Source organism: Actinacidiphila paucisporea (assembly GCF_900142575.1).
GTDB classification, from domain to species: domain Bacteria; phylum Actinomycetota; class Actinomycetes; order Streptomycetales; family Streptomycetaceae; genus Actinacidiphila; species Actinacidiphila paucisporea.
This window is the reverse complement of record NZ_FRBI01000016.1, coordinates 114,231-168,074: the sequence shown is the minus strand read 5'-3', so window position 1 is coordinate 168,074 and position 53,844 is coordinate 114,231. Positions and strand designations below refer to the sequence as shown.

The window sequence follows — 53,844 nt, the reverse complement described above, 5'->3', positions numbered from 1 at the left end:
CAGTACTGGTAGAACGTCGCGGTGCCCTGGATGGAGGGCTGGTTGACGCGCTGCGTCCGGTACAGGTCGTACGTGCTGCCGTCGCTGTTGACGGAGCCCAGCCTGGAGGTGCCGGAACTCGGGTTGTAGTTGCCGTAGTTGTCGACGATGTAGTACTCGATGAGCGGGTTCGTGGTCCAGCCGTACAGCGACAGGTAGCAGTTGCCGTTGCAGTTCCACGAGCCCGAGTAGGTCACGGGGGCGGTCGTGCCCGGGTTCCAGCCCTTGCCGGCAACGAAGTTGGTCACGTTGTTCCACGTGGTGCTGTACTGGCCGCCGGAGCCCATCGTCATCGAGGCCTGGCCGCTGTTCTGGCTCCAGAACGAGTAGAAGTACCCGTTGTTGGTGCCGGTGCTGTTCGAGGTGACGGTCGTGTCGGCCTGGGCCGCGCCCGGCAGCGTGAAGGCGGCCATGACCGCCGCCGCCACGGCGACGAGTGCGCGGATGGCGGCCATGACGTTGCGTCTGCGGCGGCGCTCAGGGGTCGTTGTCCTCATGGGTGTGTTTCCTCCTGGAAGCGTGGGGGGCAGCTGTGCGCCGTGCTCCCGGTCGTCACAGGCCTGGCCGGCCTGGGCTGGAGAGGCATGGCGCACTCTCCGGCCGCCAGGAGTGCTGCGACCGGAGGACCGGGCCATGGTGCGGCCCGGATCGTCGGCGACTGGTCGCCGGCGATGCCGAACAGTCTGATCCGCACTCCCGGGGTGTCAATACTTTCGGTGAAAGTTTCGAATCTTTCTCCTCGTGGCCATTTCGCAGGGTCAGGAATGCTCCCTGATCAGAGGACATGCCTCGGAGTCGTGCCCATCCGGCGGAACAACTCGCCTACCGCGCGGAGGATGTGACGGCCGCGGGGACGTCTGAGGTGACGAAAGTTTCGGAGTATCCGCGCCCCGTCAGGTGGCGGGCGGGGGCGCCACCGGCATACCCCGGCTCACCGAGGCCACCCGGCTGTCGGACGTGCCCCGCGGCCGGGCGCGCTCGGCGATGGCGCTGGGCACGGCGCTGGCCGGGCGGGGCGAGGTGCACGGCGCCATGACCGTACTGACCGCCACGATCGAGGAACTGCCCGGCCATCCGGATCTGGTGCGCACGCTGCGGACCGCCTCCGCGCTGCTGTCCGACTACGACCAGGCCGTAAGGAGCGAGGTGTACGGCCGCTTCCGCGAGGAGGCCACGCGCTCACCCGAACTGGTCGACCCGGCCGGGCGGGCGCTGCTTGTGCAGTACGAGTCGAGCGCGGGACTGCTCTCGGCCGGTGCCGCCATGGCACGCATCAAGGCACTGCTGCGGGAGCCCGCCGACCCGCTCTCGAACCCGATCCGGCTCGGCGCGGCCGCGTCCGTCGCCTTATGGGCCGACGAGCTGGACGAGGCCGAGCGCCTGGTGCGCCGCGCCCTGGCCGAGCAGAGCGCCGCGTGGCTGCATCCCGTACACGCCGCTACCGGCAACGGTGGCTCTAGAGGGGAGTCACGTACGCCCCCGCGATCCCGCCGTCGACGAGGAACTCCGCGGCGGTGACGAACGAGGAGTCGTCGCTTGCGAGAAAGGCCACTGCGGCGGCGATCTCCTCGGGCTCAGCGAAGCGGCCGACCGGGATGTGCACCAGGCGGCGCGCCGCCCGCTCCGCGTCCTTGGCGAACAGCTCCCTGAGCAAAGGGGTGTTGACCGGCCCGGGGGACAGCGCGTTGACCCGGATGCCCTCGCGGGCGAACTGGACTCCCAGCTCGCGGGACATGGCAAGCACGCCGCCCTTCGAGGCCGTGTAGCTGATCTGGGACGTGGCGGCACCCATCCGTGCGACGAACGAGGCGGTGTTGATGATGGAGCCCTTGCCCTGGCGCTGCATGTAGGGAATGACGTGCTTGCAGCACAGGTAGACGGAGGTGAGGTTGACCTCCTGGACGCGCCGCCATGCGTCGAGCCCCGTGGTGAGGATCGAGTCGTCGTCCGGGGGCGAGATGCCGGCGTTGTTGAAGGCGACGTCGACCGAGCCGTAGGTGTCGTACGCGGTCCTGAAGAGCGCCTCGACCTGGTCGGAGTCGGTGACGTCGACCTGGACGAAGAGCCCGCCGGTCGCGGCGGCGGCAGCCTTGCCCGCGGCTGTGTCGACATCGGCGCAGACCACGGCGGCGCCCTCGGAGGCGAGGCGGCGGGCGGCGGCCAGGCCGATCCCGCTGCCGGCGCCGGTGACGACGGCTGTCCGGCCGACCAGGCGGCGGCACGTGGCGGGAGGTTGATCGGTGTGCTCGGTCGTCACTTGCTCTCCTCGGTGTCGATGAACACGTTCTTCGTCTCGGTGAAGGCGGCAAGGGCGCCGGGGCCGAGCTCGCGGCCGATTCCGGACTCGCCGAAGCCTCCGAAGGGGGTCCAGTAGCGCACGCTGCTGTGCGAGTTGACGGACAGGTTCCCCGCGGCCACGGCGCGGGAGACGCGGACGGCGCGGCCGACGTCCCTGGTCCAGATCGAGCCGGACAGGCCGTAGCGGGTGGCGTTGGCGAGCCGTACGGCCTCGTCCTCGTCCTCGAAGGGCAGGACGACGGCGACCGGGCCGAAGATCTCCTCGCGGGTCACGGGGCTGTCGTCCGTCCCGGGGGTGAGCACGGTCGCCGGGTACCAGAAGCCCTTGCCGGCGGGGGTGTCGCCGCGAATGGCGGCGGGCGCGTCCTCGGGGACGAAGGAGCGTACCCGCTCCAGGTGGACGGCCGAGATGAGCGGCCCCATCTGCGTGCTGGGGTCGGCCGGATCGCCCACCGTGAACGCCTTCACAGCGGGTTCCAGCAGCTCCATGAAACGGTCGTACACACCGCGCTGCACGAGGATGCGGGTCCGGGCGCAGCAGTCCTGGCCGCTGTTGTCGAGGAAGGATCCGGGGGCGGCGGCCGCCGCCCGTTCGATGTCGGCGTCCGCAAAGACGATGTTGGGGCTCTTGCCGCCGAGTTCGAGCGTCACCCGCTTCAGGCTCGCCGCGCACCGCGCCATGATCTGCTTGCCAACGGCGGTGGAACCGGTGAAGACGACCTTGGCGACGCCCGGGTGCTCGACGAGGGCGTTGCCGGTGACCGGTCCGGCGCCCGGCAGCACCTGGAAGAGATCTTCCGGAAGTCCTGCCTCCAGCCCGATGGCCGCCAGGCGCAGCGCGGTGAGCGGGGTGGTCTCGGCGGGTTTGAGGATCACGGCGTTGCCTGCGGCCAGGGCAGGGGCGCTGCCCCAGGCGGCGATCGGCAGGGGGAAGTTCCATGGGGCGATGACGGCGACGACGCCGAGCGGCTCGTGGAAGGTGACGTTCAGGCCGCCGGCCACCGGGATCTGGCTGCCGCACAGCCGCTCGACGCCGCCGGCCGCGTAGTCGAGCAGGTCACGGGCGTTGCCCGCCTCCCAGCGGGCGTTGCCCACCGGGTGCCCCGCCTCCCGTACCTCCAGCTGGGCCAGCTCTTCGAGGTGGCTGTCCACGGCGGCCGCGAACTGCCGCAGTATCCGCGCCCGGTCCCCCGGCGCCGCCGCGGCCCAGACCGCCTGCGCCGCGGCGGCGCGTACGACGGCGGCGCCGACCTCGGCGGGGGTGGCGGCGGGGACGGTCGCGATGACCTCCTCGGTCGCCGGGTTGAGTACCTGGTGCTCCTGCACGGTGTCTGTCACGGTCCCTCACATGCGCTCGAAGGAGCGGAACCGCTCCCAGTCCGTCACGGCGGTGTCGTACGCGGCCTGCTCGATCCGGGCCATGTTCGCGTAGTGCTCCACCACATCGTCGCCGAAGGCGGCGCGGGCCAGGGCACTGCCGGTCCACAGCTCGGCTGCCTCGCGCAGCGTCGCGGGGACGTGCGCCGCGTCGCCGTCGTACGCGTTGCCGGTGCATGCCTCGGGGAGTTCCAGCTCCTGCTCGACACCGTGGATGCCGGCCGCCACCATGGCCGCCACCGCCAGGTACGGGTTGACGTCGCCGCCGGGGAGGCGGTTCTCCATCCGGTGGGACGGGCCGTGGCCGATGACGCGCAGGGCGCAAGTGCGGTTGTCGGGCCCCCAGGCGGCGGCGGTCGGGGCGAAGGAGCCGGGTCGGAACCGCTTGTAGGAGTTGATGTTCGGGGCGTAGAAAAGCGTGAACTCGCGCAGCGCGGAAAGCTGCCCGGCAAGGAAGTGCCGCATGGTCCGCGACATGCCGTACGGGCCCTGGTCATCGGCGAGCACGGGAGTGCCGGCCGCGTCGCGGAGCGAGAGGTGAATGTGGCAGGAGTTGCCCTCGCGCTCGTCGTACTTGGCCATGAAGGTGAGGGCCACGCCCTCCTGGGCGGCGATCTCCTTGGCGCCGGTCTTGTAGACGGAGTGCTGGTCGCACGTCGTCAGCGCGTCCGAGTAGCGGAAAGCGATCTCGTGCTGGCCGAGGTTGCACTCGCCCTTGGCCGACTCCACGGTCATGCCGGCGGCGCCCATCTCGTTGCGGATACGGCGCAGCAGCGGCTCGACCCGTCCGGTGCCGAGGACGGAGTAGTCGACGTTGTAGAGGTTGGCGGGCTTCATCCCGCGGTAGCCGCGGGCCCAGGCGTCCTCGTAGGTGTCCTTGAAGACCATGAACTCCAGTTCGGTGCCGACGTAGGCGGTCCACCCGAGTGCGGCGAGCCGGTCGAGCTGGTGGCGCAGCACCTGTCGGGGCGAGGCGGTGACGGGCGTGCCGTCGTGCCAGGACAGGTCGGCGGTGATGAGCGCCGTACCGGGGTTCCAGGGAGTGCGGCGGAGGGTGGCCGTGTCGCCGTGCATGGCGAAGTCCCCGTAGCCGCGCTCCCAGGACGACATCGCGTAGCCGCCGACGGTGTTCATGTCGGCGTCCACCGCGAGCAGGTAGTTGCAGCCCTCGGTGCCGTGGCCGAGGACGTCGTCCAGGAAGAACCGAGCGGCGAACCGCTTTCCCTGCAACCTGCCCTGCATGTCGGTGAAGGCGAGGACCACGGTGTCGATCTCCCCGGCGTTGACGAGTCCGCGCAGTTCGTCAACGGGTAGCGGGGGTGTGCGGTCTGCCACGGGAACGCCTCCTGTCGGTGCGGCCGAGGGGCCATAAGGTATTCTGGCAGACCATTGATGGGGAAGAGGGTTCGATGGGGGACATCCGGGAAGCGGTCCCCGGCGACCGGCTGGCGACGGTGCTGCGGCCGGTGCGCGCGGGCAACGGCTTCGAGGAGGCGCTGGAGCAGATACTCCAGGTCATCCGGCTCGGACTCGTCCCCGAAGGAGGGCGGCTGCCGGCCGAGCGCGAGCTCGCCGAGCGCCTCGGGGTGAGCCGGGTGACGCTGCGCGACGTGCTCAAAGTCCTCCAGGACGAGGGCCTGCTGGAGAGCCGGCGCGGGCGGTACGGCGGCACGTTCGTGACGCAGCGCACGGCTCTCGGAGGCGGCGGCGCCCAGGGCGAACTGCGGCGCCGCATCGCGAAGGTGGACCTGGTGGACACGCTGCGGTTCCGCGAGGTCCTCGAAGTGGGCGCGGCGGGACTGTGTGCGGAGGAGGGCTTGGCGGAGGAACAGGCCGGCCGGCTGCGGGAGGCGCTGGCGGCGACCCGCGACGCGCCCCTCGCCGACTACCGGCGCTGCGACACGATGCTCCACCTCACTCTTGTCGAACTGTCCGGCTCGCCCACTCTTGCCACTCGGTACGCGGCCGTCCGGGCGACCGTCAACGACCTGCTGGACTGCATCCCGCTGCTGGTGCGCAACCTGGAGCACTCCCAGCAGCAACACACGGCGCTGGTCGAGGCGGTGCTGGAGGGTGACGCGGACACCGCCCGCGAGGTGATGCGGGAGCACTGCGTGGGGACCGCGGCGCTGCTGCGGGGGTTTCTCGCCTGAGCGCGGGGCGCCCCGCGATCCTCGCCGGCGACTCCGAGGCCCTTCGTAACCGCTGTTTAACGCCGGACTCTTGCGCCGAGCACCGCTGACGGCAAAGGTATCGCCTCACACCTTTGAATCCAGGCAGGAGCGGCCCGCCGGACGCCCCATCCGCGGGGACTGCCCGAGCCCTAGGAGGCGCCAATGTCCACCGACGAGCCCGTGACGACGAGGAAACCGGACACCCGGCTGTCCGGCGACGCACAACGCTTGCACGAACTCGGCTACGCCCAGGAACTGGCCCGTTCGATGTCGGGGTTCTCCAACTTCGCCATCTCGTTCACCATCATCTCGGTGCTGTCGGGATGCCTGACGCTGTACGGCTTCGGCATGGTCACCGGCGGACCGGCGCTGATCACCTGGGGCTGGCCGCTGGTCGGCACCATGACGCTGTTCGTGGGTCTGGCCATGGCGGAGGTCTGCTCCAGCTACCCGACGGCCGGCGGCCTGTACTACTGGGCGGCGAAGCTGGCCCCGTCCCACGGGCCGGCGTGGTCCTGGTTCACGGGCTGGTTCAACTTCCTCGGGCAGGTGGCGGTGACGGCGGGCATCGACTTCGGTGCGGCTTTCTTCCTCAACGCCCTGCTGGATCTGCAGTTCGGATTCGCCGCCACTCCCGGGCACACCATGCTGCTGTTCGGGCTGGTACTCGCGGCCCACGGCCTCCTGAACACCTTCGGCGTGCGGCTGGTCTCCGTCCTGGGCAATGTCAGCGTGTGGTGGCACGTCCTGGGCGTGCTGGTCATCGTGGGCACGCTGGTCGCCGTGCCCGACAGGCACCAGTCCGCCGACTTCGTGTTCACCCACTTCGTCAACCAGACCGGCTGGCACTCCGGCTGGTACGTCGCACTGCTGGGGTTGCTGCTCGCGCAGTACACCTTCACCGGCTACGACGCCTCGGCCCACATGACCGAGGAGACCCACGACGCCGCCAACGCCGGCCCGCGCGGCATCGTGATGTCCATCCTGGTGTCCCTGGCCGCCGGCTGGATCCTGCTGATCGGCATCACCTTCGCCATCCAGGACTACGGCGGCGAACTGGGCACCTCCACCGGCGTGCCCCCGGCGCAGATCTTCATCGACGCGGTGGGCGATACCGGCGGCAAGCTGCTGCTGCTCGTGGCCATCGGCGCCCAGTTCTTCTGCGGCATGTCATCGGTCACGGCCAACTCGCGCATGATCTACGCCTTCTCCCGGGACGGCGCCCTTCCCGGCTCCCAGGTGTGGCACCGGATCAACAAGCGGACCAAGACTCCCACCAACGCCGTCTGGCTGGCTGCCGGCGGCGCGTTCCTGCTCGGCCTGCCGTATCTGTGGAACGCCACCGCCTATGCCGCCGTCACCTCGATCGCCGTGATCGGTCTGTACATCGCCTACGTCCTGCCGGTGTTCCTGCGCCTGCTGCAGGGCGACCGGTTCGCACGCGGTCCGTGGCATCTGGGCCGGTGGAGCAGGCCCGTGGGCGTCGTGGCCGTGGTGTGGACCGGATTCATCACCGTGCTGTTCATGCTGCCGACGACCAGCCCCGTCACGTCGAAGAGCTTCAACTACACCCCGCTCGCGGTCCTCCTCGTGATCGGCTTCGCCGGCAGCTGGTGGCTCGTGTCGGCCCGCAAGTGGTTCGCCGGCCCGAAGGTCCAGGGCACCCCCGATGAACTGGCCGCCATCGAACACGAACTGGAATTCTGATCCGAATCCGACCGGGAAGGAACCGGTGAGCAGTGGACAGGGCGAGTCGCGCGGCCACCGCGCTCATCGGCGTCAGCACCTACCTGGAGGAGTCGGTGCGCTGGGGGGCGTGGGACCTGCCCGCCGCCGTGCTGCCCGCCGGCTACCACCGGCTGGTCCAGCGGGCGGGCGGCACCGCGGTGCTCCTCCCGCCCGACCGCCCGGACCGGGCATCCGCGGTGGTGGGGCGGCTGGACGGCCTCGTCATCGCGGGCGGCCCGGACGTGGAGCCCGCGCAGTACGGGGCCAGGCCGCACCCGCGGACCGGACCCCCCTGCCGTGAGCGGGACGCCTGGGAACTGGCCCTGATCGAGGCGGCCCTTGCGGACGGCACGCCACTGCTCGGCATCTGCCGGGGCATGCAGCTGCTCAACATCGCTCTCGGCGGGACACTGACGCAGCACCTGCCGGACGCCGTCGGACACGACGGGCACGCCGGACCGCCCGGCGTGTTCGGGCGCCACCAGGTCACGGCCGTCGCGGGGACCCGGCTGGGCGAGCTGCTGCCGGAGCCGGTCGCCGTACCCACCTTCCACCATCAGGCAGTGGACCGGCTCGGCCGCGGCCTCGTGGTCTGCGCGCTCGCGGAGGACGGCACCGTGGAGGCAGTGGAGCCGCGGGCCGGCGACGGCTTCGTACTCGCCGTGCAGTGGCACCCGGAGGCCGGCGACGACCTCCGCGTCCTGACCGCCCTCGTCACGGCCGCGCGCCAGCCACACGCTGTAGTCGTCGACCACGAGCAGGCGAGGCCGGAGGCTCCTCCTCACCAGACGGCGACGTAGCGTTGTTCTCGACTACGGAACGAAGTCGGTCGCCGGGCTGACCAACGCATGGGGCGGAGAGGTAAGCGTGTGGGGACGCTGCGGCGTATAGGGGGTGTGAAGCAGTCGGAGTTCAAGGAGTTCTACGCAGCGAGCCGGGACGGGTGCCTGCGGGCGGTCCTGGCGAGTGTGGGCGATCGGCAGCTCGCCGAGGATCTGGTGGCCGAGGCGTTCACCCGCGCCTGGGCCTCCTGGCCGAATGTCAGCCGGCACCCGGCGCCGCGCGCATGGATCGTACGCACCGCGTTGAACACCCGGGTGTCCTGGTGGAGGCGGAGACGGAAGGAGGTCGGGCTGGAGGACGGTGCGCCCGACGTGTCCGATCCGCGGGAAGCCGAGACCGGCCTGGACCCCGATCTGCTCGCCGTGCTGCGTCAACTGCCGCAGCGGCAGCGGGAGGTGATCGCGCTACGGGTCTTCCTCGACCTGGACACCAAGGCCACGGCCAAGGTGCTGGGCATCGCGGAGGGTACCGTCACCGCTCATCTGTCACGAGCCGTATCGGCGTTGCGCGGCCGACTCGTCACCGTCGATGACGGTATCGCCAATGACCAGGAGGTCGGACCATGAGCGAGCACGAGGTGCTCAACGCAGTGAAGGACTCCTTCGATGACGTCACCATGTCCACGCCCGTCGAGCGGATCATGGCGGCCGGCAGCGCCCGTCGCAACCGGCGCCGATTCGTGGGCGCGGCAGGGGGGGCGGCCGCCGCGGCCCTCGCGATCGGGGTGCCCGCGCTGAGCAACCCCTCGACGGCTCCACCGTCGGCCGGCAACAGCACCGGCGCGGGATCGGTGCACATCCAGTCGGCCGCGTACACCATCGACACGAAGAAGGACGGCACCCTCGTCGCCACCTGGGACAAATCCGCGTACTTCAGCGACCACGCGGGTCTGGAGCAGGCGCTGCGCAGGGCCGGGTTCCCGGTCCTGATCAAGGAGGGCGTGTTCTGCAAGGGACCGCACGACGACGGAAAGCTGAGCCCCAGCGGGTCCGGGCCCGGGGTCACGAACGTGATGAAGGGCAGGACAGACGATGACGGCAAGGTGACGTTCACCTTCTTCCCGGCCGCGATGCCGGACGGGAAGCAGCTGTTCATCGGCTACCTCAACGCCGCGCAGCTGGCCTCGGTGCACATGAACCCCGGCTCGGTGGAGCGGATCGTCCCGGCGGACGGGCCGCTGACGTGCACGACCACACCACCGCCCGAGCACCACTACAACTAGCGGGACGAGGGACAGCGGCGTGGCCCGGCCGTTCTGACCAGAACGGCCGGGCCACGCCGCCGCACGGCCGACGGCGGCGCCGATGCCCCCGGAAACCTTTCGGCGCTCATGCCTCGGTCTCCCGGTCCGGGTCGTCCAGCGGGGTGTTCAGCCGCAGCCAGCGGTAGCCGTACGGCGGCAGTTCGATGCTGACTCCGCCGCCCGGTTCCGCCTTGACGGCCTCGCCGGTGAAGAGGTCGATGAGCAGCCGGCCACCTTTCAGGCCGGGGACCACCGCCGTCGCGGTGACCGTCCGGTCGGCGAAGTTGTGCAACACGAGCACCGCCCCTTCCGGCAGCGAACTCATATGCGCCAGCACTCCCGGGTCGTCGGCGTCGAGGACCCGGTAGTCGCCCCAGGCCAGTTCCGGTGCCTGGCGGTACCGCTCGATCAGCGACCGCATCCGGCCGAGCAGCGAGGCCGGATCGAGCGCCTGGTCGTGGACGTTGACCCGCTTGGGGCCGAACGCGCCCTTCACTATCGGGTTGGGCAGCTCGTCCGAGGCGGCGGTGGTGAAGCCGCCGCCCCTGTCGGCCGTCCACTGCATCGGGGTGCGTACGGCCTGGCGGTCCTTGGCGGCCAGGTTCTCGCCCATGCCGATCTCCTCGCCGTAGAAGAGCACCGGGGTCCCCGGCAGGGTGAAGAGCAGGCTGTACGCCAGCTCCACCCTCCGCCGGTCGCCGTCGACCATGGGCGGCAGCCTGCGGCGCAGGCCGCGGCCGTAGAGCTGCATGTCCTTGTCGGGACCGAAGGCCGCAAAGACCTCGGCGCGTTCGTCGTCATCGAGCTTGTCGAGCGTCAGCTCGTCGTGGTTGCGGACGAACGTCGCCCAGTGACCATCGCCGGGAGCCGCGGGGCGCTCGCGCAGGGCGGCGGCCAGCGGCGCCGCCTCGCCCCGGGCCATCGACAGGTACATCCGCTGCATGCCGATGAAGTCGAAGCACATGGTCAGCTCGTCGCCGCGGGGAGACGAAGGGTCGCCGAAGAATTTCATGGTGTCGGGATAGGGCAGGTTGACCTCGCCGAGCAGGATCGCGTCACCGCTGCGGCGCCCGAGGAAGGACCGCAGGTCGGCGAGGTATTCGTGCGGGTCGGGAAGCTGGCCGGCGTCCTGCTGGCCCGTCGTCTCCAGCAGGAAGGGGACCGCGTCGACACGGAAGCCGGACAGCCCCAGCTGCGTCCAGAAGCCGATGATGCGGGCTATCTCGTCGCGCACCGCGGGGTTGGCGATGTCCAGGTCGGGCTGCTGCCGGTAGAAGCGGTGCAGGTAGTACTGCCCGGTGCCTTCGTCGTACTCCCACAGGCTCTGCTCCGCGTCGGGGAAGACCACCCCCTTGGGGCCGTCCGCGGGCGGCTCGTCGCACCAGACGTACCAGTCCCGGTGCGCGGAGGTACGGCTGGAGCGGGCGTCGAGGAACCAGGGGTGATGGTCGGACGTGTGGTTGACCACCAGGTCGGCGATGACCCGGATGCCCCGGTCGCGGGCTGTTCTGACGAACTCGGTGAAGTCGCCGAGCGTGCCAAGGCGCGGGTCGACGGCGTAGTAGTCGGTGATGTCGTAGCCGTCGTCGCGCTCCCGGGTCGGGTAGAAAGGCATCAGCCATAGGCAGGTGACGCCGAGGCGCTCCAGGTGGTCGATCCGCTGGATCAGGCCCGCGAAGTCGCCGATGCCGTCACCGTTCCCGTCTTGGTACGTCTCCACATCGAGGCAGTAGACGACCGCGTTCTTCCACCAGAGGTCGGCTGTCCGGGTCAGTCTCATCGGGCACGCTCCATGGCATCGGGACCGGCACGGGTCATGGGACCCGGCTACCCGCTACCGCCGCGATCATCGGACCGGAACCGAGGACCGCGGGCCTGTCACCTGCCGGTGCACGCGCGCCTCCCAGGGCGCGAGTACCAGGCGGCCGGGCTCGGCCCGCGGTGACGGGCCGTTGTCCAGGATCACCTCGGATTCCGCCCAGCCGTGCGGCAGTTCGGCGCTGACCGTCTCGCCGGTGAAGTTGCCGGCAACCAGCAGCCGGGTGCCGCCGAACTCGCGGGTGAAGGCGTAGATCCGTTCGTCGTCCGGCAGCAGCATGGTGAAGTCGCCGTGCACGACCGCCGGTTCGGTGTGCCGCAGTGCGATCAGCCGGCGGTAGTGGTGGTAGACGGAGTTCGGGTCCGCGAGGGCGGAGGCCGCGTTGACCTCGGTGTGGTCGGGGTTGACGGGCAGCCAGGGAGTTCCGGTGGTGAAGCCGGCCTGCGGGGAGGCGTCCCACTGCATGGGGGTACGGGCGTTGTCCCGGCCCATCGCCCGCAGCCCTGGCAGCACGTCCTCCGGCTCGGCACCCGCGCGCAGCGCCTCGGCATAGTGGTTCAGCGACTCGACGTCACGGAAGTCCTCGATGGTGCGCAGCGGCGCGTTGGCCATGCCCAGTTCCTCGCCCTGGTAGACGTAGGGCGTGCCCCGGTGCAGGTGCAGCACCGTACCCAGCATGGTCGCGGACCGCGTCCGGTGGGCGGAGCTGTCGTCGCCGAAGCGGGACACGACGCGCGGCTGGTCGTGGTTGTTCCAGTACAGGCTGTTCCACCCGACGTCGGCGAGACCGGCCTGCCAGCGTCCGAGGGAGGCCTTGAGGTCGGTCAGCCGCAGTGGCCGCGGGTCGAACTTGTTCCGGCCGTGGTCGAGTCCGACGTGCTCGAACTGGAAGACCATGTCGACCTCGCCGCGCCGCGGATCGGTGAACAGCCGGGCCTGCTCGACGGTCACCCCCGGCATCTCGCCGACGGTCAGCAGCCGCCCCGGGTATCGGGCGATCACCTCGCGGTACATCTCGTGCAGGTACTCGTGGACGCGCGGGCCGCAGACGTAGTGCGGCGACCCGTCGCCGAACAGCCCGTCGCCGCGCAGCACGCCGTCGGGCAGGGCCGGGTCCTTGGAGATGAGGTTGACTACGTCCATCCGGAAGCCGTCCACGCCCCGGTCCAGCCACCAGCGCATCATGGCGTGGACGGCCTGCCGCATCTCGGGGTTCTCCCAGTTGAGGTCCGGCTGCTTCGGCGAGAAGAGGTGAAGGTAGTACGCGTTGCTCGCCTCGTCGCGCGTCCAGGCGGAACCGGAGAAGAACGATCCCCAGTTGTTGGGTTCGCGGCCGTCGCGCGGCGGGCGCCACCAGTACCAGCCGCGCTTGGGGCTGCCCGGGTCGCGCGACTCCTGGAACCACGGGTGCTCGTCCGAGGTGTGGTTGACGACCAGGTCCATGACCAGCTTCATACCGCGCTCGTGCACCGCGGCCAGCAGCCTGTCGAAGGCCGCCAGGTCCCCGAAGACCGGGTCGACGTCCTGGTAGTCGCTGATGTCGTAGCCGTTGTCCGCCTGCGGCGAGGGATAGACCGGCGACAGCCACAGCACGTCGGCGCCCAGTCCCGCGATGTGGTCCAGCCGGCCGGTGAGCCCCGCCAGGTCCCCGATGCCGTCCCCGTCGTGGTCCGCGAAGCTGCGCGGGTAGACCTGGTAGACGACCGCGGACTTCCACCACGCCTGATCGTGCTGCGCCGCACTGTCGGCAGCCAATGTCGGCCTCCTTCGTCCGGATGGACCCTGCCCTGATCCGCCGGCCGTATGCGGTCGCGGCAGCACCCCGCCGGGCGCCGTGCGGGTCCCGCTCTTCGACTGCAACGGCAGCGCGGCCCAGGCCGGACGGGCGCGGATACGCGCGGGATCCCTGGGACCGGTCGTGAGGGGTTCGCGGCCTCGACGTCAGTTGACGCCGGCGGCTGGACTGCTCAACGGCCGCGGGTGCGTGGAGCAGTTGCCTCGGTAGGAGGTGTCCACGGTGTGTCCCGCGAGCACCTGGAAGTCCACGCACACGTAGCGGCGCAGCGCCCCGGCGTGCGGCGTGGGTGTGACGGTGTACGGGAAGGCCACGGACAGGCTCGTCGTGGCATCCCCACCAGGAGTTGCGTCAGTACGCCGCCGCCCGTGACGGCCGATCGGGCCTCCTGGCCGGTCAGCGTGCCGTCGCGGGCGGCCTCCGCCAGCGCGTGTGCGGTCCGGCCGGCCAACTGGGCCATAAGGCCTGCGCCTCCTGCGTGGTCAGGTTCATGATGGTGTTGTAGAGCAGGAAGACGAGCGAGAACGAATCTGCCACCCGGGCAGTCGCGAAGTCACCGACCGTCACGCCGATCGCGTCGCCCCCGGGTTTGGCGCGCAGGCGGGCGACCATCGCCGGGGACAGTTCGATTCCGTGGACCGAGACACCACGGCGGGCCATCGGCAGGGCGATCCGGCCTGTCCCGACGCCGAGTTCGAGTGCCCGGCCGCCGTCGGCAATACTCACCAGGACATCCACGATCGGGCCCACGACGTCAGACCGGAACGTCTCCGCGTGCGCCTCGTCGTATCGGTTCGCTATCGGCTCTCCGAAGTAGTCTCCATCGTCGATCACCGGCGGGCCGTATCGCGGCGGCCGATAGAGGAACGAACAGTTCTGGCGTCGCCCACCACCACTACGTTGGCCGGGACGATGGGCAAAACGACTGGGTTCGTTGAGGAAGCGCCTCGACTGGCCAAGTGGTGGAGGGCGCCCGCGCGATCACCTATGCGCAGGTAGTGAGCGGCAGTGAGCCTTTTCCAGCCTCAGTTCGGACAGGTGAGGTGGAGGGTGAGGACTGCTTGGACGAGGCTGGTGATGCGGGTGGTTGAGCAGCGGTGCTTGCGCAGGAGCCGCCAGGTTTTGAGGGTGGCGATGGCGGGCTCGACCAGGGCTCGGATTTCGGCCTGTGAGCGGTTCACGGTCTGCTGGCCGAGAGGTTCTCCCATCGGCCTCGGTAGGGCACGCGGAGCGGTAGGCGGTCGTCGTGCCGATGCCGAACCCGGCTGCGGCTGGGCGTAGGGATGTCCGTTGCGGAGGTGCACGAGGGCAAGCAGGGCCTGTCGGCCGGCGCTCAGCCGGCGCCACCGGCTGCCGATCGCACGGCGACGTTCGCGCATACGCGCGGTGAGGATGTGGTAGCGCTGGGACACGAAGCGACGCGCTACGGCGCATTGGCCGCAGCCGACCCGCGGGCGGCGACCGGGCTCACGTCCTTCCCGCCCCTGTCTGGTCGGTCGGTTCCCCGCCCACGCAGGGGTGGGGAACCGACCGGCCAGGGCGATTGTTCAGGAGACGTTGACCGCGGTGTCGTCGATGACGAACGAGGTCTGGAGGGTGGAGTCCTCGGTCCCGGTGAACTTCAGTGTGACGGTCTGGCCGGCGTACGCGGCCAGGTTGAAGGACTTCTGCACGTAGCCGGTGATCTTGTTGATGTTGGAGTACGTGGCCAGGGTCGTGGAGCCGACCTGCACGGTGAGTTTGTCGTAGGCCGTGCTGGTGCTGGTCTCCGCGCTGTCGATGTGCAGGTAGAAGGTGAAGCTCGCAGTGGTGCACGCCGTGGGGATGGTCACCGGCTGGGAGAGGGTGTCGGTGTGGGTGGTGCCGTAACCGTCCAGCCAGGCGTCCCAACTGCCGGTGTGAGCAGGCTCGCTGGAGTTGTTGCTGACCACGCCGGAGCCCGCGGTCCAGGGGGAGGCGGTGCCGGCCTCAAAGCCGGGGTTGCCCAGGAGCTGGCTTGGAGTACAACCGCCTGTGCCACCGGTGGTTCCGCCCGTCGGGCCGCCGGTCGTGCCGCCCGTGGTGCCGCCGCCGAACCGGATGTCCAGCACGCTGTGCAGTTCGATCCCGTTGGGGGCCACGCCGGTCTGACCGTGCTTGAAGTCGAAGAAGCCGACTCCGGTGACGGTGACGGGCACGTTCGCGGTCTGGAAGCTGCCGGTTACCGAGTACTTGGAGTCGAACTCGCCACGCGCTTTCTGGATGCCGGAAAGCAGCGGACTGCCGGCGCCCACGCACGCGGGATCGGGGATCTCCGCGATCATGGTGTGACCCGAGGTGTCGTTCAGTACGAGGTGGTAGTCCGAGTCGGCTTCGAGCTTGTACTGCGTCAGCGTCGCCGACAGCGTGAAGACGGTTGTCTCGGTGGGCTTGACGCGATTGTTGGCGGGCAGGGAGGACGGGGCGGTGAGCGCCCCGAGTGACGCGATCGTCGTCGAGGATGTCGACTGGAGGGTGATCGAGCCGGCGTCGGCGTCGGTGCCGGTCTTGACCGACCAGCGTTCCACACCGCAGCTACCCGTGGTCGCCGCCTTCTTGGCCACCACCTCTTCGTGTTCCTCGGCGTCGGGGGTCGAGTGGTAGCGCGGGCCCGCACTGCTGCTGGCAGTCAGGGAGAGCAGGACGGTGAGGGTGGTGGCCAGGGCGGCGGCCACGTATATCCACCATTTCTTCGGCACGGAGGTCCTCCCGGAGGGGCGGGGCGGTCCGGCAACCCGGGGCCGCGCATCTGGGCTGGTCGCCGGTGGAATACTGTGCGTGTGCTGTGCGGTGGGGGGAGTTGTCAAGAAGTGTGACGAGCCCTGGTTGACGCGCATAGACCTGGCACGTAAATACTTGGTCGCGACCGCGAGGCCGAGGACGATCCCTGGGGCGACCGGGACCACCGGACATGGGCGCTGACCATGGCGGGTCACGAACTCGCCGCGGCCACCAGGCGCAAGCCCACCCGACGCCGCAACGCCGACGCCCTGGCCCGGAAAGCCGTGGCGGCGGCCGCCGCGGTCAACAACGACGCCTGCAGGAGTGCTTCCTCGCCGGTGCATTCGGGCCAGTGTGCGCCCAGATGCCGCTCGGGGGACCCGAGGGTATCGACGAGGCCACCGCGGTTGTGCGGTGCATCGTAGCTGGCGCGCCTGCCTGCCCGCCTTCCCACTGCTCACCGTCCTGCTCGCAGCGGGCCGTACCGACCTGGCACTCGGCCTGTCCACGGCAACCGAAATCTCCGATTTCCCCACCTGTGGCCAGATCGCCGCTGGCCTGCCCGGCTCCGTCGGCTTGCCGGGAGCCGCCGCGATTGCCGGGGCATTCGTCAAGGGACTCGACCTGGACGTCCACATGCGCTCCACGCAGGGCATCCGGCTCGGTGCCGCAGCCCATGCCGACCACGCGGGCGATCGGGACGGCATCGATGACCTCCTGCGCAGGGCCCTCTCGGCGGACGACAACGGTGCCCAGCACGTGCTGTCGGGGCGGCTCGCCGGGCGTTGCCGACTGTCGGACGTCCTCGACCTGCTCGAGAACTGCCCGGGCCCTTCTTACGGCCGCGGCGAGCCGGACACAGTGATGAGCGAGGCCGCACTCGTACCCCTCCAGCACCGAACCGGACGGACCACACTCGCGCAGGCCAGTCTGCTGCACCGCGTCGACTACAGGTGGAACAGCGTGCTCGGCCACCTCGACCCCCGGCTCCACGCGTCGGCCGTCGCCGACACCGAGTGGTGCCTGACGAACAGCCACTACGCTCCGGCCGACGGTTCTTGACGGAGCAGCGCGGCCGGAGCACGTCCTTCTACGGCCGGGTCTGTACGGTGACCGGCCCTGTCTCACATTCGGTGGCAACGGGGAATCGTGAGGGTCGTTGTCGTTGGGTGTGAGGGACGTCAACGAGCTTGTGTGAACGGTCTTTTCGGGGTTGTCCCCGCTGGTCATTGAAGAAGTGGCCGATGAAGGCGAGCTGCGGCGTCCAGGCTTGGGGGTGACGAACTGGGTGAGGACGCCCAGGCGGGCGAGTTCGCGGACCGCGTGGGGCTCGGCGTCCAGGTCGTAGGGATTGGCGACGGTGGCGTCGGGCTTGCGGGAGGCACGGCGTCGGCGGGTCCGGGCTTTCGCGTCGTACTCGGTTTCGCACAGGGCCAGCAGCCGGGTGTCGTCGGGGGCGTCGAGCCCGGCGGATTGCCGCCGCTCCGGCGGCCTTATCTGGCCGGAACTGGGCAAACGCGCAGCGGGAGCCGTCCGCGGAGACGGCCGAAGGCCGCCGTAATCCCAGGAGGTTCGTATGACGACTGTGGAGTTCCTTGCCGCACGGGACGGGGACGGTCCGCAGGCGGAGGTCGCGGTTGCGGGTGTCACCGACCGGCAGGCCCACGCACAGCGGTTGCGCCGGCGTCTGGAGCGCCTCATCGGCATCGCCGCGACCGAGGGCAACGTACTGCGCCCGCTGCGCAACGGCGACGAGATCTTCCCCGCGCTGCTGTCGGCGGTGGCGAGCGCCCGGCACACCATAGACATGATGACCTTCGTCTACTGGCGCGGCCAGATCGCCCGCGACTTCGCCCGTGCCCTCGCCGAGCGGGCCGCGGCCGGGGTGCGGGTGCGGCTCCTGCTCGACGGCTTCGGAGCGAAGCAGATCGAGCCGGACCTGCTGGAGATGATGGACGCGGCCGGCGTGCGCGTGGCGTGGTTCCGCAAACCCCTGTGGCTGTCGCCGTTCAAGCAGAACCACCGCTGCCACCGCAAGGCGCTGATCATCGACGAGCGGCAGGCGTTCACCGGCGGGGTGGGCATAGCCGAGGAGTGGTGCGGGGACGCCCGCAACCCCGGCGAGTGGCGCGACACCCACGTCGAGGTGCGGGGCCCGGCCGTGGACGGCATCGCCGCCGCCTTCGCGCAGAACTGGGCGGAATGCCACACCGAGCTCTACGACGACCGCGACCGCTTCGTCACGCACGAGCAGCCGGGGGACTCGGTGGTGCAGGTGGTCCGCGGGTCGGCGAGCGTCGGGTGGCAGGACATGCAGACCCTGCTGCGCGTCGTCATCACCTCGGCCGAGGAGCGGTTCCGGCTGTCCACCGCCTACTTCGCGCCCGACCGCTACTTCGCGGACCTGCTGTGCGCGACCGCCCGGCGCGGCGTGCAGGTGCAGATCCTGCTGCCCGGTCCGCACACCGACCAGCGCGCCTGCCGGCTCGCCGGCCAGCAGCTGTACTCCTCGCTGCTCGACGCCGGCGTGGAGGTCCTGGAGTATCAGCCGACGATGCTCCACACCAAGATCGCGACGGTCGACGGGGTGGGCGCACTGATCGGCTCGTCCAACTTCAACCGCCGCTCGATGGACCACGACGAAGAGGTCATGCTGGCGGTGCTGGACGAGGGGTTCACCGCCGCGCTGGACGCCGACTTCGACCGCGACATGCTGTGCGCCGAGGCGATCGACCCCACGCGCTGGCACCGCCGCAGGCCGCTCCAACGCGCCCGCGAGGCCGCCGTGCTGCCCATACGCCGCTTCCTCTGAGCCGTCCCGCCCCACCGTCCGCCCCGCGCACCCGCCCGGCCGGCGGCGGGGGGCCCCGCAACGCGGCCGCGTAATCGGCGGCCCCACGACCGCACCCGCCCACTCCTCGCACCAACCGTCGAACAGGGGGAACCCATGCCCACCGCGCTCCCGGACGAAGACATCCCCGGCCCCGGTCTGCGACCGTCCCGCCCGCGGCCCTCGCCACCACGTGCCGTCCGCGCACCCGTACTGACCACAGGGGCCACCACCGCCGCCGCGCGCATCACCGCGCTGACCGTGTGCCAGGCCGCCCTGCTGATCGGCTTCGGCCTGCTCATCACCGGCCCCGCCCGGCACCTGTGGCCGATCGCGTCGGAGGACCGCGTCAACGAGGGCTTCGAGCACCTGCGCACGGGCACCTTCAACACGCTGACGTCCTGGGGGTCCGAGGCTGGCAACACCCTGACGATCGTCGCGATCACGCTGGCCGTCTGCGCGGCGCTGGTCCTCGCGCCCGTCCTGCCACGGTGGCGCGAGGCGGTCTTCCTCGCCGTGAGCGTGTCGCTCCAGGCCCTGGCCTTCCTGGCGATCACCACCGCCGTGGACCGCCACCGGCCCGAGGTGCATCGGCTCGACAGCTCGCCGCCGACGTCGAGCTACACCTCCGGGCACACCGGGGCGGCCACCGCGCTGTATGGCGGGCTCGCCGTGCTGGTGCTCACCCGCGCCCGGCGGCTGAGCCGCCCCTGGCGGATCGCGGTCGCGGCCCTGCTGATGCTGCTGCCGCTCGCCGTGGGCGCCTGCCGGCTCTACCGCGGCATGCACCACGTCACGGACGTCACGGGCGGGATGCTCAACGGGACCCTGTCGCTGCTCATCGTGGGCCGGTCGGTCCTGGCCGGCGACGCCGTGCCGGCGCCCCTGCCGGAACACGCCGTGGACGCCGCCGTGAAAGAGGCCCGCGGGACCGCCGGCCCGGTGCCCGGCACCACCGTGGTAGTCGTCAACCCCGTGTCCGTCAGCGCCTCCGACCGCGACCGGCTGCGGCTGGTACTGGAGCGCCACGGACGCGTCGCACCGCACTTCGTCGAGACGACGCCGGACGACCCTGGCCACGGCCAGGCCGCCCGGGCCGCGGCGGACGGCGCCGCGCTGGTCGTCGTCTGCGGCGGTGACGGCACCGTCCGGGCGGTCGCCGACGCCCTGGCCGGCACGGGCGTGCCGCTGGCGGTGGCCCCGCACGGCACGGGCAACCTGCTGGCCCGCAACCTCGGGCTGCCGCTGGACCCGGCCCGCGCGCTCGACGCCGCCCTCGGCGGCGCTCCGCACCCCATGGACCTCGGCCGCATCGAAGGGGACGGGCTGCCTGCGACCCACTTCTGCGCCATGGCCGGCGCCGGCCTGGACGCGGAGCTGATGGCGCGGACCCCCGAGTGCGCCAAGTCCGCGCTGGGGTGGCCGGCCTATGCCCTGGCCCTGCTACGCGCCCTGCGCACCCCCCGCATGGAGCTCACGCTGCGCCTGGACGGCGCGGAGCCGGTGCGGCGCACCGCCCGCATGGCGGTGATCGCCAACGTGGGCGCCCTGCAGGGCGGCGCGTCCCTCGCACCGGACGCCCGCCCCGACGACGGCCTGCTGCACGTCGCGCTGCTGGATCCGCGGGGCGCCCGAGGCTGGGCGTCCGCCACCTCCGACGTGCTGCGCGGGCCCTCCTCGCCCTCCCGCCCCGGCGGCCTCGAGGTCTTCACCTGCCGCGAGGCGGAACTGGTCCTGCCCGAGCCCCGCCCCCGCGAGATCGACGGAGACCCGGTGGCCGCCGGACGGAGGATGTCCGCGCGCGTGGTCCCGGGCGCGGTGCGCGTCCTGCTGCCCGAACCCGGTCCGGAGGCGTGAATGGGCACCGCGACACGGGTTCCGCAGACCCATGGCATGCCGCAGAACGAGCTGTCCGCCGACGACGCGCTCGCCGCGCTGCGCCGCTACGGCCGCTGGCCGCTACTGCGCGACGTCTTCGTGCGCTTCCGCTACGCCGACGGCTTCAGCCACGCGCGCGCCCTGGCCCTGCAGATCGTGCTGGCAGTGATCCCGCTGGCCATCGCCTTCGTGGGGCTGTCCACGGCCCTGCACGGCGAGAGCCTCGGCCGCGTCGCCGAGCTGACGATCCGCCGGCTGGCGTCCGGACCGAGCGAGCAGGTCGTCGACGACGCGCTCGCCCGCAGCCGGCAGCACGCGGGCGACGGCGCTCAGTTCGCCCTGTGGTTCGGCCTGGTCTTCTCCTGGATCAACCTCACGACGGCCATGTGCCAGATCGAGCGCGGGGCGAACCGCATCTACGGCGTCGAGCGCGACCGGCCCTTCGGCCAGAAGTACACCCGCGGCCTGGTGATGTCCGTGACGGCGGGCGCACCGCTGGGCCTGGCCACGGTCGTGATGGTCGCCGGGGACGACCTTGGCGCCTCCGCGACGGCGGTCTGGCACCTGGGCGGCGGCACCGCCCTGGAGATCTGGAACGCCGTGCGGTGGCCCGCCGGGATCCTCCTGGCGCTGACCTCCGCGAGCGTGATCTTCCGCCGGGCGCCGCGCCGCCACCAGCCGGGCTACACCTGGCTGGTTTTCGGGGCCGCCGTCTACATCGTCCTGTGGGCGGCCCTGACCGCGGGGCTGGCCCTCTACCTGCGGCTCAGCGGTTCCTTCGACACCGTCTACGGTCCGCTGAGCGCCTTCATGGCCCTCCTCCTGTGGTCCTACCTGACGTCGCTGGCGCTCTTCTTCGGACTGTCCTTCGCAGCCCAGCTGGAAGCGGCGCGGGCGCTGCGGCCAGGACCCGTCCAAGCCGATCCCGGAGCCTGACATGCCCTCGCACACCGCCCCCGCCGGCCCCCTGTCCTCCTTCGACCGCGTGCGCCGCGCCGACCGGAAGTACGGCGTCCACCTGCTGGGCTCGGCCGCCGGCGCGGCGGCCGCGGCGGTGCTCTTCGGCCTGGTGCTCGTCCTGGTCGAGGCGCACTGGGAGCCGCTGCGGCGGATGGACACCGGGGCGGCCGGCACGCTGCACCACTTCGCCCTGCGCCACCACGAGTGGACGCGGGTGCTGGCGTTCGTGTCGAACTGGATCCTCGGCCCCGGCATCCTTCGGACGGCTGTCGCGCTGCTGACCCTGTGGCTGCTGTACCGCCGGGCCTGGCGGCTGGCGGCCTGGTCGGCGGTGACCGCGGGCGCCGGGGCGCTGACCGGCATGCTGGTCAAGGCGATCGTCGAGCGGACCCGCCCCGCGCTGTCCGACCCCGTGGCGCACGCGCCGGGCTACTCCTTCCCTTCGGGGCACGCGATGACGGCCACCACGTCGTTCGCCATCTTCCTGCTGGTGCTCCTGCCGCTGGTGCCCCGGGCCGCCCACTGGCTGTGCTGGCTGATCTCGGCGCTGGCCGTCGTGGGCGTGGGCTTCACCCGGGTGGCGCTGGGCGTCCACTGGTGCAGCGACGTGATCGGCGGCTGGCTGCTGGGGCTCACCGTGATCGCGGCCACCACCTGGGCGTTCAGGCTGTGGCGCGCCGACGCCAGGCGGCCGGCCGCGCCCGTCACGGACGGCCTGGAACCCGAGCTCGACGCCCCGCACCCCGAGCCCTCCCGCCCCCACGACTCGTGACCGCGGCCGCCGGCACCGGCGGTCCGACCGGCCGGTCTGGCACCGGGCCGGGGCCGGCATGCCCAAGCGCGGGCTCGTCCAGGCGCTGGACAACACCCTGGATCGAGAAGTCATCTCATTAGGTGAGGCGGCGGTAGCAGACAAGGGTGCAGGCGATGCTTGCGACGGCCGGGAAGCGGTCGGCTTTGCGTTCGTAGCGGCGGTGGCGGCGACAGCCGGCGAGCCAGGCCATCGACCGCTGGTTCTCAGTCCAGATCGCGGCAGAGGCGTTTCCCGGCAGAGCCGCGACGGCGACAGCGCTCATGGGGGCCAAGTGCAAGAGGCGAGGTGAGGGGGGACGTCATGTCGGGGGACCATGGACGCAGGTCACGGAAGTTGCTTGCGGTACTGGCCGTGACGGCGCTAGCCCTGTCAGGCGCCCTGGCGACGCGGCACATCGTTCACACCCCCAAGAGCAGGGGAGTCTGCATGATTGTGCGCAATTGCGGTGACGGCAGGATCTCCCCTCCATGCAAGCCCTGTTAGCCCCCACTTGAGGAACCACGTGTCTTTGTGCGGCGTCTTCCCGTACCCGAACCCTCGTCAGGTGAAGGTGGCGTCATGAGCAGAAGAAACAGAGGGAATCGAGGGCTATGGCGTGCGGTGACCAATTGCATCCGTGTGATGACGGGGGGCGTGCGACCGCCCAGTGCGGGGTCAGAGAAGGCCACTCCGGAGCAGACCCGCGTGCACGCCGATCTGGAGAGTGCCCCTCAGCCCAGAAGTACCGAACTCCCGCGCGACCGGTGCGCGTGCGGCAGCACTCAACGAAACGGACCGATTTGCGGACTGTGCGGTGCGCAGCTTCCTTGAAGCCCGCCCCCTCCCTCCTAGGCCCAATACCGGTGACTTTGGTGTGGTCTGGTCGTTGTCGCTTTGGAGGTGCTGACGCGGGCTTTCCCGCCCGAGTTGATCGATGAGGTCGCCGCTGAGTGTGGTCGGGTCGAACAGCGGAACCGGCTGCTGCCCGCACGGCGATTGCGCTCCAGCCCCCGTGTCATCAAACGCAAGATGTCGAACTGGGCACTGAAACGAGCCGAGTACAACAACCCACCCCGACCCAACACCCCCACCCTCCAGCTGGTCGGGCCGACCAAAGCCAACCCGACTCGCCGGAAAAAACCTAAATCACCGGTATTGGGCCTAGGTCCCGGCTCCCTCACCCGGGTACGGGCGCGGACGTCCTTCGGCGGTCACCGGTTCGCGGCGGAACCACTGGCGGGACAGCTGGCCGGTGCGACGGTGCGACGGTGCGACGGTGCGACGGTGCGACGGTGCGACGGTGCGACGGTGCGACGGTGCGACGAGGCCCGGGGCCGGTCTCGTCACGCGTTCGGCCTCAGTGATGCAGGGCGGCCGTGAGTGCCTCGGTCAGGGTCATGGGCGGGCGGCCGATCAGGTGGTGCAAGTTGCCGGAGTCGGTGTGCATCTCGCCACGGTTCATGCCGCGGTCGGCGTCGGCGAGGACCTCCGCCAGTTCCGCGGGTAGGCCCGCGGTGGCGAGCACCTGGGCGAAGTCGGTCACCGGGAGGTCGGTGTAGGCGATCTGCTCTCCGGTCGCGGCGGAGATCGCGGCGGCGAGCTCAGCGAGGGTGAAGGATTCGTCGCCGCCGAGTTCGTACACCGCTCCGGCGTGGCCTTCGGCGCTGAGGACGACCGCTGCGGCCTCGGCGTAGTCGGCGCGGGACGCTGCGCTGATCCGCCCGTCGCCTGCGGCGCCGACGACGGCGCCGTTGCGCAGGATCTGCGGCAGCTGGCTGGTGTAGTTCTCCAGGTACCAGCCGTTGCGCAGCAGCACGCTGGGGGTTCCGCGGTCGCGCAGGTACTCCTCGGTCTCGCGGTGGGTGGCACCGATGACGGTGGTGGCCGTGTCTGCGTGTGTCGTGCTCGTGTACGCCACCAGCGACACGCCCGCGACCACCGCGGCGTCGATCACGCGGCGGTGGTTGGCGACCCGCTCGCCAACGGGGACCGAGGCCGAGATCAGCAGCAGTCGGTCCGCCCCGGCGAATGCTTCGGCCAGGCCGTCGGTGTCCGCGAAGTCGGCGCGGCGTACCGTGATGCCCCGGTCGGCCAGGTCCTTGATCCTGGTGGTGTCCCGGCCGGTCGCGATGATGTCCGCGGCCGGGATCCCGCGCTGGAGCAGTGCCTCGACGGTGAGCCTGCCCAGCTGGCCGGTGGCTCCGGTGACGACGATCGGCATGATGGTCCTTCCTTCCGTGCGCGCCTCGCGCGCCTGCCGCAGTGCGTCTGCGGTGGGGGACCCAGGATGACCTGCACACTCTTCGTCGGGGAGTAGCCACTTCTTGGTAGGGTACTTACCGCGCCGATAGCATTGAGGTGAGCCGTGTGACCGCTGTCGAGAACGTGACCGGGCCCATATCGTCGTTCGATCCGTACGAACGCGGCTGCCCGTCGCGGGACCTGCTCGACCAGATCGGCAGCAAGTGGGCCGTCCTCGTGCTGGGCGAACTCGGCCGGAACGGGATGTCCCGGTTCGGCCGGCTCCGGCAGGCGCTGGCGGGCGTGAGCGAGAAGATGCTCGCCCAGACGCTGCGTACCCTCGAACGCGACGGGCTGGTCAGCCGGACCGTCCACGCAGAGGTGCCGCCGCACGTGGAGTACGAGCTGACTGCGCTCGGCCAGACCCTGCGCGAACCTCTGAAGGCGCTTACTCAGTGGTCCGTGCTGCACATCGAAGAGGTCATCACCGCCCGCCAGGAGTACGACGACCGCGGTGAGCGCAGCCGGTAGTCGGTTGCGGGCGGCGGTCCGGTCACAAACGATCGCCTCCCCGAAGGGCGCGACAGTCGGGCACTCACTCGAGCATCTCGGCGACATCGCGAGTTCCATGCCAGCAGCGACCCGGGCACGGAGGACGGACCTGCTGTGGAGTCGCCGGCCTCTCTCCCGCATGGGTGATCAGTGGCATCATCCCGACACCTGGTCGGTGCATCCGACGCCAGTGGCGTCCCCGTCCTTCGCCGGCGTGCCTGCCGCACGCGCCGAGAGGGCGGCCGGAGTTTTGGGTCGCCCTCTTCCCCGGCCGCGCCCTGGTCGGCGCTGTCGAGGACGGCCTGTCCGGCTTCACCGTCACCGCCGGCGCGCGCCTGCTCGAAGTCCTCTACCTCGTCATCGCGCCATCCTCGGCGTCCTTGCCGTACTGCCCGCTGGAGTACGGCTCGGCGCCTCCTTCGCCCCCGAGGGCGGCCTGGCACCCCACCTCGACTCACCCTTCGAGATCCCTACCGCCGCCACGTTGGCCGCCTGCCTCGCCATCATGGTGCGCACCCCCCCGCCATCCTGCTGGGCCCCGCACTCGGCGGGGCAGCCGCGTTTTCGAGGCGTGCGGTGACTTTGGCAAACCCCGAATGAAGAAGGACCACGTGATTGGACCGGTCGCCTTCCTGAAGCAGAGTCTCTTCCGACAGGAAGAGCCGGTGGCTGCCCAGCTTCAGGAGGTCGGTGCGAGCTGCACTATGCAGGCCCCCGAGGAAGCTTCCGACGGGCCATACGGCAGGGACCGGAGTCGCTCGTCCGAGTGCGTCGAGCCACTCCTTGGCGTCGTCCTCGGTCGAGTGGGATTGGGAGAGCGAGGTACGCCGTTTGGTGTGGGGGTCTTTCCATCGCACACGGGCCCTGTAGGGGAGCGCCCGGCCGGGGCGCTGCTCGATATCGGGAACAGGTGCACCGCGAGGGGGAGTTGATGGCGGTAGGGCACTCAGACCGCCCTTCGCCGGGCACCGGGCACGGTGCGCCGTTCGTCCAGCCACGCCTGGAGGTCGGTGGCGTCGTAGAGGACGACGCGCTCGGACAGGCGGATGAACGGCGGCCCCTGAGAGGGCCGTTCGGCGCGCCAGCGCCGCACGGAGGAGGGGTCGACGCGCAGCAGCCGGGCCACCTCCTCGGTGGTCGGGCCATGAAGGGCAGCAGGCAGGTCGGCAGGCGGGGCACTGCCCGGGTGCTCGCGGTATGTGCCGTTCTGGCAGGCCCCGCTCCCGCCGCTGCCGCGGGGGGAGCGGCTCGCTGCACCGTCACCGTCTGCCGCGGCCGCTGCTGCGGTACCGCCAAGGTGCCGGGCCTCGACCACGCCGCGCAGCTCGCTGACCTGCGTGCCCAGTTGGCCCAGGTCGCCACCGTGCGACCGTCAAGTGCCTGGACACTTGCGAGCACGCCGTCGTCGTCCAACCCTCCGCCGAGGGCCGCCGGGCCGGCGGACGCCCCGTCCGGCTCGGCCTGGTCAACGACCCCGACGCCACGGGCGACATCGCCGCCTGGATCCAGGCAGGAGGCCCCGGACTGGCCGCCCCGCCCGACATCCTCGATCTGTAAGCCTTCAGTCCCTCGCGGCGCGTCCGCCAGGTATTCGACGACTGACAGGCCAAGCTGAAGTCTTGCGGTGCCCGGCAAGCCCCGACGGGGGCCGGCGCAGTGTCAATGCCGTGCGCCATTCGGTGGGAATTCATCCGAAGCGGCTTGTGACCCGACCTGCTGTCTCCTAGGTTCACCTGGAGCGTCTACAGCAATGTAGACGTGAGCGGCTCGGCGTGACCGCGTATGTGTGGCACCTCCGCCTCGTCCACTTCAGCCTCTGAGGACCACTTCCGTGTCTGATCTGTCCTACCTCCAAGCTGTCACCATCGGCGCCCTTCAGGGGGTGACCGAATTGTTCCCGGTCTCCAGCCTGGGTCACTCCGTGCTCGTGCCGGCCTGGATCGGCGGCTCCTGGCAGCACCTGGTCACCGAGAACGCCTCCGGCGACTCGGGATCGTCCCCGTACCTGGCCTCATCGTCGCGCTGCACGTGGCCACCGCCCTGGCCCTGCTGGCCTACTTCCGCAAGGACTGGGTGGCGATCGTCAAGGCGCTGTTCACGACGCTGCGCACCCGTACGGTGACGACGTCCACCGAACGCCTCGCCTGGCTGCTGGTCGTGGGCACCATTCCCGTCGGCATCACCGGTCTGGCGTTGGAGCACACCTTCCGCACCCTGTTCGCCAAGCCGGAGGCCGCCGCGCTCTTCCTGACCGTCAACGGCGTGATCCTCTACACCGGCGAGCGCCTGCGCCGCGGCTCCGTGGCCCGCGCCGCCGCTCTCACACCCGAGCTGAGCGCCGGGCCCGGCGCGGCCACCGAGGACGACATCCGCGCGCACGCCTCGCGACGCCGCCTGGACGACCTCAACTACCGTGAGGCCGGGATCATCGGCCTGTTCCAGACCCTGGCGCTGCTGGCGGGGATCAGCCGGTCGGGCATCACCATGGTGGGCGGCCTGCTGCGCGGACTCGACCACGAGGACGCGGCCAAGTTCTCGTTCCTGCTGGCCACCCCGGTGATCTTCGCGGCCGGCCTCCTCAAGCTGCCGAGCCTGGCCGGCTCGGCCGGCGACCACATCCACGGCCAGGTCGCCGTCGGCTTCCTCACCGCGGGCGTGTGCGCGTACGCGGCCGTGCGGTTCCTGTCCCGCTGGTTCACCACCCGCACGCTGACGCCGTTCGCGATCTACTGCCTGGTGGCGGGTGTCGGCAGCATGATCTGGTTCGCCTGACGTGGCGGGCGGTGCGCTGGACACCGCAGCCTCGATCGCTTCGCCGGCCCTCCGTGCCGACAGCCCATGGAGCCGGTAGTGCTGTCACGGGGGCTGAAATCGGTCGAACAGGAGGCGGACGGCCGCACCTGAACTGGGCGGTAGTGGGCGCCCCGACGCAGCGCCTGCGCGCTTGCCCTGGTTGTGGAAGACCGCGTCACGACGGCGCGGTCCTGGCGTTCGCTGCACTGATGGTTGCCTGCTGCGCGAGCCTGGCCATCACGGCGCACGATACGGAGCGGCTGTTCGAGGCCGCGATGCATGCCCAAAACGCCGCTACGCAGCTACCCACGCGCTGAGGACCGAGCCCCCGGATGGTCCCAGTCTCTGGGGCCTGCGCCTGGGCTGGGCGCTGATCAACGTTCGCGGCAGGCAGCGCCTGAAGTTCGCGCGCCCCCCTTTCGACGGGCAGCCTTCGTTCCTGCCGCAGCCTGCCTACCCCGGCCGATGCAGCGCCCGTCAGGCGAATTCGAGGAGGAGCAACACGGGATCTCGCCGAGGTCCGCCGGTGAGCGCAAACGCCGATTCGCCCTGGTGGGAATCGGCGTTCGGGATGCCGTGAGGGCCGGGCACCCGGCTCGGGGGAGGCCGGGCACCCGGAGGGGGAAAGGTGCGGTCAGCCGGCGGTCTGGATGACGGCGGCCGGTTCCGCGGCGGGTTCGGCCCCCGACACAGTGGCCGGCTCTGCGGTCAGCACGGGCCGCAGCGCGCCGCTGCTGAGGGACGCCACGAGCGGGGTGGCCCAGCGGCGCAGCGCCAGGCTGGTGAGGTAGGCGACGGGCAGGGCGAGGACGGCGGATGCCAGGACGTCGTGCGGGTACGGCACCTACCGGCGCGAGCTGCGGCAAGGTCTCAACCTGCTCGGTGAGGCCCTGTGGCAGCTGCAACTGTACGGCCGCCCCTGACCAGGCCGCGTCGCTCGCCACTGCCGGCGTGGACAGGCATGGACAGACGTGGACAGTGCCGGGCCCGGAACGGTCTGGGAAGTGGACAGTCGTCGCGGCCAGACTCTGAGCCATGGAAGACACGAGCCCACCAGGGACCGGACAAGGCGGCCGGCCCACCAGAGCAGCAGGCGCAACCCCTGATCCGCGCCCATGACCCTCGCCAACGCGCTCCTGATATGCCACGTCACCGCCGCCGTTGTCCTGTTCGCCAGCCTGATCGCCGACTGGATCGGCGTGATCGCGCTGCGGTCGGCCTGGACCACCGGCCAGGTCCGCGAACCGCTCAAGGCTATCCAGGTCTCGGCGGGATTCGGCCCCATCGCGCGGATCACCGTCCTGGCCACCGGGCTGTGGCTGGCCGTCATCGCCTGGGCCTGGCAAGGCTGGATCATCGCGGGCCTGGCCGGCTGGACCGTGCTCGTCCTGCTCGGTGAACCCCTCACCGGCAAGGACATGCGGGCCATGGTCGCGGCGGTGGGAGCCGCCGAGGACGGCGCGCTGCCGCCGGAAGTCCTGGACCGGGTCCACGAACCCCGGCTGTGGTCCTCGGTCCTGACCCGGACCGGCGTCGTCACCGGCGTTGTCGCCTGCATGATCGGCAAACCCGGGCTGGTCGTCGGCCTGGGCGTCCTGCTCGGGGATACCTGCTCGGGCTCGCCGCGGCGAAAGTGACGCCCCAGCCCGCGCGGTCCTGATCGGCCCGCCCCCCGCGACCGAGGCCGACACCCGCGACCGGCTTCCCCGGCCCCGTAGCAGTGCGAGTCCGCCACCGCCCGAACGCACCGATTGCTACTCCTGAAAGGCCGACACCATGCTGCTCGTATTTCGCGTCACCGCCGTCGTCCACACCTTGGCTTTCTTCATGCAGCCCGTTCTGGCCGGCATGTTCCTGTCGGGGCAGGATTCCGCGATAGCCATGCACCGGGCGAACGCCACGATCGTGACCACCATCTGCCTGGCCCTGACCGTTCTGGCCTTCCTGGCCTGGCGCCGACAGCTGATCCGGCGGCGGCTCCTCGCGATGCTCGCGGCCATCCTGCTTCTGGAGTACGTCGAGATGTCGCTGGGCGGCAGCCACATTCTGCTGGTGCACATCCCGCTCGGGGTGGGGCTGTTCGCAACCGTCGTGGCCACGCTTCCCATGGTCATGAAGGCCGCTCCGGTCGCCCCACAGCTTTCACTGACCCGGGAGAGGGCCTTCGCCGAGGAGACCGTCTCGTGAGCGTCTCCCGCAGATCGGTGCTGAAGCTGGTCGGCGGCGCCGGCCTGGCCCTGGCGGCTGCTCCGAGCCTCACCGGATGCTCCGCGACCTCGGAGCTGAACCCGGGCGAACTGGTCAGCAGAGCCAGGCTCCCGATCCCGTTCACGGTGCCCCTGCCAGTCCCCACGCCGCTGGCGCCGGTCGCCACCAGTGCCGCGGGGGACCGGTACACGATGGCGGTCAAGACCGCCGAAGTAGAGATCCTGCCCGGCTACCGCACCCAGATCTGGGGGTACGAGGGCATCCCCGCATTGACTCCGCATATACGTGCTCGTACGTTCTCGAAGGAGAGAACCAAGCCTCTGCGATAAGTTCGCGCCAAGAAGGGAACTCATGTTAAGGCTCAAGCGTGCAGCCGTCCTGGTGGCCGCGATGGCGACCGCCGCCCTGGTGCTGCTGGGCGCCGCCGGCCCGGCGAGCGCCGCGGGCAGCTCGGCCGCCGCCCGGAACGTCAGTCAGAGCACTGCCACGCACCAGTCGGCCAAGCCGCCTGCCGGAAACCAGATCGTCGTAGTGAACAGCTTCGAGGCGTGGGCCACCCAGAAAGCCTCCGTCGCCGTGACCACCAGCCGGAGCGTGACGGGCTCCGGCTTCTACGTCCGGATCTACGACTACACGATCGGCGCGTACATCGGCACCTGCGACACCGGCACGATCTGCACCGCGTACGAGACCTCGCCCGTAGCCGCCAGCCACGGCGTGGACGCGTTCATCGCTGACAACTCGACCAGCTTCCCGCCGGGCCACATCCAGTCCGAGTGGGACAACTCCGCCCTGGTCTGGAAGGGGACATACCTTGACTTGGAAGCGTCCGCCACCACCGCGGCGCCCGGCGCGACGGTCACCCTGACCTCGACCGCCGGAACGGACATCAGCTCCTCGCCGTTCTCCAACGAGATCTTCGACACCACCACCGGCGCCCTGCTCGCCTCGTGCAAGACCGGCACGACGTGCTCGGTGACGGTCACCGAAGCACAGGCGACCACGCACGCGTTCACCGCCTACTTCGGTGACAACGGCACCACCGCCCCACCCGCCGCGCTACAGGCCACGTCGCAGACCACGTACGTCACGTGGACCCACTCCGGATGGACGGTGAGCCTGTCCGCCGCGGGCGGCGTGTGGGTCGGCTCAACGTTCACCGCGACGGCGACCGCGAGCGCTGACGTCGGCACGGCGCATTACTACATCGAGATCTTCAATGAGAACGGGACCCTGCTCGCCTCCTGCGCCAGCGGAACCACCTGCTCGGCGAGCGTCGCCAACGCAGGCTACTTCACCGACCTCGTAGCGTTCGTCACCCCGAATTCCACAACGCTCCCGCCGAGCGGCCTGGTGGCGGCGTCCAACGCCACCGAGACGCTCGGGTACGTTCCCTTCGCCATCTAGCTGTACTTAGCTCGACTCTGTCGATGATCTTGATGGCCGAGGCTAACTGCCCAGGGTTCGCCAGGACTTTGACCGGGGGATCTCGTTCTGGTCCAGGAAGGTCTGGAAGGCAGTCGGTGGTCTCGGTGTAGAGGCGTCCTCGGTCGCTGGCTGACCGCTGAGTCGTTCGATGTTCACGGTGATGGCCGTGAGGACGTGTTGCAGGTGGGCTTTCGGTTGTCCTCGGTAGCGGCAGTGGCGCATGCCGTGTCCGTGGGCGAACTCGTTGATGGTGCCCTCGACTCCGGAGCGGACCGCGTAGCGGGTCTTCCAGTCGGGTGTCTGCTATTCGGCCCGGACGCGAAGCAGGTGCCCGGCAGTGCGCGTAAGCCAGAGGCGGTCGGCTGGCGCGTAGCGCCCTGTTTTCGAGCCCCTCCAGGGCGCCCGCCGACCGGGCGTCCGACCCCCGTTCGGCTCGCGTTCGGCTCCCGGTAACATGTTCGAACTTACGGGGATTGCCCTCTTCGGCCAGCCTTCGCCGGGGAAAGTGTGCCATCCGGCACGAAGAGTGCTCTGCGTGGCCGATACTCGACAAATCAACCAAAATTGATACCTAAGACATCGCGGGCGTATTCGCCAACAGGCAGCACGACAACGTTCACCGCGTGGCCACGGTCACCAGCGGTGCTATGGGGCGCGGCAGGCGCGGCGATCCTCGGATTCCTCGTCTCGCTGGAGATCGCCGCGCGCCACTACGGTCTGCCCGGACCGGTCACCAACCAGGCACGCGAGGTGGTGTTCGCCCCCACCTCGGGGCCGCTGCTGTACGCCGGACTGGCGCTGATGACGGTGGTGCTCACCTGGCGGCAGCGGTTCATCGCGGTCGGCGCGGCGATCGGCATCGACATCGTCTTCTGCCTGGTGCGGTGGGCGGTAGGCGGCGGGATGCACTTCGGCAACGGCGCCCTGTGGGTGATCCTGGGCTGTGCGGTCATCGCCCTCACGCGCCGCACCGGCCAGGAGCGCGCCCTGTTGCTGAAGGGTGTCGGTCTCGGCCTGCTGCTGGTGACCGGCCACAAGACCGGCGACACCTGGTTGCTCATCACGTCGAAGACCCGTCCGATGGTGCTCGACCAATACGTGGCGACCGCCGATCACGCGCTGGGCAATCCGTCGTGGCTGGTGGGCCGAGTCGTCGCGGCCACCGGTCCGGTGGGTACCCATGTCCTGCACGGCGTCTACGGCCAGCTCCCGCTGGCAGCGGCCATCGTCGCGCTGTACCAGCTGCGCAACGTGGCAGTGGAGCGCCGCTTCCCGGGCCACCATCTGGTGCGTACGTTCCTGGTCATCGGCCTGCTCGGGCCGGCCGTCTACATGATCTTCCCGGTGGTCGGCCCGGTCTTCGCCTTCGGCGCCGACGGCGGCCACTGGGCGGTGGCCAACCTGTGGCCGGACACGCCGACACCGATCAGGCCTCCGCACCGGATGGCGTTCGACGGGATCACCCCGCGCAACTGCATGCCCAGCCTGCACACGGCATGGGCGACCACGATCTTCATCCACTCGCGCAAGGGTCCGCGAGTCCTGCGGGCCGCCGGCGCGTTCTGGCTGGTCGCCACGCTCGGGGCGACGCTCGGATTCGGTTACCACTACGGCGCGGACCTCGTCGCCGGCGTGGTGTTCGCACTCACCGTCGAGGCGGCGATGCGCGCGCTCGACCGCGGTTGGGACCGGTCGGCGTCGCGGCTGATCGCCGGCGGTGCGACGGTCTTCGTCGCGCTGCTGGTGTCCTACCGCTACCTGCCGGTGGAGATGGCCAGGCATCCGTGGGTCTTCGGACCGCTTCTCGTCCTGGTGCCGGCCTCGGTGGTCCTCCACTACGTGCGGACCACGGGGCGCTGGGATCGGGGGCCCGTGGCGGAGCTCCGGCTGGAACCGCGACCGGCGCAACCGCGGTCCGAACTGGTCTGAGCACCCGCGCCGACCTGCAGCGGACCACGGCCGTCATGGTCGAGCCGGCGGCAGGGGAGGGCGCCGTCACGGTCGGGCCGACGGCGCGGTCTTCATGTACGGCCCGGTCGTGCTGGGCCGGGTCGCCTGAGGCGCCGCCGCAGGCGATCCAGCCCGCGCGGGGGCGAGCCCTGTCCCACATCGGCGAACGAGGATCTCGGCGACGGGCTCGACGGTCTGCCAATGCTTGAGGTATTCGGTGGCCGCGTACGGGTTCGTGTTGCGGTTCTTGACCAGGCGGGTGCGTTCCAGCACGGCGTCGCTGTCCGGGAGCAGGGTCCGCAGCCGCAGCGTGGCGACGATGAAGTCGTCGCGGTCGGCGATGTTCACCCAGCGCTTGAGGTGGCCCGGCGAGCGCAGTGGCTGCGGGCGTAGCCGCCCGCGGATGATCGAGCGCAGGCCGAGCGGCGAGCCGAAGGTGACCAGCAGCGGCAATGGGTGTTCGAGCCGGTGCAGGGCCTCGTAGGCGACGACGGTACCCAGCGAGTGGGCGAGCACCACCTTGGTGTCCGGGGTCAGCCGGGATAGCACGGCCGCGATCGCGCCTTCGCGAACGGTCTCGTCGTCCAGGTACGCCGCGATACCCGGGCGCCGATAAAGCCACTGTGGAGGAAGAGCGCAAGGCGTTGGTGATCGCTTCCCACTGGGATGCCCGAGAGGAGCGGCCGGGGAGTCGGCTGGAGATGCTGGAACCCTGCGCGGTGGAGCTGACGAAGCTCCTGCTCGACCCGTTGCGCGGTGACTGCGAACCGGCTCTCGGTGAAGGCTTGCTGCTCAACCCGCTGGAGGCGAATGAGGTGGCCTCGGTCCTGGGCGAGGCGTTCGAAGAAGCGTCGGCCGCCGGAGCGCCCCTGGTGCTGGGCTTCCTCGGGCACGGACACGTCGTACGCGAAGGCGAGTTCCTCTTCCCGGTCCGCTCCACTCCCGAGACGCCCGGCCCCGGGACGGCCTTCGACCTCCTCTCAGGGCTGGGCGAGCTGATGCGGCGCCACGGCGGGGTCCGTGAGCTGACGGTCGTCGTCGACGCGTGCCTGTCGGGATATGCGGCCCTCTTCGCGGCACAGCAGTGGTTCGGACCCGCCATGCAGACCGGCCGGCGGATCGAGCTGCTGACGTCCTCGGACGGCCGTGTCTCCTACGGGCTGCAATTCTCTGGGGCCTTGAACGGGCTCATCCGCCAGGGGGACGTCCGACTCGGACAGATATTGCGCACCCGGCCGGTGCGGCAGGCGGTGGAGGCCCGCCTGACGCGGCAGGTGCCGCAGGCCACCTCGTACGACGGCGGCGGGGGCGCTCCGCAGGACCCTTACGACACCTGGCTCGCCCACAACGTGGCCTACGAGCGGGAGTTGAGCGTGCTGGCGGGGTCGGTCGACGAGAGTGTGCTCATCCCGCCGCTGCGCTACTTCCAGCCGCCCGCGGAGATGAGGGAGTTCGTCGAGGCGGTCCGCCGGAACCGGACGGTCGCCGTGCTCGGCACTATGGGCAGTGGGAAGACCACGCTCGCCTGCGCACTGTGCCGCCGGGAGCTGCTCCGCCGGAGGAGGCCGACCGTACCCCGGCCGTCTGCGGGGTCATCCGCCTCGACACCACCCGCTGGACCGCCGGCTCGGTGTGGCCGCTGTTGTCCGACCAGATGAAGGAGGGCGTGGTGGCCGGCTATGAGGCCCTGTGCCGTGCGCTTGAGACCATGGCACCCTTGGACCAGCATGCGCCTGACGACGTCCTGCACGCCTACGCCGAACAGGCGGAGCCGGAACACCTGTGGCAGGCGGCCGGCCGCGACCCGTCGCTGTACGACCGGCTCCTGGACTGTCTGGAACGGCGCCCGGCGGCCGAGGCGGCGGTCAACCGGGCCCGGTGGGCGGCCTGGGCGGACCGGCTGACGCAGCGCCCCGGTGCCGAATCGCCGGTGACGTTGCGTGCCCGCGAGCGGGCCGCCTACTGGACGGGCAAGGCCGGGGCCTACGGCCGTAGCCGCGAGCTGTACCGCGATCTCCTGGAGGACCAGCGCCGCGTGCTCGCGCCGACGGACCAGGCAGTGCTGGAGAGCCGCCATTACATCGCGTACTGGCACGGCATGCTGGGCCGGTACGCCACGGCGTTGGCACTGCACGAGGAACTGCTGCGGGACCGGATCGCGGTGTTCGGCGAGGATCACGCGCAGGTGCTCTTCAGCCGGTTCAACATCTACAAGTTCCTCGGCGAGTGCGGGCGCCGGCAGGAAGCACTCGACGGCTTCCGCGCGCTGCTGCCGGACGTGCGGCGCATCCGGGGCGAGGACCACCCCAACACCCTGCTCGCGCGGCTGAACATCGCCCGCTACACCTGGGAACTGGGCGACCCGGCGGGCTCGTTGGCGCAGCACGGAGAACTGCTTGAGGACCAGCGCAAGGCACTCGGCGACACCCATCCCGCCGTGCTGATCACCCGTTTCAACATGGCCATGCTCAAGGCCGAGCTGGGTGACTCGACCGTCGCACTCGCCGAACTCGACATTCTGCTGGAGGAGCGGCTGGCCCGCTACGGCAACCCGCTACACCCAGAGGTGATCAGGACCGGGTTCAGGCGGGCCCAGGTCATCGCGCGACAGGGGGACGTAGAGAGGGCCGCGGCGCTGCTGCGCGAGGTCCGGGACGACCGCGCACAGGTCCTCGGCGAGGATCACCCCGACACGCTGGCCGCACAGGCGAAGCTGGACGAGCTGTCGGGCACGGACCTGTGAGTCGGACCGTGAGGTCGAGCCTGCGCGCCGCGAGGCCGGGTGGCGGGGGGTCGGTTGCTCGGCCGACCGCGACCGCGACCGCGACGGCCGGCGCCCCCACGCCTTGTGCCGTGCCACCTCGCCCCGCGCACCGCCGAGCGGACCCGCCCGCCACCGCAGGGGACGGCCGGATCGCCGAGCGGCGGGCCGTTCAGCGTCCCGGAGTCGCATGGCGCGCGCCGCCCGGTTCACCCGTAGGAGGGATCAGTTCGGAACATCGGCCGTCATGGGCGCGGGTATGAATCTGGCATGAAAACCTCTGCCGACTCGTCCGACGACCCCGGCAGGCTCCGGGCCACCTGAGAGGCTTTCCGGACTCCTGCTCACCCCTTCCCGAAGATCTTGCAGGAACGTGATTTCACCCGCCGCCGGCCGGCCCTCCCTCGGCCGGCCCTCCCTCGGCCGGCCCTCCCTCGGTCGGCCCTGCCACGGCAGCACGGGCCCTGCCGGGCCGCGTCGGCCGGTTAGCCCATGTGGTTACAGAGCGTGGTCACCGCGACCAGCCTCATGGACGGGAGGCGGCCGAGAGCTGAACGTCAGTCATGTGAAGGACAACGACCCGCACAGGCCGGCTCGCGAGGAGACCGATTCGCCCGGGCCGACTGGCTCCGAAGCGGTCAGTCGTTGGGCCGTCGGCACCGGGGTGGTGCCCGAGCGCGACCGCCATCTGCAGGAGAAGTACCTCGAGCAGTACGTCTGCAGGGACGGCCAGTCGTCGGAACTGCCCTGGAGCGTGCCGCCGGACGAGTGCTCCATCTGGGAGCGGTCTCGCGACGACCCGGCCACGCAGCGGCTCGCGGAGGAATACCTTGAGATGCAGCTGGCCGACGCGCGAGGGTTCACGCAGGGTCTGGTGGATCTGGCCGGGGACGCGACCTTCCGTCAGGCCGCCGAGGATCCCCGGTACCGGCCGCAGCAGGTGGTCGGCCATGTGCGGAACCCGGACGGCGGGCCCGCACAGCGAGTCCAGGTGACCCTGGGCCGCGCTATGTCCGGGGCGGTCCCTCCGGTGGCGTACACCTCGGACGACGGCTCCTTCGTCCTGCGCATCCCGCAGGCCTGGCGCGCCTCGACGGACCTTCCGCACCTGCCGCTGCTCATCACCGGCGCCAAGGGTGACCAGACGCTCCACGTGGACTGGAAGGCCGTCCTCGCCAGCGGCCTGCTTCCGCCCCTCACGCTCTCGAAGGTCGTGGAGCCGCTGCCGCTCGGTCTGTTCGGACAGCTTCAGCAACTGGTCGCCGACGAGGGGACGGCGCCGGCCGGGACGGCCGCCGACGCCACGATGCCGGTGGTGCAACTGGGTGAGGACGCCTGCGAACTGGTCTTCCGCACCGACTCGTCGCAGGACCGCTTTCCCTTCCCCGTCTTCTTCCGGCTCACCGATCCTGCGCTGAGCAAGCCGACCCTCATGTACGCCCTGGGCGACAACGAGCTCTACGGCGGGCAGGCACTCGCGCCGGTGTACAGCACCGTCAACCCGCTCGATGCGCTGGCCGGCACGGCGAAGGAACTGCACATCAGGCGACGCACCCCGCTCGACCGGCCGATCTCGGTGGAGGCGTTCCGGGACAACCTCGCCCAGAACTCCCCGTGGTGGGACCAGATGCCGCTGGCCTCCTCGCTGTCCATCGGCTACGTCGTCCAGATGGCCCAGCGGTGGACGCCGCGCGGGCTCGCGCTGGGCGATCTGGTGTACTCGCTTCCGCTCGCGCCGGGGGAACAGCAGCGGATCGCGGTGGTCGAGCGGACCGCGAACTCCTCGGTGATCGAGAGCGAGACGCTCGACAGCACCGAGCAGATGAGCTACAGCCAGCAGGACGACACGAGCGCGGCCGCCACGTTCACCTCCGCCTACCAGGAAGCCGCGCAGGGCGGGAGCGCGTACTCCACCGAGGCCAGCTCCTTCTCCATCGCCGCGGCGGCCGGTGGCGGCGCGTTCTTCCCCTTCGGGGCCGCGGGCGGCGGTGTCTCCACCAGTTACGGCACGGCTTCCAATTCGGGCCAGACGAACACCTGGCTGTCGGGCAGCCGAGACAGCACCTCGGTCGCGGCCCAGCAGACCCATGCCGCGACCCATCGGCAGGCCGCCGCCAGGCGGCGGACCGCCCGCAGCGGGATGCGGATGGCCACTGCCAGCGAGCGCGGCCAGGTCGTCACCAAGGTGATCGCGAACCACAACAAGACGCGCGCCCTGACGGTGCAGTACTGGGAAGTGCTGCGCATGTTCGACGTCCAGACCGCCGTCGAGGGAGTGACGCTGGTCTGCCTGGTGCCCCTCGACGTCGTACGTTTCCTGCCGTACGGCCAACCGCGGGAGCTGGAGGCGGCTCCGACCGACCGGGCGGAGGTCCTGGCCCGCTACGGAAGGCTGCTGAAGCACAGCGAGGTTCTCGGCACGGTCCTGCCGGTCAGGAACCGGCGCGGGCTCGCTCTGCTCACGGAGTTCGCCGCCGACCCGAACGCGACGGTGCAGAGCAGCTCCGACCCGGCGCAGGACATCCTGCAGCTGAGCGTGACGGGCACCTTCCTGCCGTTGGACGAGGTCTTCGTCACGGTGGTGTCGAAGCAGGGCCTGCGGGCCGGACCGGTCCCGCTGAACGCCGCAGGAGCCACGGTCCCCCCCATTCGCGGAGACGTGGACGGGGACCGCACGCAGGCGTTCAGCACGGAGCAGGAGCTCTTCGGCCATCTACGGGCACGACGGACCGGCAGTTCGGGCCTGATGCTCGGGGACGTGGTGCTGCCGTCGTCAATCCCGCGCCAGGACGTCGTCGGCTTCGAGATCACCCGCCGCTTCCGACCGCTGGACTACCACTTCCTTCCGCCAGCGGTGCGTGACCTCTCTGTCGCCCAGGAACTGTTCGGAGCCGGTACTGCGCTCCCCGACTTCATCACCGTCACAGCTCAGCAGCCGTCGAGGAGCGTGTCGTTCACTCCCGAACGGCTGGAGCAGGAACTGGGCGGCCCCCGGCTGAGCGCGTTCTCGGCCCAGATTCCCGCAACGCCCGGGACGGGCTCCGCGCCGGGGACACCCGAGCCGTCGGTCGTCTTCGCGAGTGCGTCCTGGGGCACCAATGTGGAACTGTCGCGCACGAAACTCCCGGTCTCTTCCCGGCTGATCTCCCCGCTGCTGGGGTACGGCGCCATCTTGGAGATCGAGAAGACCCTGCAGTGGACCGTCCGGCACACGATGGCCTGCACGGTGGCGGTGTACGCCTCGCTCACCCCGGAGGAACGGGCGGTGATGCTCGAGCGGTACGAGATCCCCGTCCCGCCGGACGAGGACGGCAACCCCCAGGACGCCGTGCCGCTGCTGTCCTGCGTGACGAACAACGTGCTCGGCTACTACGGGAACTCCATGGTGCTGCCCTTCCAGATCCCGGTGGCGGTCACACGGGCGACCACGGTCGTCGAGCACGGCGAGGTCGTCACGAAGGGGCTGACCACGGGCGACGTCCAGAGCGCGCTGACGCGGTTCCACACGGACGGGTTCGACCCGCCGCGCTCGACGATCGCCCTGCCGACGAAGGGGGTGCTGGGCGAGGCGGTGCTCGGCCACTGCCCGTCGGCGGAGAAGATCGATCTCACCAGGTTCTGGCACTGGCAGGATTCGCCGGGCGACGAAGCGACGGCGATCGGCAACGTGACGATGCCTTCGGGAGCCATGGCAGTGGCGCCGGAGGCTGCGGCCGGTACGGCTCTGACAGGGACCACCGCCGCAGCCGGTCCGGTGATCAACAACATCGCCACGCCGATGCCAGACTCGGACAAGATCCCCGCCGGCCTCGCCACGGCGCTGATCACGGCGGCCGCCGGGCAGAAGCTCGACACCAGTGTCCTCACCAACGCCGCGAACCTCGAAAAGTTGACGGAGAAGACCCAGGACACCGCCGAGGGCGCCCGCAAGGACGCCCTGGCCTCCGCGACGAGTCTGGCGGGCAAGGCGATCGACGGCATGGTGGCCCTGAAGAAGGCCAAGGACCAGGCAGACGCGCAGAAGAAGGCGCCGGCGGACCCTGCCAAGACGACGACTCCGCTGGCAAAGAAGTCCGGCGGCGGCGGTGCGCCGCCCCACCCGTAACCCGCAGCCCCCACTGCGAAAGGCGACACGATGACAGACCCCACGCCTGGCGGAGGGGCCGGCGACGCGTCCGACGACGGCGTCCTCAAGGCCCTCACCGACCTGATCCGCGGCTCGGCGACGCCCGACGTCCAAGCGGCGCAGGCCCTGTTGCTGCGCAGGCTGGCACTCGAAGGCGACGTCATCCCCTCCCGGCTGCCCGCGCCCAAGAACATCACGGAGATGGGCGGCTACCTCAACCTGCTGGCCACGCTGGGCATGACCGATATGCGCAGCGAGATGCTGAGCGCCGCCCTGGGGCTGGCGATTCCCCCTGCTCCCCAGCTGGAGCAGGACGTTCTACCGCCGCCCCTGCCCCTCGTACCCCTCGCCAACGACCTGCCGAGTGGGCCGGGCGCCGCGTCCGTGGCGCCGTCGATTCACCTGCGGTCGGATCTCGCCCCCGGTCTGTCCAAGGCGATGGGTACGATCCACAGCTGGTCGGGGCAGCTGCCGCTGTGGTCACCGCCCCCGGTACTGCCGCCTGCCCTGATGCAGCCGCCGGCCGGGGAAGAAATCGACTCGCTCCTTTTCGCCCTCGGCCGGGCCGTACGGATCGCGCCCGCCGCCGCTCTTGCCGACCCGGCCACCGACCCGGTGGTGTTGGCCCGACGCAAGGGCGACCCGCCCGGCTACGGTCCTGCCCTCGCCGTGCACGCAGGAACCAAGGGAGCCGTCAAGACGGGTTGGCAAGCGGTGCACTGGGACGCGGCCACCGCCACCTACTCCAAGAAGGCCCTGGCCGGGCGCCCGCTGCTGCCGTTGCACACCGCGCTGGAGGGATCCGGGTTCACCCCGCGGTGGATCCCTGCGCTCCCGTCCGGGCCGACGGATCTGGCCTGGGCGGAGCTGGGCAACGTCACCGGCCTGCTGGCCGGCGTGTCGCGGTTCGGCACCGAACTCGCGCTCGCCCACGCACCGGGGGCGATCAGGGCGAGTGCGCTGGCGTCGATGGTCGACCGGTTGTGGGACGGCGAGCGCTTCGCCTCCTAGGGGAAGAACGGGAAGAGGACAGCGTTGATGATGTCCTGGCACACTGCGCAGAAGGGCTGCTGGAGCGACCTCATCTTGCAGCTGTACTCGCCGCGGTAGACGTCGCAGTGGTAGTTGTCGGCGCCCGCGAACGCGCCGACGGTCCCGGCGGGTACCGGTGACGGGGTGCTGTTGCTCACGTCGCAGTCGCCGTTCTCCTGCGTCGGCATCGGCGTCGAGCTATCGACGAGCCCGTTCCACTTGATGGCGGGGTAGGTGCCCTCGAGGGTGACATTGCCCTCGGCGGGCTCCGGGGCGGGGTGGTGGGGCTGCGCGTCGGTGGTGTCGTCGTACTCGTCGGCCAGGCCGAAGGCACTGTGGCCCAGTTCGTGCATGGCGACGTTGAACGCGGCGGGGTGGAGGGAAGCGACCGCAACTCCCACCGAGCCGGAGTCTCCCCCGGAACCGCCGTAGACACGGGTGTTGACCAGGACGAGAACAGCGTGGGTGTTGATGACCCTGTCGAAAGCGGTCTGCACGGCGAGGTCGTCGTCCACGGTCAGCAGGTCGCGACGTGAGGGCTGACCGCAGAAACTCGCGTCCAGATAGGTGTTGACAGCAGCACCGGTGCCGCCGCTGCACGCGGTCGGATCGTCCGCGCCCTCCTCGTTGGAGGCGATGTCGACGCGGTGGACGTTGATCGCACTGGACAGACCATCGAACGGAGGGGTACTGGTCAGGGCGTTGACGATCTCGAGCGCGTGCAGGTGGAAGTTCGCCATCTGTGAGTCCAGGTAGCCTTCGGCGAGGACGACCAGGTTCCAACGGTCCCCGTCGGGCCCGTTGTCGAGGATCTTGGCGTAGCCCGTCACTGTTCCCTCGTTGACTCCCATTGCTACCTCCGAAGGTCGAACCGGGAGACCTCGGTGGCCGCTTCGGCCGTGCGCCGGGGCTCTGTGGGGCTGCTGTGCAGGACGAGGTAGCACGCGCCCGGATGGCTCGGCACGGTGAGCCAGAAGGTGCCCGCTTCGGCGGCCCTCGCTACCCGGGTCGGTGCTCCGGTCTCGGGGTGGAACGCCTCGGCGTGCTCTCGGAGCGGGCTGCGGACCACCTTCCGGTAGAGCACCTGGTTGTCGGCGTCGCGCAACTCGTACCAGAATCCGGAGTGCTCTCCTTCACCGAGTTCGTCGGACGGTGGGAGGGTCATCCCGACCTCTTCCTCGGAGACCAGTCGTATGTCTCCGCCCTCGTACGCGACGCGGAAGCGGACTGCTTGGTTCGCCACGACTCCTCCTCCTGGCCGCCTGCTGGATATGCCGGCGTCCCGTGTATCCCCATCACCATGCTCCGCCTCTCCGGCCGTGCCTGCCATCGGAGGCGAGCGGCGCCCCTCGCGTCGCTTCGTTGCCGGCTCGCTCTCGCGGACATACGAGGTCGCTGCGGAGAAGTCGACTTCTGATCGTAGGCGTTGGAGGAGGTGTTCGATGCGTTGGTTGGTGATGGATTGTCGGTCGTAGAGGCATTTGGCACGGTGAGTGGGGAGGACTTCCACGCTGTTGCCGCCTGGCTGGGCGACTTCGGCGGGGTCGGTGCCCGCCTCCGGCCCCGGAGGCGCCCGGCTGCACTCACCGCCACGAGGCCGCTGACCAGGACGTACGGAGAACTCTCACTGGAGTAACTAGATCTAGGGGTAGAGGAAGAGCGCTCCCTGGCGATCGTCGCTCTCCAGGTTCCGGTGTGTGGTGTTGCCGTTGATGGAGGGGAACATCACGGCGGAGGGGTCGCTGGAGTGGCCCAGGCCGATGAGATGCCCCGCCTCGTGCAGGGCGACGCTCTCCACGTCGTAGGCCCCCGGTTGTGCTCCGATGCACCAGGTGGCCTCGCCGTTGTCGAAGTGGAGGGGCTGGGGGAGGCCCGGGTTGAGGACCTCGCAGTCGGGGGGCAGGTCGGCGTGGGCGATGGCGCTGCCGGTCATGTCGAGGTCCGGGTCGACCGTGGGCCGCCAGCCGACCATGATGTCCGGGCTGTCGGTCGGCTTGATCTCCGCGAAGCTCATCGGCGTGAGGAACGCCTCCCAGGTCGCGAAGGCGTTCCGGACGGCCTGGAACTCACCGTCCCCGGAGATGTCCGAGGTGCCCTGGTCGAAGGCGTAGGTGAGTGACGGGTACTCCGCCCAGGGACCGGTCCAGGCGCAGGCGGCCGAGAAGCCCAGCCCGCGCTGGAGGTCGGGGAGTCCGCACCGGCCGGTGTCCATCTGCTCCCGGGTCGCTTCGTCGAATTCGCCGGTGATGGGCAGGGATTGCAGCCGCTGGTATTTCCGCAGCGCGACCGACACCCTTTCCGTGAGCGTGTCGTGCTCCCGTTCCGCGTACTCGAGGTAGCCGTACCGGTGAAGGAATGCGAGGACGCTGCCGAAGCCTTCGGAGGAATCCCCGGGCTTCGTCGTCTCGACAGTGGCGATTCTCGTGCGTACGTTTCCAGTCGTGCGGGACATGACCAGTACCTCTCGGGGAGATATATGCAGCCTCTGGGGTTGCTCCGGACGGGAATGCACGCAGCCGCCCGCGCACGGTGGTCTCGGCGGCACGCCGTGTCCACGGCCGCCGGCGTCACGGACCCGCGCCCTTCGATTTTCGCACGGCCGCCGGCCCCGCGCAGCCGGGCGCAGGAGGCCGTATTTTCGCGTCGAGCGGCCCTTTTCCACTGCCCGTCGTAGAGTGGAGCAGCGGGTCACGCCCTTCAGGGCGACCGCGTAATCGCCCGCAAGAAACGGGCAGTTCACCGAGGCCCGGCCTTTTCCCGGGCGCCCGCCGTCAAGGTCACCTGAACAGCCACAGATTCTCTTTTCCCGACGCGGCCGAAGGAGCTGTCGCACATGTGCGCCGCCGCACCCGCACCCGCACCCGTGCCCATGGACCACACGCCTGTGACCCTGCTGCGCCGGGAGGACATGGTCGTCCTGACGTTCCACTTCACGAACCTGTCGCGGACCGGCGGGCCCGACCCCCAGTCGCTCGTGGTCACCGACAGCGCCTTGCCGGCCTCCGTCTCGGTCGACTTCCCCCCGCAGACGCTCCTGGAGGAGGCGACCTCCTCCGCGAGCGACTCGGCGAGGGTCAAGGGCGGCTGGCTCTCCGGCGGCAGCCGGCTCGCCTTCCGGGTTCCCGCGGGGACGTCGGTGCCCTTCACCACGGACGGACTGCTGACCTGGGCCGGCCTGCCGCGCGACCCTGCCGGGACGGTCCTGGAGTGCGTGTGGGGCCTGCCGCTCGGGGTGCTGTCCGGCCCGGCGGCGTGGTCGAACCCGACGGAGCCGCTGACCGGGCCGTCGGGCGTGACCGGGCTGTGGCACACCCGGCTGGGCCTCCCGCCCGGCGGGTCCGTGACGACCGCCGGCAACAGGGTGCCGCTCGGGTCCGGCGGGAGTCCGCGGGTGAACCAGCCGTTCGCCTCGTCCCTGAACGCGGCGCAGCGCCAGGAGATCACCGGGGCGCTGGCGCGCAGGCCGCTGCTGGCCGGTCAGTTGCACCTGAGCGCGCTCGGGTCGAGCATCGACCTCGCCGGCGACTGGTCCGGGCTGCCCGGAGTCGGCGTCACCGGCTACCAGCACCACGCGGTGACCGGCCGGGACGTGGCCGTGCACGTCGTGGAACGCGGCTACCTGCTGCCGTTCGGTTTTCCCGTCCAGATCTCCACCCACACCGAGCGGCGACTGGACGTCGGCCTGTTCACGGTCAGCCGCCTGACGGTCCTGCTGCCCGCCCTCGACTACGCCGGCGCCCACGGACTCCCGCACCAGGGCCGGGCGTTCCCCTTCACGCGGGTGCAACTCCAGGGCAGGCTCGCCGCCGAGGTGGACGAAAGCGCCGAGCCGATTGGCACGTTCGGCTTCTGGGTGCACGCGGCAGAGCAGACCGAACGGCTCGTCTTCGACATCCTCTGCACCGACAGACGCGGCCACCCGCTGACCCTCCGCGCGCCCCTCGCCTACGTCCGGGGCGACCTCGGGGCACAGGCGTTGGCCGCGGCGCTCACCGCGTACGAGCAGAAGTCGGCGGGAATGACGCTGCCCGCGGCCGGGAACCTGGAGTTGGCGCCGGTGGACGGCGGCGCCGAGACCACCACCGTGGCGGTGGAGGGTCTGACCGTCGGCGCCGAGCCCGCGGTCGGCGACGGGACGCCGCTCGTCGAAGCGGGACGCCTCCCCGCGTACCCGCGGCTGCTCGGCGTTTCGTCGCGGCTGCCCCCGCTCCAGGCCTTCCGGTCCCGGAGCAGCGCCGCACCGGGTGCCGCGGCGCCGCCGCCCGCGCCCGACCCCGTCCGGCTCGTGCTCGACCAGACCTACGTCGGCTCCGGCCTGGCGGCCGCCGGCCAGGTGTACGCGGCGGTGCAGCAGCCACCGCCGCCGCTTCCGCCGGTGGGCTTCGCCCCGCCGGTGACCGACTCGGGCGGCGTGGCGGCGCTCAGCCAGCAGGTCTCCGGCCTGTCGGCAACGGCGGGGCTCGTCGGCGGCGCCCTGGACAAGGTCAAGGCCGGGCAGTTCGACCCGGTGAGCTACTTCCCGAAGGCGGGCGACCCGTCCGGCCTTCTCCCTCCGAAACTGCTGGGCTTCCTGAACCTTCCCGATCTCGTCGCGAGCACCTCGACCGGCGACGGCAAGACCGTTCCGCGCATCGTCACCGAGATCGTCCGCGACGCCGCCGACAAGCCGCCCAAGGCGGTGCTCACCACGATGGCGTGGAGCCCCAAGGTCAAGACGGGCACCTTCTTCGGCATCCTGACGACGACGGACGAGACCAGGGTCGACCTGCGCAACACCACACGGACCCCGCTCGACGGCACCCCTCCGCAGGTGGAGTGCCGCGGCGAACTCAGCGCCTTCTCCCTGTCGTTCGTCGGCGGCATCCTGACGGTGGACTTCACACGGCTGGCGTTCACCTCCAAGCCCGGCGCCACCCCGACGCTCGACGCCAAGGTCAAGAAGGTCGGCTTCGGCGGCGACCTGGAATTCCTGGACCGCCTGCGGGACTACCTCCCGACCCCGGCCAACGGCCCGCACTTCTCGGTGGACGCCACCGGCATTGAGGTCGGCTACAGCCTGGGCATCCCCGCGATCCCCGCGGGCGTGCTGCTGATGCAGAACCTCACGCTGTCGTCCTCGGTCACCCTGCCCTTCGACGGCAAACCGGTCCGCGCGCATTTCGCGCTGTCCTCGCGCGACCACCCGTTCACCGTGTCGGTCTCTCTGCTCGGCGGCAGGGGGTTCTTCGGGATCACCGTCGATTCGGGCGACATCGTCGAGCTGGAGGCCCAGGTCGAGTTCGGAGCGGCCGCCGCGCTGAACCTCGGGGTGGCCAGCGGATCGGTCTCCCTGACCGCCGGCATCTACGTCAAGTTCCAGGCGCAGGAGACCGCCCCCCACACGCTGCAAGCCCGGGTGAGCGGCTTCTTCCGGGCCGTCGGCGCGCTGGACGTGCTCGGCATCATCAGCATCTCCGTCGAGTTCTATCTCGCGCTCACCTACAACACGCAGACCAAGGTCGTCCACGGCACCGCCCTGGTGGTGGTGAGGGTCCGCGTCGCGTTCTTCTCCAAGTCGGTCTCGCTGGAGGTGGAGCGCGACTTCGGGAGCGGCGCTGACCCGGCCTTCGGCGACGCCTTCCCCGACCCGCTGCCCTGGCAGGCCCGTTGCGGCGCGTACGCAGCGATGGAGGACACATGAAGCAGACGATCGTCTGGACGCTGCTCCCCGACCCCCAGCAACCCCCCACCGCCGGCGGCACCGTGCAGCTGTCGCTCGTGCTCGGCCCGCGGCTGACCGTCGACGCGGCGGCACCATCCGGTGCGGCGCCGCCTCAGCTCTCGGACTTCCCGCAGGTCGCCGACCTGCCCGAGCTGGGTTACACCGTCTCCGTCCTGTTCCGGAAGCCGACCGGCGAGTCGGAGCCGCAGCACGCCACCTTCGTCGACGGCCCTCTCGACGTCCCGCTCTGGCAGGCGCTGTTCCCTCCCACCACCCCCGTCCACTCCTTCCGGTTCGACGCGAGCGTGGCGAACGACCCGATCGAGTCCTACCCGGCCCGCCCGCTGGCGCAGTCGCTGCGCGACCAGTACGGCACCCTCTTCGCGCCCGTCGACGCCGACGGTCACGGGCGCGGCCCCGTCGTGCCCGACGCCGGGCAGACGGCGGAGGTGGCCGAGCGGTGGGAGGCCGTGGACCGGCTCGTCGCCGCGGTCGACCCGGCCGGCGAACCTGGCTTCGCCGCCGGGATATCCGAGCAGCTGCGCCAGCAGGGCGTGCTGCCCGACGACCTCGCGGCGGACCCGGACGGCTGGGCTCGCCTGGCCGCCTTCCACACGGCGCCGCCGCCCGCGGCGGACGGCTCACTCGCCGGACTGCAGCCGCCGGAGCGGGACTTCCACGGCCTGGTAGCGGCACTGGCCGACCACCCCGGCCTGATGGCCCCCGTCGGCCTGCTGCGGCGGCTGACCGTTCCGCTGCCGGCCGACCTGCCCGACGGGCCGCTGACGATCCAGGCCCAGGTGGACCACGCCGCGTTCCTGGAGGTGTTCCAGCCGGTCACCTCCTGCTTCAAGAGGTCGGGGAAGCTCTTCCTCGCGCGCGCCGACGGCGTCTCGGACGCGCTGTACCTGCCGCTCGACGACACCTCGACGTTCACCCCGCACGACCTGGACGTCGACTCGGCCGGCCTCGCCCTCCAGTCGTACGCGGCGACGCTGCGCCGCCTGCCCCGCACCGATCCGCCGCCCGAACCGGTGCCCCCCGCCCTGCGCTCCGACGGGATCTTCGTGGCCCAGGCGGACCGTCAGGTCGCCTTCCGGCAGGCACTCAAGGCCGCGGACGGCTTCGACGGCGACCTCGTGGCGGGACGGCCAGGCGACACCACCGCCGTGACCGGGGACAACGTGCTCCAGGGCTATCGGGTGGACGTGTTCGACGTGGCCTCCCGCCACTGGTACCCACTGTGCCGCCGGGCCGGCACGTACACCGTGCGGGGCTACCCGGCCCAGGTCCCGATCGACGACGAGGCGGCGGTCGGCGAGGCGATCACCCGGCTCAAGGACGCTGCCGGCCACCCGGTCTCCCGGCTGCACCAGTCCGTCTTCCGCTGGAGCGGCTGGAGCCTGGCCGTCGCGCCACTGGACCGGACGCTGGGCACGGACGGCACGGTCCGGGACCCGGGCCCCGCCGTGGACTCGCGGCTGCCCTTCTCCTCCCAGGTCCGGGTGCCGGACGGGACCCTGCCTTCCCTGCGCTACGGCCGCTCGTACCGCTTCCGCGCCCGGCTGGTCGACCTGGCGGGGCGCAGCGCCCCCTTCACCGCGCAGCCCGACCCGGGCGACCACGCCACCGCGCCGCTGCGCTACACCCGCTACGAGCCGGTGCCGGCCGCCGTCCTGGTGGCCCGGCGGCCGGTCACGGAGGGGGAGTCCGTCGCCGTCCTCGTCGTCCGGACCGACAACGCGGACCCGTCCGCACCCGTCGCGCGCCCTCCGTGCGAGCGGCACCTGCTGCCGCCTAAGGCCGCCGTGCAGCAACTGGAGCGCCACGGCGTCCTGGACGCCGCCGGCCAGCACCGCACCGACGCCCAGGTGTACGCGCTGCTCAAGCAGTTCGACGGCGGAGTGCTGCCGGCCGGCACGCCGGACGAGCACGCCGGGGGAGCCCCGTACCTGGACATGGACCAGGTACAACGTCCGTGGCTCCCCGACCCGTTCGCACGCGGCCTGACGCTGCGCGGGCTGCCGGGCCAGCCCGACGTGGCCACGCCGTGGCCGCACGGCACCGCCTGGCACGAGCAGTTCCCGGCGCGGCTGGTCGTCGAGCCCGGCCCGATCGGGGCGCCCGCCCCGCCGCCGGCCGTCGACCTCGCCGCACGGGTCGTGCGCGTCGCGCTCGCACCCGGCGCCACCGGCACCGCCCTGCTCAGCAGCGTGCTGGCGGCCGGCGACGAGGAGGACATGGGGTTGTGGTGGGCGTGGCTGGAGTCCGCGAGTCCCACGCCGGCGCAGATCGCCGCGCACCGCGCCGACGCGCTCGCCGGCCGGATCGGAGAGCTGACGCCGCCGGTCGAACTCCGCATGGTCCACGCGGTGCGGTGCCCGGTGGTCTCGCCCGCCTTCGTCAAAGCAGCCGTCGTACGGGAGCCGGGCGCTACCGCGTACGTGCTGGGGGACCCGGCGCTGACGCTGCACGACCCCTCGACCCTGAGCGTGCACGCCGAGGCGCGGTGGCACGACGTGGTCGACGACACCGCGCAGCCGGACCCCGTGGAAACCGACGGCTACGCCGTGCTGCGGCAGAGCGAGCAGGACATCCGCCCGGAGCCGGTGCCCGGCACTCCTCCGGTCGTCACGGCCCCCTTCCAAGTCCGCCACGACGTGGGCGACACCCGCCACCACGTCGTGAGCTGCACCCCGATCGGCACCTCGCGCTTCGGCCCCTACTTCACCGAGCGCCGCACGGTGCGGCTGACCAGGACCGACATCGTCTGCGTCGCGCCCGCCTTCGTGCCCGGGACGGTCGTCGTCCGCGCCGTCGTCCCCAAGACGACGGGACAGGGCACCCCGGCCGAGCCGGCGGCGGCCTTCAGCATCGACGACGATGTCGTGGTCCTCCACGGCACGGGCCAGATCAGCCGCACGCAGGGGAGCGCGATCACCGACGGGCAGCAGGTGGAGGTGTCCTACGTCGAGCCCCCCGTCACGCGGGCGGGCCTGACGGCACGGCTGCACGTACCCGCGACCGTGTGCCCGCCCGCCCCGGCCGTCCACTCGGTGGTGCCCGCCTTCCGCTGGGAGGAGTCCACCGCGGCCGGGCAGGTCGTCAGCACCCGGCACGAGGGGGGTGCGCGGGTCTACCTGGAGCGGCCGTGGTACGCCTCGGGCGAGGGTGAGATGCTGGCCGTGATGGTCGCGGGGTCCGGCGCCGCGTCCCCCGACACGGCCACCACATGGGGGCGGGACCCCGTGCGCGACGTGGGGGCCGGGACCACGGCAAGGTTCCTGGCGCCGTCCGACCTGCACGCCGACACTGCCGTGCCGCTCCCGGCCGGGACCGCGATGGGGTACGCCGTCCAGTACGACCGGGATCGCCGTCTGTGGTACGCGGACGTGCAGTTCGCCGGCACGAAGCTGTACGAGCCCTTCGTGCGGCTCAAGATCGCGCGCCTCCAGCAGAACGCCCTGCTCACCCCGGACGACCTGCGGCTGTCACCCGTCGTGGACGCCGGCTTCGTCAAGATCCCCGCCTTCCGCCGGACTACGGTGACGCTCCAGCCCTCCCACATCGGCGTCGACGTGGCCGTCATCGGCCCCGCGCCGCCTCCGGGGGCGGGCGGCCTGCTGTCGACCGTCACGGCCGAAGTGCAGGTCCGCAACACCATCGCGGGCCCGGCGGGCGAGGCCTTCACCTGGCAGACGCTGGACAACCACCCGGCTGTCGAACTGGCCTGCGACGTGGCGGGCGTCATCGGCCGCTGGGAGTCTCCCGTGGTGTTGCCGGTGGCGCTCGGCGCCCGCCCGATGCGGGTGCTCGTTCGGGAGTACGAGCAACTGCCGGGCCCCGACGGGCTCCCGGCGCAGCGCATCACCTACCTTGACACGCTCCCCGTACCCAGCGCGGCATGACGCAAGGGGTCCCGCCACCGGTCACGCCGGTGCCGGGGTACTGCGGGCCGGCTGTCAGCAGATGTCCACCGAGTGCCATTCCGTCACGTCGACGGTCCCGTCGTCCCGCTGGCACTCGGTCCGCTCCGAGAGGATGCTGCCCTCGCACTTCTGCGCGGTGCGGCACCAGGGAGTCTGCGGGTCGATGCTCCCGTCGTACTCCCGGCACACGGTCCGCTGCCAGACGCTGCCGTTGGGATCGTGCTTCGTCACGTCGTAGCAGTAGGGCTCGTACGTGCACTCCCGCATGCAGCTCTTGTAGACCCGCGCCGCGCAGGCCTGCGGATCGTACGAGTTCTGGCACTGGCGCCGGCTCTCCTCCCGGCACTCGTCCCGGCAGGCGCCGTAGTCCACTCCTGCGACCGCACGACGGTAGGCGGTGTGCTGTCCGCAGGTGGTCCGTTCTCCGATGAAGCCGGGGATGTTCATGGGGCGTCACCTCCGTGGCGCGTCAGTGGTCGTAGTACGGTTGCGGGCTGCCCTGCAGGTACGGATACCTCTCCGTGGCGTCCACCGGGAACAGATGCTTGTCGGTGACACCCGTGGTGCGCTGCGTGTACGCGAACACCACGTTCATGACCAGTCGGGTCTGGCTCACCGGGGAGGGCCGCACCTCGATCGACGACAGAGACGACTCGTCGCGGTACGCCTCGAACGTCCTGCGGTAGACGGACGGGCAGCGGACGGCCAGATAGTTGATCGCCCGATGCTCGGGCGCGGCTCCGGTGTTGTCCGCCACGAGCATGATCCGTGCCAGCAACTCCTTCGCGGCGGCGTCGAACTGCTCGCCCGACACGTCCTCAGGCTTTTCCAGGGCTCCTATGAGGGAGTCGCTGTCGAAGGAGTAGATCTGGGAGAAGCGCACGACGGGCAGCGCCCGCCCGTCGCACCCGCCACCCGTGGGACAGGCCGCGCGGTGCCCGATGACGACGTCGAGGTCGTCCGGCTGGGGCCTGGGGCGTACGGCGTCCGCGAGCAGGTCGAAGTCTCGCGGATCGTCGGGTTCGAGGATGTAGGTGTCCGTCCCGCGAATGGTGAGGACGAACGTCAACTCGCGCACCAGATAGCGGTTCTCCGGCTTGGCCAGGATCTCGCACAGGGCCTGGCGGTCGGTGAGGTTCGCGGTCCTGGTGCGGCCGATGGTCTGCGCGAACTCCTTCTCGACTCCCGTGCTCGGGAAGCGGAAGTCGATCCGGCCGAGTGCGTAGACATAGGGGGGCGGTCCGCTGCCGGGGTCGTTCGGGAGCTGGTCGTCGGTCATGGCAAGCCTCACCCTTCAGTTCCGTGACGGGACCGCGATCGGTGGCCCGTCGGGGGATCAGCGGCCGTGACGACGCCGACCGGACACGACCACTCGCCGGTTCAGCGCGCGGGCCCGTTTCCGGCACCCGCCGCAGGGCGTGATCCCCACCGCGTGCGTGGCGCGCCCGATCGCGTCGCCGAGGCCGATGTCGTCCTCCCCCGTGAAGCCGGGGAGCCGTACGCGGCGCGGGGTCCGCGCGCCGGGGTCGGGGGGCGAGCCGTACCGCTTCGCCATGGACCGCACCTCCCGTGGTCCCGTACCGGGTCCGGGTCCGCGCGGGCGGTCACCGCCGGACCGCGCCCACTTCCATGGTCCTCTCCCCGACGGGGGACCGCACCCGGGCGCCACTCCCCCCGACAGGGTCCGGCTACGGGGCACGGGGGAGCTTGTCGTAGGACTCGAACCACGTGGATTTGCCGTCGCCGCGCGGGTCGACGCCCCACGCGTCGGCGAGCTCCTCCATCAGCAGCAGGCCGCTGCGCAAGGAGGCCATTTCACCGGGGGAGCGGCGATGGGGCATGTCGTCGGAGCTGTCGGAGTCGTCGATGTGCAGGCGGCGGCCATGCCGAGGATCTGCGGCGGCGTTCCAGCAGCCAGGGGTCTGGATCCAGCGCTCCATGATCGAGTTCATGCGCGGTGTCCGGATGCCGCTCCTGACGATCCCGATTCCGGCGTCGGCGAGCACGGCGTCGAAGGCGGTCGTGAACTTGGAGTCACGGTCGCGGATCAGGAAGCTGGCCTTGCTGCCCGTGTCTTCGAGGTCCATGAGGAGGTTGCGTCCGAGCTGCACCACCCACGGAGGGAGGTGGTGGAGCAGACCGGCGAGGATGGCACGATCGGTATCGGTGAAAGCGGACTTGCCGACCTGGCGTTGCAGGACCAGCAACTGGTGCCGCAGATCGAGGATCTCGATGTCCTTTTTTCGCTGAGCCTCTCCCAGGGCACGCGGCAACCGTTCTCGTCCCGATTCTGCTTCTTCTTCACGCTAGCCGAGCTCGGGGGCATCATCGGCTACCAGCGAGGCGTTCACGCGCTGAGCCCGGCGAGTACCTCGGCCACCCTCACTGAGAGCGCCAGATCGGAGCCGCTCGAATCGGCGCCGTCACCCCGTACGGCCGCCACGAAGGCCTGGATCTGCCGGTCCAGCGGCAAGGTGCTGGCGATACGGATCGGGGTGCCTCCGAAGGTCAGCCGGTGCGCCGCGAAGTCGTCGTACAGGAACTCGTCGCCGTCGGCCAGCCGCACCCCGAACCGGTGGTGCTTGACCGTCGCGGAGTTGGTGAAGC

General features: G+C 70.7%; 43 protein-coding genes and 7 pseudogenes (1 of these 50 cut by a window edge). 26 read left to right on the top strand and 24 right to left on the bottom strand.

Annotated elements, in window-relative coordinates:
• The coding region (locus tag BUE44_RS23150; RefSeq protein ID WP_200804497.1) for a glycoside hydrolase family 11 protein at positions 1-536 on the bottom strand (536 nt) is incomplete at its 3' end.
• 400 nt (positions 537-936) lie between these two features.
• On the opposite strand from BUE44_RS23150, the gene BUE44_RS37575 reads away from it, so the two are divergent.
• Positions 937-1,557: a hypothetical protein gene (locus BUE44_RS37575; protein WP_073500898.1), complete on the top strand. Its 621-nt coding sequence runs from the start codon at positions 937-939 to the stop codon at positions 1,555-1,557.
• Here BUE44_RS37575 and BUE44_RS23140 read toward each other — a convergent pair.
• From BUE44_RS23140 to BUE44_RS23130, 3 genes are read right to left on the bottom strand one after another with little or no spacing between them, the layout of a single operon-like run.
• Positions 1,496-2,296 carry a 3-oxoacyl-ACP reductase gene (locus BUE44_RS23140; RefSeq protein WP_073500897.1) on the bottom strand — a complete coding sequence of 267 codons (801 nt, stop codon included), beginning with the start codon at positions 2,294-2,296 and terminating at the stop codon, positions 1,496-1,498. The genes BUE44_RS37575 and BUE44_RS23140 overlap by 62 nt on opposite strands.
• Positions 2,293-3,675, bottom strand: coding sequence for an aldehyde dehydrogenase family protein (locus BUE44_RS23135; RefSeq protein ID WP_073500896.1), 1,383 nt, complete (start codon positions 3,673-3,675; stop codon positions 2,293-2,295). Before BUE44_RS23135 ends, BUE44_RS23140 begins: the two co-directional genes overlap by 4 nt.
• Before the next feature lie 6 nt (positions 3,676-3,681).
• Positions 3,682-5,049 carry a glutamine synthetase family protein gene (locus BUE44_RS23130; RefSeq protein ID WP_073500895.1) on the bottom strand — a complete coding sequence of 456 codons (1,368 nt, stop codon included), beginning with the start codon at positions 5,047-5,049 and terminating at the stop codon, positions 3,682-3,684.
• Between the two features lie 74 nt (positions 5,050-5,123).
• Here BUE44_RS23130 and BUE44_RS23125 point away from each other — a divergent pair, with 74 nt between their 5' ends.
• The 5 genes from BUE44_RS23125 (at position 5,124) to BUE44_RS23105 (ending at position 9,681) form a co-directional block, all read left to right on the top strand.
• Complete coding sequence (locus tag BUE44_RS23125) at positions 5,124-5,867, top strand: FadR/GntR family transcriptional regulator (protein ID WP_073500894.1); 744 nt, start codon at positions 5,124-5,126, stop codon at positions 5,865-5,867.
• 183 nt (positions 5,868-6,050) lie between these two features.
• Positions 6,051-7,595: an amino acid permease gene (locus BUE44_RS23120; RefSeq protein ID WP_073500893.1), complete on the top strand. Its 1,545-nt coding sequence runs from the start codon at positions 6,051-6,053 to the stop codon at positions 7,593-7,595.
• A gap of 32 nt (positions 7,596-7,627) precedes the next feature.
• Positions 7,628-8,416, top strand: a complete 789-nt coding sequence (locus BUE44_RS23115) for a gamma-glutamyl-gamma-aminobutyrate hydrolase family protein (RefSeq protein WP_079189991.1) — start codon at positions 7,628-7,630, stop codon at positions 8,414-8,416.
• A 48-nt stretch (positions 8,417-8,464) separates the two neighbouring features.
• Entirely contained in the window at positions 8,465-9,025 is a 561-nt protein-coding gene (locus BUE44_RS23110) for a SigE family RNA polymerase sigma factor (RefSeq protein WP_073500892.1), read from the top strand.
• Positions 9,022-9,681 (top strand): twin-arginine translocation signal domain-containing protein, encoded by a 660-nt coding sequence (locus tag BUE44_RS23105; protein ID WP_073500891.1) that lies wholly within the window; start codon positions 9,022-9,024, stop codon positions 9,679-9,681. The genes BUE44_RS23110 and BUE44_RS23105 overlap by 4 nt, the downstream gene beginning before the upstream one ends.
• A gap of 106 nt (positions 9,682-9,787) precedes the next feature.
• Here the strand turns inward: BUE44_RS23105 and BUE44_RS23100 are convergent, their stop codons facing one another.
• The 6 genes and pseudogenes from BUE44_RS23100 to BUE44_RS23080 form a co-directional block, all read right to left on the bottom strand.
• Entirely contained in the window at positions 9,788-11,482 is a 1,695-nt protein-coding gene (locus BUE44_RS23100) for an alpha-amylase family protein (RefSeq protein WP_073500890.1), read from the bottom strand.
• A 66-nt stretch (positions 11,483-11,548) separates the two neighbouring features.
• Positions 11,549-13,276, bottom strand: coding sequence for a glycoside hydrolase family 13 protein (locus tag BUE44_RS23095; protein ID WP_073500889.1), 1,728 nt, complete (start codon positions 13,274-13,276; stop codon positions 11,549-11,551).
• 186 nt (positions 13,277-13,462) lie between these two features.
• Positions 13,463-13,630 (bottom strand): hypothetical protein, encoded by a 168-nt coding sequence (locus BUE44_RS37570; protein WP_159450287.1) that lies wholly within the window; start codon positions 13,628-13,630, stop codon positions 13,463-13,465.
• Positions 13,631-13,781: 151 nt separating this feature from the next.
• Positions 13,782-14,150, bottom strand: a pseudogene (locus BUE44_RS23090) (class I SAM-dependent methyltransferase); the annotation flags it as partial.
• A gap of 191 nt (positions 14,151-14,341) precedes the next feature.
• A pseudogene (locus BUE44_RS35940) lies at positions 14,342-14,728 on the bottom strand (transposase family protein).
• A 135-nt stretch (positions 14,729-14,863) separates the two neighbouring features.
• Positions 14,864-15,340, bottom strand: a pseudogene (locus BUE44_RS23080) (hypothetical protein); the annotation flags it as partial.
• 1,129 nt (positions 15,341-16,469) lie between these two features.
• On the opposite strand from BUE44_RS23080, the gene BUE44_RS23075 reads away from it, so the two are divergent.
• From BUE44_RS23075 to BUE44_RS23055, 5 genes are all read left to right on the top strand, one after another.
• Positions 16,470-17,117: a hypothetical protein gene (locus tag BUE44_RS23075; RefSeq protein WP_073500887.1), complete on the top strand. Its 648-nt coding sequence runs from the start codon at positions 16,470-16,472 to the stop codon at positions 17,115-17,117.
• A 514-nt stretch (positions 17,118-17,631) separates the two neighbouring features.
• On the top strand, positions 17,632-18,867 hold the full coding sequence (locus tag BUE44_RS23070; protein WP_079189990.1) for a phospholipase D-like domain-containing protein: 1,236 nt from the start codon (positions 17,632-17,634) through the stop codon (positions 18,865-18,867).
• Between the two features lie 135 nt (positions 18,868-19,002).
• Entirely contained in the window at positions 19,003-20,742 is a 1,740-nt protein-coding gene (locus BUE44_RS23065) for a diacylglycerol kinase family protein (RefSeq protein WP_073500886.1), read from the top strand.
• The gene (locus tag BUE44_RS23060; protein ID WP_073500885.1) at positions 20,743-21,699 is read left to right on the top strand and encodes a YihY/virulence factor BrkB family protein; all 957 of its coding nucleotides are present in this window, start codon (positions 20,743-20,745) and stop codon (positions 21,697-21,699) included.
• A gap of 1 nt (position 21,700) precedes the next feature.
• On the top strand, positions 21,701-22,495 hold the full coding sequence (locus BUE44_RS23055) for a phosphatase PAP2 family protein (RefSeq protein ID WP_073500884.1): 795 nt from the start codon (positions 21,701-21,703) through the stop codon (positions 22,493-22,495).
• Between the two features lie 118 nt (positions 22,496-22,613).
• Here the strand turns inward: BUE44_RS23055 and BUE44_RS23050 are convergent, their stop codons facing one another.
• Complete coding sequence (locus tag BUE44_RS23050; protein ID WP_079189989.1) at positions 22,614-22,799, bottom strand: hypothetical protein; 186 nt, start codon at positions 22,797-22,799, stop codon at positions 22,614-22,616.
• 617 nt (positions 22,800-23,416) lie between these two features.
• Between BUE44_RS23050 and BUE44_RS39790 the strand changes: the two genes are divergently transcribed.
• Entirely contained in the window at positions 23,417-23,896 is a 480-nt protein-coding gene (locus tag BUE44_RS39790) for a transposase domain-containing protein (RefSeq protein WP_407640045.1), read from the top strand.
• Here BUE44_RS39790 and BUE44_RS23040 read toward each other — a convergent pair.
• Positions 23,874-24,737: an SDR family oxidoreductase gene (locus BUE44_RS23040; RefSeq protein WP_073500883.1), complete on the bottom strand. Its 864-nt coding sequence runs from the start codon at positions 24,735-24,737 to the stop codon at positions 23,874-23,876. The two genes, BUE44_RS39790 and BUE44_RS23040, sit on opposite strands and share 23 nt — an antisense overlap.
• A gap of 146 nt (positions 24,738-24,883) precedes the next feature.
• Between BUE44_RS23040 and BUE44_RS23035 the strand changes: the two genes are divergently transcribed.
• On the top strand, positions 24,884-25,288 hold the full coding sequence (locus tag BUE44_RS23035) for a winged helix-turn-helix transcriptional regulator (protein WP_073500882.1): 405 nt from the start codon (positions 24,884-24,886) through the stop codon (positions 25,286-25,288).
• A 967-nt stretch (positions 25,289-26,255) separates the two neighbouring features.
• Here the strand turns inward: BUE44_RS23035 and BUE44_RS23030 are convergent.
• Positions 26,256-26,435 carry a helix-turn-helix transcriptional regulator gene (locus BUE44_RS23030; RefSeq protein ID WP_235002369.1) on the bottom strand — a complete coding sequence of 60 codons (180 nt, stop codon included), beginning with the start codon at positions 26,433-26,435 and terminating at the stop codon, positions 26,256-26,258.
• Positions 26,436-26,516: 81 nt separating this feature from the next.
• Here BUE44_RS23030 and BUE44_RS38715 point away from each other — a divergent pair.
• Positions 26,517-26,866 (top strand): annotated as a pseudogene (locus BUE44_RS38715) ((2Fe-2S) ferredoxin domain-containing protein).
• Positions 26,867-27,337: 471 nt separating this feature from the next.
• Complete coding sequence (locus tag BUE44_RS23020; RefSeq protein WP_265737170.1) at positions 27,338-28,081, top strand: undecaprenyl-diphosphate phosphatase; 744 nt, start codon at positions 27,338-27,340, stop codon at positions 28,079-28,081.
• 655 nt (positions 28,082-28,736) lie between these two features.
• Here BUE44_RS23020 and BUE44_RS23015 read toward each other — a convergent pair.
• Entirely contained in the window at positions 28,737-28,946 is a 210-nt protein-coding gene (locus tag BUE44_RS23015; RefSeq protein WP_073500881.1) for a hypothetical protein, read from the bottom strand.
• A 271-nt stretch (positions 28,947-29,217) separates the two neighbouring features.
• On the opposite strand from BUE44_RS23015, the gene BUE44_RS23010 reads away from it, so the two are divergent.
• From BUE44_RS23010 to BUE44_RS22995, 4 genes are all read left to right on the top strand, one after another.
• Positions 29,218-29,739, top strand: a complete 522-nt coding sequence (locus BUE44_RS23010) for a DUF2269 family protein (protein WP_073500880.1) — start codon at positions 29,218-29,220, stop codon at positions 29,737-29,739.
• 139 nt (positions 29,740-29,878) lie between these two features.
• Positions 29,879-30,289, top strand: a complete 411-nt coding sequence (locus BUE44_RS23005; RefSeq protein WP_073500879.1) for a hypothetical protein — start codon at positions 29,879-29,881, stop codon at positions 30,287-30,289.
• Positions 30,286-30,639 carry a hypothetical protein gene (locus tag BUE44_RS23000; RefSeq protein WP_073500878.1) on the top strand — a complete coding sequence of 118 codons (354 nt, stop codon included), beginning with the start codon at positions 30,286-30,288 and terminating at the stop codon, positions 30,637-30,639. Before BUE44_RS23005 ends, BUE44_RS23000 begins: the two co-directional genes overlap by 4 nt.
• Positions 30,640-30,661: 22 nt before the next feature.
• Positions 30,662-31,717, top strand: a complete 1,056-nt coding sequence (locus tag BUE44_RS22995) for a DUF7467 domain-containing protein (protein WP_143172557.1) — start codon at positions 30,662-30,664, stop codon at positions 31,715-31,717.
• A 42-nt stretch (positions 31,718-31,759) separates the two neighbouring features.
• Here the strand turns inward: BUE44_RS22995 and BUE44_RS22990 are convergent.
• A pseudogene (locus BUE44_RS22990) lies at positions 31,760-32,029 on the bottom strand (transposase); the annotation flags it as partial.
• Between the two features lie 351 nt (positions 32,030-32,380).
• Here BUE44_RS22990 and BUE44_RS22985 point away from each other — a divergent pair.
• On the top strand, positions 32,381-33,667 hold the full coding sequence (locus BUE44_RS22985; protein ID WP_079189988.1) for a phosphatase PAP2 family protein: 1,287 nt from the start codon (positions 32,381-32,383) through the stop codon (positions 33,665-33,667).
• A gap of 66 nt (positions 33,668-33,733) precedes the next feature.
• Here the strand turns inward: BUE44_RS22985 and BUE44_RS22980 are convergent, their stop codons facing one another.
• On the bottom strand, positions 33,734-34,237 hold the full coding sequence (locus tag BUE44_RS22980) for a hypothetical protein (protein WP_073500875.1): 504 nt from the start codon (positions 34,235-34,237) through the stop codon (positions 33,734-33,736).
• A gap of 152 nt (positions 34,238-34,389) precedes the next feature.
• Between BUE44_RS22980 and BUE44_RS37130 the strand changes: the two genes are divergently transcribed.
• The 4 genes from BUE44_RS37130 to BUE44_RS22965 all read left to right on the top strand — a co-directional run bounded on the left by BUE44_RS37130 (position 34,390) and on the right by BUE44_RS22965 (position 41,586).
• On the top strand, positions 34,390-35,346 hold the full coding sequence (locus BUE44_RS37130; protein WP_143172556.1) for a hypothetical protein: 957 nt from the start codon (positions 34,390-34,392) through the stop codon (positions 35,344-35,346).
• Positions 35,347-35,405: 59 nt separating this feature from the next.
• Positions 35,406-36,431: a tetratricopeptide repeat-containing protein gene (locus tag BUE44_RS22975; RefSeq protein ID WP_143172555.1), complete on the top strand. Its 1,026-nt coding sequence runs from the start codon at positions 35,406-35,408 to the stop codon at positions 36,429-36,431.
• A gap of 583 nt (positions 36,432-37,014) precedes the next feature.
• Positions 37,015-40,554 (top strand): hypothetical protein, encoded by a 3,540-nt coding sequence (locus BUE44_RS22970; RefSeq protein WP_073500873.1) that lies wholly within the window; start codon positions 37,015-37,017, stop codon positions 40,552-40,554.
• Positions 40,555-40,584: 30 nt separating this feature from the next.
• Positions 40,585-41,586, top strand: coding sequence for a hypothetical protein (locus BUE44_RS22965; protein WP_073500872.1), 1,002 nt, complete (start codon positions 40,585-40,587; stop codon positions 41,584-41,586).
• On the opposite strand, the gene BUE44_RS22960 is transcribed toward BUE44_RS22965, so the two are convergent.
• The 3 genes from BUE44_RS22960 to BUE44_RS22950 form a co-directional block, all read right to left on the bottom strand.
• A complete protein-coding gene (locus tag BUE44_RS22960) occupies positions 41,583-42,458 on the bottom strand; it encodes a M64 family metallopeptidase (protein WP_079189987.1) in 876 nt (291 codons plus the stop codon). The two genes, BUE44_RS22965 and BUE44_RS22960, sit on opposite strands and share 4 nt — an antisense overlap.
• A gap of 2 nt (positions 42,459-42,460) precedes the next feature.
• Positions 42,461-42,850, bottom strand: a complete 390-nt coding sequence (locus BUE44_RS37125) for a thioredoxin domain-containing protein (protein ID WP_143172554.1) — start codon at positions 42,848-42,850, stop codon at positions 42,461-42,463.
• A 399-nt stretch (positions 42,851-43,249) separates the two neighbouring features.
• Positions 43,250-44,059: a matrixin family metalloprotease gene (locus tag BUE44_RS22950; RefSeq protein WP_073500869.1), complete on the bottom strand. Its 810-nt coding sequence runs from the start codon at positions 44,057-44,059 to the stop codon at positions 43,250-43,252.
• Positions 44,060-44,440: 381 nt separating this feature from the next.
• Between BUE44_RS22950 and BUE44_RS38710 the strand changes: the two genes are divergently transcribed.
• On the top strand, positions 44,441-47,287 hold the full coding sequence (locus BUE44_RS38710) for a hypothetical protein (protein ID WP_235002368.1): 2,847 nt from the start codon (positions 44,441-44,443) through the stop codon (positions 47,285-47,287).
• Positions 47,284-51,216 carry a hypothetical protein gene (locus BUE44_RS22940; RefSeq protein WP_073500868.1) on the top strand — a complete coding sequence of 1,311 codons (3,933 nt, stop codon included), beginning with the start codon at positions 47,284-47,286 and terminating at the stop codon, positions 51,214-51,216. The genes BUE44_RS38710 and BUE44_RS22940 overlap by 4 nt, the downstream gene beginning before the upstream one ends.
• 54 nt (positions 51,217-51,270) lie before the next feature.
• Here BUE44_RS22940 and BUE44_RS22935 read toward each other — a convergent pair whose 3' ends face one another.
• The 5 genes and pseudogenes from BUE44_RS22935 to BUE44_RS22915 form a co-directional block, all read right to left on the bottom strand.
• Positions 51,271-51,684, bottom strand: a complete 414-nt coding sequence (locus tag BUE44_RS22935; RefSeq protein WP_073500867.1) for a hypothetical protein — start codon at positions 51,682-51,684, stop codon at positions 51,271-51,273.
• A 22-nt stretch (positions 51,685-51,706) separates the two neighbouring features.
• Positions 51,707-52,516 (bottom strand): cyanobactin maturation protease PatG family protein, encoded by an 810-nt coding sequence (locus BUE44_RS22930; RefSeq protein WP_159450286.1) that lies wholly within the window; start codon positions 52,514-52,516, stop codon positions 51,707-51,709.
• Positions 52,517-52,925: 409 nt separating this feature from the next.
• A pseudogene (locus BUE44_RS37960) lies at positions 52,926-53,123 on the bottom strand (hypothetical protein); the annotation flags it as partial.
• Positions 53,124-53,156: 33 nt separating this feature from the next.
• Positions 53,157-53,354, bottom strand: a pseudogene (locus BUE44_RS39980) (integrase); the annotation flags it as partial.
• A 230-nt stretch (positions 53,355-53,584) separates the two neighbouring features.
• A protein-coding gene (locus BUE44_RS22915) for a Gfo/Idh/MocA family protein (protein WP_073500865.1) crosses the window boundary here: on the bottom strand, positions 53,585-53,844 show its end. The gene runs 631 nt beyond the window's last position; the window shows 260 of its 891 coding nt (coding positions 632-891); its start codon lies off the right edge, out of view — the gene reads right to left on this strand; it ends in the stop codon at positions 53,585-53,587.

Coding starts and splice junctions, on each gene's coding strand:
- BUE44_RS23125 (WP_073500894.1), top strand. CDS start 5,124: ATGGGGGACATCCGGGAAGCGGTCCCCGGCGACCGGCTGGCGACGGTG.
- BUE44_RS23120 (WP_073500893.1), top strand. CDS start 6,051: ATGTCCACCGACGAGCCCGTGACGACGAGGAAACCGGACACCCGGCTG.
- BUE44_RS23110 (WP_073500892.1), top strand. CDS start 8,465: ATGGGGCGGAGAGGTAAGCGTGTGGGGACGCTGCGGCGTATAGGGGGT.
- BUE44_RS23105 (WP_073500891.1), top strand. CDS start 9,022: ATGAGCGAGCACGAGGTGCTCAACGCAGTGAAGGACTCCTTCGATGAC.
- BUE44_RS23100 (WP_073500890.1), bottom strand. CDS start 11,482: ATGAGACTGACCCGGACAGCCGACCTCTGGTGGAAGAACGCGGTCGTC.
- BUE44_RS23070 (WP_079189990.1), top strand. CDS start 17,632: ATGACGACTGTGGAGTTCCTTGCCGCACGGGACGGGGACGGTCCGCAG.
- BUE44_RS23065 (WP_073500886.1), top strand. CDS start 19,003: ATGCCCACCGCGCTCCCGGACGAAGACATCCCCGGCCCCGGTCTGCGA.
- BUE44_RS23060 (WP_073500885.1), top strand. CDS start 20,743: ATGGGCACCGCGACACGGGTTCCGCAGACCCATGGCATGCCGCAGAAC.
- BUE44_RS23055 (WP_073500884.1), top strand. CDS start 21,701: ATGCCCTCGCACACCGCCCCCGCCGGCCCCCTGTCCTCCTTCGACCGC.
- BUE44_RS23050 (WP_079189989.1), bottom strand. CDS start 22,799: ATGAGCGCTGTCGCCGTCGCGGCTCTGCCGGGAAACGCCTCTGCCGCG.
- BUE44_RS23040 (WP_073500883.1), bottom strand. CDS start 24,737: ATGCCGATCGTCGTCACCGGAGCCACCGGCCAGCTGGGCAGGCTCACC.
- BUE44_RS23010 (WP_073500880.1), top strand. CDS start 29,218: ATGACCCTCGCCAACGCGCTCCTGATATGCCACGTCACCGCCGCCGTT.
- BUE44_RS23005 (WP_073500879.1), top strand. CDS start 29,879: ATGCTGCTCGTATTTCGCGTCACCGCCGTCGTCCACACCTTGGCTTTC.
- BUE44_RS22995 (WP_143172557.1), top strand. CDS start 30,662: ATGTTAAGGCTCAAGCGTGCAGCCGTCCTGGTGGCCGCGATGGCGACC.
- BUE44_RS37130 (WP_143172556.1), top strand. CDS start 34,390: ATGCTGGAACCCTGCGCGGTGGAGCTGACGAAGCTCCTGCTCGACCCG.
- BUE44_RS22965 (WP_073500872.1), top strand. CDS start 40,585: ATGACAGACCCCACGCCTGGCGGAGGGGCCGGCGACGCGTCCGACGAC.
- BUE44_RS22960 (WP_079189987.1), bottom strand. CDS start 42,458: ATGGGAGTCAACGAGGGAACAGTGACGGGCTACGCCAAGATCCTCGAC.
- BUE44_RS22950 (WP_073500869.1), bottom strand. CDS start 44,059: ATGTCCCGCACGACTGGAAACGTACGCACGAGAATCGCCACTGTCGAG.
- BUE44_RS38710 (WP_235002368.1), top strand. CDS start 44,441: ATGTGCGCCGCCGCACCCGCACCCGCACCCGTGCCCATGGACCACACG.
- BUE44_RS22940 (WP_073500868.1), top strand. CDS start 47,284: ATGAAGCAGACGATCGTCTGGACGCTGCTCCCCGACCCCCAGCAACCC.
- BUE44_RS22935 (WP_073500867.1), bottom strand. CDS start 51,684: ATGAACATCCCCGGCTTCATCGGAGAACGGACCACCTGCGGACAGCAC.
- BUE44_RS22930 (WP_159450286.1), bottom strand. CDS start 52,516: ATGACCGACGACCAGCTCCCGAACGACCCCGGCAGCGGACCGCCCCCC.